The organism is Streptomyces sp. NPDC101237, from assembly GCF_044767465.1.
Classification (GTDB): Bacteria; Actinomycetota; Actinomycetes; order Streptomycetales; family Streptomycetaceae; genus Streptomyces; species Streptomyces gramineus.
The window spans coordinates 54325-108149 of sequence record NZ_JBIWNY010000006.1 but is presented as its reverse complement, the minus strand read 5'-3'; the positions used below and the strand labels follow the sequence as shown (position 1 = coordinate 108149).

Below are 53825 nucleotides of genomic sequence, written 5' to 3'. Positions count from 1 at the left end.
AGATCCGCAGCGGGAGCAGCACCACGCCGAGGTTCATCCGGCGGCCCGGGTAGTAGGCGTGCCGGGCCGGGTCGTCGGAGTGCCGCCTGCTGGGGCGCGGCTCCTCGAAGTCCTCGAACCCGTCGTCGCCGTAGGCCTGTTCGTCGTAGGCCTGGTGGTCGTACGACGGTCCGCCGTAGGCCGGTTCGTCGTAGGCCGGTTCGTCGTACGCGCTGCCCGCCGGTCTCATGGGCGGCAGCAGCCGTGTCTCGCCCGAGGCCGGGGAGCGCGGGTGGCCGACCGTCGGGGTCTCCACGGTCTGGTCCAGGTCGGCGTAGCCGTCGTCGACGCGCGGGATGACCTGGGTCGCGCCGGCCGTCTCGACGGGGTCCTCGGCGTGCCGGACGCTGCCTCCGCGGACGGCCTGGAGCAGCCGGTGGGCCCCCGTGTCGTCGGGCGCGGACCTGCCGCTCCACACGACCGGGCGGCGGCGGCCGGGCGCCGCTCCCGCTCTGCCCGCCGTGCCGGCGGCCGGGATGTGCGCGGTGTTCTCGGTGGCGCTCAGGTGCCGTGCGACCCGGGGAGATTGGGTACGCCGTGTCGATACGCCCAACTGCACGCGGAAACTCGCGTGGTTGACGATGACCTGCGCCGGATCGCTCGGCACCTTCACCATGCTCAGCGCGGGAGCGTCGTCGGGCCCGGAGGCGAATCCGGAGCGAAACCCCGGCGAGCGGTCCCCCGTGGGAGTGCGGGGTGTTCTGGTGTCCACACTCATCTAACCGAGTGACGTCGAGTTAGGACACTGCTTTGACCGCCCCGAAGTGTCCGGACCCCGTCAAGGATGCGCAGGACGGGGGAATCACCCCACCCGGGTGAGGCCCCGGACGTGTGTCCACTCCCCGGGGCGGCTCACCGCGGACCGCCGTCAGCCGCGCTTGCGGGACGCCTCGTACAGCACGATCCCCGCCGCCACACCGGCGTTCAGCGACTCGGTACCGCCCGGCATCGGGATGCGCACCAGGTAGTCGCAGGTCTCGCCGACCAGGCGGGACAGGCCCTTGCCCTCGCTGCCGACGACGATGACGACGGGGCCCGAGAGCGCCCCTAGGTCACCGACCGCGTGCTCGCCGTCGGCGGCCAGGCCGACGACGGCGATGCCGGCCTTCTTGTACGCCTCCAGCGCCCGGGTGAGGTTGGTGGCGCGGGCCACCGGCGTGCGGGCCGCGGCGCCGGCCGACGTCTTCCAGGCGCCCGCCGTCATGCCGGCCGCCCGGCGCTCGGGCACGACCACGCCGTGGCCGCCGAACGCGGAGACGGAACGGACCACCGCGCCGAGGTTGCGCGGGTCGGTGACCCCGTCGAGGGCGACGATCAGCGGGTCCTCGCCGTCGTCGTACGCGGCCGCCGCCAGGTCCTCGGGGTGCGCGTACTCGTACGGCGGGACCTGGAGGACCAGGCCCTGGTGGTTCAGGCCGTTCGTCATGCGGTCCAGCTCGGGGCGCGGCGCCTCCATGAGGTTGATGCCGCCGCGCTCGGCGGCGAGCTGGAGGGCCTCGCGGACGCGCTCGTCGTTGTCGATGAACTGCTGGACGTAGAGCGTCGACGCGGGGACGCCCTCGCGCAGCGCCTCGACGACCGGGTTGCGGCCGACGACCAGCTCGGAGGTGCCCTTGCCGCCGCGGCCGCGGGGCACCGGACGGCGCTGGGTCTGCTTGGTCTTGGCGGTGGCGATGCGGTTCTTCTTGTGTCCCTTGCGCATCTCGGCGGGCGGGGTCGGACCCTTGCCCTCCAGGCCCCGGCGCCGCTGGCCGCCACTGCCGATCTGCGCGCCCTTCTTGCCGGACATGCGGCGGTTGTTGGCTGCCATGGGTTACCCGTTTCCGTAAGCTTCGATTCGTACGTACGTCTTATGCAGTGTGCCGCCCGGGGGGCCGGGCGGCACAGTCGATCTTGATGAGCCGGTGGTCAGGACGTGGGGATGGTCAGGACTTGAGGGTCCAGCGAGGACCCTGGGGCCCGTCCTCGATCACGAGGCCGGACTGGCCCAGCTGGTCGCGGATCGCGTCGGCGGTCGCCCAGTCCTTGCGGGCCCGCGCCGACTCCCGCTGGTCCAGGACCAGCCGTGCCAGCGCGTCCACCACGCCGTGCAGGTCCTCGCCCTGCTCGGCGCCGCCCGACCAGTGCGCGGCGAACGGGTCCAGACCGAGGACGCCGAGCATGGCACGGACCTCGGCGAGGCGGGCCACCGCGGCTTCCTTGTCGTCGGCCGCCAGGGCGCTGTTGCCCTGCCGGACCGTGGTGTGCACGACGGCCAGCGCCTGCGGGACGCCCAGGTCGTCGTCCATCGCCTCGGCGAAGGCCGGCGGCACCTCGGACGAGGGCTCCACCACTCCCCCGGCCAGCTCCACCACCCGCTGCGCGAAGCCCTCGATCCGCGCGAACGCCTGCTCGGCCTCGCGCAGCGACTCCTCGCTGTACTCGATCATCGAGCGGTAGTGCGGGGTGCCGAGGTAGTAGCGCAGCACGATCGGGCGCCACGTCTTGACCATCTCGGAGACCAGGACCGAGTTCCCGAGCGACTTCGACATCTTCTCGCCGCTCATGGTGACCCAGGCGTTGTGCACCCAGTACTGGGCGAAGTCGTCGCCGTAGGCCTTGGCCTGGGCGATCTCGTTCTCGTGGTGCGGGAAGATCAGGTCGAGGCCGCCGCCGTGGATGTCGAAGGCCGTGCCGAGGTACTTGTGGGCCATCGCCGAGCACTCCAGGTGCCAGCCGGGCCGGCCGCGCCCCCACGGCGTCTCCCAGCTGGGCTCGCCCGGCTTGACGGCCTTCCACAGCGCGAAGTCGCGCTTGTCCCGCTTGCCGGTCTCGCCCTCGCCCTCCGGCTGGCGGAGGTTGTCCAGCTCCTGGTTGGAGAGCTCCAGGTAGTCCGGGTAGGAGCGCACGTCGAAGTAGACGTTGCCGTCGGCCTCGTAGGCGTGTCCGCGCTCGATCAGGCCACGCATCATCTCGATCATCTCCGGTACGTGCCCGGTCGCGCGGGGCTCGTACGTCGGCGGGAGGCAGCCGAGCGCGGTGTAGCCGTCGTTGAACGCGCGCTCGTTCTCGTAGCCGATCGCCCACCAGGGGCGGCCCTGGTCGGCGGACTTGGTGATGATCTTGTCGTCGATGTCCGTGACGTTCCGGATGAACGTCACGGCATAGCCGCGGTATTCGAACCAGCGGCGCATGATGTCGAAGTTCAGGCCCGAGCGGATGTGCCCGATGTGCGGGGCCGCCTGCACGGTGGCACCGCAGAGGTAGATCGAGACACAGCCCGCGGTGAGCGGGGCGAAGTCACGGATCTGCCGGGCGTTGGTGTCGTACAGGCGAATAGTCACGGCACCTAGGGTAGTGGGCCGACGGGACTGGATGGCACCGGTATGTGGAGCACCGTTGCGAGGCGCGGGTGCGCTGTGGCTCGTCACCCGGTTCCCCGCGCCCCACGGGTGCGACCGTTCACGCCGCCTTGACGACCAGCGCCGTCGCGACCGCCATGAGGCCTTCCTCCCGGCCCGGGAATCCGAGGCCGTCGGTCGTCGCGCCCGACACGGAGACCGGCGCGCCCGCCGCCTCCGAGAGGATCTTCTCCGCCTCGTCCCTGCGCTTGCCGATCTTCGGACGCGGCCCCACGACCTGTACGGCGATGTTCCCGATCAGGAAACCGGCGTCACGGACGATGCGGGCCGCCTCCGTCAGCAGGGTCACGCCGGAGGCGCCGGACCACTCCGGGCGGCCGGTGCCGAAGTGCCGGCCCAGGTCGCCCAGGCCCGCCGCCGAGAACAGCGCGTTGCACGCCGCGTGCGCGACCACGTCCGCGTCCGAGTGGCCGGCCAGGCCCGGTCCCTCGCCCTCCCACTTCAGGCCGCCGCACCACAGCTCGCGGCCCTCCTCGAAGGCGTGGATGTCGGTACCGATGCCGACGCGCGGCAGGACGATCTCAGAACCCATCGTTGAGCCTCCTGCGGGCCAGGACCGCTTCGGCGAGGACCAGGTCGAGCGGGCGGGTGACCTTGAAGGCCTCCTCGTGGCCGGGGACGACCACGACCGGTTCGCCGAGCTGCTCGACCATGCTGGCGTCGTCGGTGACGTTGTCGGTGACCGTCTCGTGAGCCCGGACCAGCGTCGAGCGGTCGAAGCCCTGCGGGGTCTGGACGGCGCGCAGGCGGGCCCGCTCGGGGGTGGCGAGCACGGGCTCCGGGTCGCCGGCGACCCGGGCCGGTTCGACCTCCTTGACCGTGTCGGCGAGCGGGAGGGCGGGGACGACCGCGCGGGCGCCGTCGCGGACCGCCTGGATCACGGCGTCGACCGTGTCGACGGGGACCAGGGGACGGGCCGCGTCGTGCACGAGGACGATGTCGTGGCCGGGGGGCAGCGCGTCCAGGCCGAGCCTGACCGACTCCTGGCGGGAGTCGCCGCCGGGGACGACGAGGAAGTCGGTGCGGTCGGGCAGCGCGTGCGCGTCGAGGAGGGACTTGACCTCGGAGGCGCCGTCGGCGGGAGCCACCACGACGACCAGGGAGACCGCGCGGGAGGCGGCCAGCGCGCGGACCGCGTGGACGAGCATGGGCGTGCCGTTCAGCGCGCGGAGCGCCTTGGGAGCGCCCGGACCGAGCCGTACGCCCCGGCCGGCGGCGGGAATCACGGCGGCGGTACGCGGTTCCGTACCCCGTTCCGTACGCGAAGGACGCGAATCGTCAGACATCGGTTCCTGTCAGGTTTGTGTGCGGGCCTGGCGTGGGTATGGCCTGGGAAGTGCCGGGCGCGACGCCTTGACCGGACCCTTCCGTGACACTGGTCGAGCCAGCAGCCCGGGCCCGGCACGCTCAGTATCGGGGTTCTGCCGGGTGTCGGGGTTCTGCCGGCGGTAGCGGTGTTGCCGCCGGGGCGGGATTCCGGGAGCGCCGGTTTCCGGGTACGGACATGCCGCAGCGCCCGGCGACAGGTGTGTCATCGGGCACCGCGGCATTATCAGTGTGCGGAGCTTCGGCGTGCCGAGCTGGTTCGCGTCAGGACGCGAGGACCTCGTCGAGCAGGGCCTCGGCCTTGTCCTCGTTCGTGTTCTCCGCGAGCGCGAGCTCGCTCACCAGGATCTGGCGGGCCTTGGCGAGCATGCGCTTCTCACCGGCGGAGAGTCCGCGCTCGCGCTCACGACGCCACAGGTCACGCACGACTTCCGCGACCTTGATGACGTCGCCGGAGGCGAGCTTCTCCAGGTTTGCCTTGTAACGACGGGACCAGTTCGTGGGCTCCTCGGCGTACGGCGCGCGCAGCACCTCGAAGACCCGGTCCAGCCCGTCCTGACCGACCACATCCCGCACGCCGACGAACTCCGCATTGTCCGCTGGCACACGTACCGTCAGGTCACCCTGGGCGACCTTCAGCACCAAGTAGGTCTTGTCCACGCCTTTGATCTGGCGAGTTTCGATAGCCTCGATCAGCGCGGCCCCGTGATGGGGATAGACCACGGTGTCGCCAACCTTGAACGTCATGTGACAGGTACCCCTTCCGTGGCTATCCAGGGTAACACGGAAACCGGCGGTTCTGAATGGCGTTTTCGCAGGTCAGGGCATATCTCGGGGCTTGACAACAGCGACTGGAACGTGCTGCGCGGGCCGCCCGGAACCAGGTATTCGCAGGTCGGAGCGGCTCTCCGGGCAAGCCGAAACCTGCCCGTCACACACCTCCGCACGGCCACCCAAGTGGCTGAACGTCCCGATTTGTCCGCTTCCAAGCGTACGACTTACGCTACTCCGTTCGGTTGCCGATGTCGGATCGGAGACGTTTCCGGAATTGATCACAGGCGTGCGGCCGAACGGGGCGTGATCCATTTTCCCGGCGGTCGCGCATTCCTTCACGGAAATTTTGCGCGCGGTGTCGCGAACCAGTTATGTGAATGCCCGACGAGCGCCGTCCAAAGTGACCGCGGAGACGGTTGTGCCGCTGTGAGGGTGCAGCTCCGCAAGAGAAGCGGGGGGCTTGGGGAGGGTCGGGTGCGACCACGCGGGAACGGCTCGGTAACCTAAGGCCGCTGACAGACACTTAGGGCGGCTTTATTAGGGGGCCGCCCGTGCGTTCAAGGAGTTGCCGCCGCCGTGAGCAGCAGCCTTCGACGCGGCGCCCTCGCCGCCTCCGCCATCGCCGTCTCCGTCGCCGCGCTCTCCGCGTGCGGTGCCGGCAACAACTCCCAGACGCTGGAGATCAAGCCGGACAACGCCGCGACGAGCGTCGGAGCCATCAAGGTCCAGAACGCGACCGTGATCACCCAGCCCGACCTCACGTCGACCGGTCCGGCCGTGGTCGCCGCCACCGTCTTCAACACCGGCACGCAGCCCGAGACGCTCCAGTCGATCGTCGTCGCCGGCACCAACAAGACCGCCGAGCTGCACGGCACCAAGTCCCAGCCGCTGACCATCCCGGCCGGCGGCCGCCTGATCATCGGTGGCAAGGGCAACGCCTCCGCGGTGCTCGGCAGCAGCCGCGAGGCGGTCAAGGACGGCAACGCGCAGAAGGTCACGTTCACCTTCAGCAGGACGGGTGACGTCAGCCTGCGCGCGTTCGTCGTGCCCGCCGAGAGCTTCTTCACGGGCTGGGGCCCGAGCGCGGTCCCGTCCGCCTCCGCGTCCTCCTCGGCCTCCGCCTCCTCGTCGGCCTCCGGCTCCCCGGCCGCGGGCGCCACGGCCGGCGAGAGCGCCAAGGCCAAGAACAAGCCGTCCGAGGGCGCCACCCCGAGCGACTCGGCGTCGGAGTCGGCGAACGCGGGCTGACCGGTCCGCCGGACGACGCGAGAAGGGCGGCACCCCCGAGGGGTGCCGCCCTTCGCCGTACGGTCGTCCGGCCCGTGCGTCCGGCCCGCGGGCGGCGGACCGGGGCCGGGCCCGCGGTCTACGGCTCGAACTTGTAGCCGAGGCCGCGGACCGTCACCAGGTAGCGCGGGGCGCCCGGGTCGGGCTCGATCTTGGCGCGCAGACGCTTGACGTGGACGTCGAGGGTCTTGGTGTCACCGACGTAGTCGGCGCCCCAGACCCGGTCGATGAGCTGCATGCGGGTCAGGACGCGGCCCGCGTTGCGCAGCAGCATCTCCAGCAGGTCGAACTCCTTGAGGGGGAGGTCGACCTTGGAGCCGGAGACCGTCACCACGTGCCGGTCGACGTCCATGCGGACCGGACCGGCCTCCAGCGCGGCCGGGGTGACCTCCTCCGGCTCGCCGCGCCGGCGCAGGACGGCCCGGATCCGGGCGACCAGCTCGCGGGAGGAGAAGGGCTTGGTGACGTAGTCGTCGGCTCCTATTTCGAGCCCGACGACCTTGTCGATCTCGCTGTCCTTGGCCGTCACCATGATGACGGGGACGTTGGAGCGCCCGCGCAGCTGGCGGCAGACCTCGGTGCCCGGCAGGCCGGGCAGCATCAGGTCGAGGAGGACGAGGTCGGCGCCGTTGCGCTCGAACTCGTCGAGTCCGTCGGGGCCCGTGGCCGCCACTGCGACCTCGAAGCCCTCCTTGCGGAGCATGTACGACAGGGCGTCGGAGAAGGACTCCTCGTCCTCGACGACGAGCACTCGGGTCACGGAAGGACCTCCGGGGCGGGAAGCGGTTCGTACGGGGATGACTCGGTGGTGCCGGCCTCGTCATCGAGGTCGGGATCGGGGTGCTGCGAGGCGCGGTCACGAGCCGCACCCGCCTCCGGCAACCTGACGGTGAAGGTGGAGCCCTGGCCTTCGGCGCTCCACACCGTGACCTCCCCGCCGTGCGAGGCGACCACGTGCTTGACGATGGCGAGACCGAGACCGGTGCCGCCGGTGGCCCGCGAGCGGGCCGGGTCGACGCGGTAGAAGCGCTCGAAGATGCGCTCCTTGTCCTTGTCGGTGATGCCGATGCCCTGGTCGGTCACGGCAAGTTCGATCATGTCGCCGCCGGGCGCGTTGAGCCGGCGGGCGGCTATCCCGACCCGGGTCCGGGCCGGTGAGTAGTTCACCGCGTTCTCGACCAGGTTGCCGAGGGCGGCCGCGAGCTGGCCGCGGTTGCCCCAGACGTGCAGGTCGGCGGTGCCGCCGGCGGCCATGGTGATCTGTTTGGCGCCGGCCTGGTGGCGGCACCGGTCGATCGCCTCGGCGACGAGTTCGTCCACCCGGACGGGCTCGGCGTCCTCCAGCGGATCGTCGTTCTGCACTCTCGACAGGTCGATGAGCTCCTGGACCAGGTTGGTCAGGCGCGTGGCCTCGATCTGCATGCGACCGGCGAAGCGCTGCACCGCCTCCGGATCGTCCGAGGCGTCCATGACGGCCTCGGAGAGGAGGGAGAGTGCGCCCACCGGAGTCTTCAGCTCGTGGCTGACATTCGCCACGAAATCGCGTCGTACCGCCTCGATCCTGCGGGCCTCGGTGAGGTCCTCGACGAGGAGCAGGACGAGCCGGGAGCCCAGGGGCGCCACCCGTGCGGAGACGGCGAGCGCCTCGCCGCGTCCGGTGCCGCGCCGGGGCAGATCCAGCTCGACCTGGCGTATCTCGCCGTCGCGCCGGGTGTCCCGGGCCATCTGGAGCATGGGTTCGACGGCGAGTTTGCCGCCGCGCACCAGTCCGAGGGCGTACGCCGCCGAGCTCGCCTTCACCACGATGTCGCCCTCGTCGAGGACCACCGCGGAGGAGCGCAGCACGCTCAGTACGGTGTCCACGCCCGGGGGCAGTACGGGGTCGGTGTGCAGAGAAGTCCTGGTCGGTCGCTTCTGGTCGCGTTCGCTCCAGCGGAACGCCAGCATGGCGATGACACCGGTAAGTACACCGGCGATCGCTGCCGCTGCGGCGACCGCCGCGTTCACGTCCATGGAAACAGGTTAAGCAGGGCGTACGACTTCCCCACAGCCCGCGAGGTGTCAGCTCGAACACTCGTCGCCCAGAGTTCACCTTGGAGCCAGTATTGGTTCATTTGCGAGGGCAGAAACGGACGCGCGGGGACCACACCATGGGAGCGTGGGGTTCGCAGCTGGTTTCGGCCACGGGCCCCGGCCCCCGGAGCCCCGGAGAACACACACGCACGAGAGGGAAACCCTGATGCGGGACGCGTACCACGAGGAACTCGATTCGATCGGCGACAGCCTGGTCGACATGGCCCGGCTCGTCGGATCGGCGATCGGGCGCGCCACGACGGCGATCCTCGACGGCGACCTGAAGCTGGCCGAAAGCGTCATCGAGGCCGACCAGAAGGTGGACGAGCTCCACCACGACCTGGAGGCCCGCGCGATAGCCCTGCTGGCCCGCCAGCAGCCGGTGGCGACCGATCTGCGGATCGTCGTCACCTCGCTGCGCATGTCCGCCGACCTGGAGCGCTCGGGCGACCTCGCCCAGCACGTGGCGAAGCTCGCCCGGCTGCGCTACCCCGGGAACGCCATCCCCCACGACCTGCACGCGACCATCCTGGAGATGGGCCAGCTCGCCCAGCGCCTGATGGCCAAGGCCGCCGAGGTGATCATCACCAAGGACGTCGACCTGGCCCTCCAGCTGGAGCAGGACGACGACGAGATGGACCTGCTGCACCGGACGATCTTCCAGCACCTGCTGGACGACCGCTGGAAGCACGGCATCGAGACCGCCGTCGACGTGACGCTGCTCGGCCGCTACTACGAGCGGTACGCCGACCACGCGGTCGCCGTCGCCAAGCGCGTCGTCTTCCTGGTCACCGGCGAGCACGCCGACGACCTGCAGCAGGACATCCAGCCGGTGACGGGCATCGAGGGAGCCTGACCCGCGGCACGCGGATGCGGGCCGGCCGGGGGCTCGCGGGTGCCGACGGGCTCGGGCGCTCGCGGGGTCGTCGGCGGGGCCCGGGGCTCGCGGGCCGTCGGCGGGGCCCGGGGCTCGCGGGGTGTGGGGCGGGGCCCGGGGGCTCGCGGAGTGTGGGGTGGGCGTGTGGGCGCCACTGTGCGCCGTTGATGCGCCCGGTGAAACGGGCATGAAATGGGCAGGTCATGAGATGGGCAGGGCACCACGCCCCGCCTCTAGGGACCTCTAGGAGGGATCCATGGCCGAATCCCCCAGCACCACGCCCGACCCCACACAGCAGCGCGAGACCGAGCAGCCCGCCGAGATCAAGAACCTTCTCGTCATCGGTGCGTGCGGGTGCGGCTCGGGCTGCGGCTGCGGCTGCCAGTCGGGCAGCCCCTGCCAGTGCGGCTGAGCGCACATCCCAGGTACGGCCAAGGGCCCCCGACTCCGGTCGGGGGCCCTTCGCACGGGTCGAGTACCGCCGTCAGACGGCGGGCAGCGCGTCCAGCCAGCCGACCAGCAACTGGTTGACCTCGTCGGGCCGTTCCTGCTGGATCCAGTGGCCGCAGCCGTCCAGCAGATGCGAGGAGACCAGGCCGGGAAGGGTGACCGGATACGCCGCGACGGCATCGGCCAGCCAGGTCGTGGAGGCGTCCAGGCCGCCGCCGGCGAACAGGGACGGCTGGGGGATCGCGGCACCGTCGTAGGCGGCGAGGTCCTCCCAGTCGCGGTCCATGTTCCGGTACCGGTTGAGCGCGCCGGTCAGCCCCGTGCGCTCGAACTCCCCGGCGTACACGTCGAGATCACGCTCACCGAGCCAGCCGGGCAGCCGGCCCGCGGGGAACCGCTCCCTCAACGTGCCTCCTCCGCCGACGAATTGGGGATCGGGAGCGCCGGGCGCGGGCATGGTGTCGCCGGAGAAGGCGGCGTAGAAGCCCGCGAGCCAGCCCCGTACGTCGGGCTCGATCTCCGCCTCGGCGCGCCCCGCCTCCTGGAAGTACGAGACGTAGAACTCCTCGCCGCCCATTCCCGCGAAGACGTCACTGGGCCGCGGGCCGCCGCGCGGCGCGTACGGCACGCTCAGCAGCCCCACCGCGCGGAAGACGTCCGGCCTGAGCAGCGCGGAGTTCGCCGCGATCACGGAACCCCAGTCGTGGCCGACGACCACGGCCGTCTCCTCGCCGAGCGCCCGCACCACGAAGGCGTTGTCCTCGACGAGTTCGGCCATCCGGTAGGCGTCCGGATCCGCGGGCCCGGCGGACCGCCCGTACCCGCGCACGTCGACGGCGACCGCGCGGTATCCGGCCGCGGCGAGCGCCGGCAGCTGGTGCCGCCAGGAGTACCAGCTCTCCGGAAAGCCGTGCACGAGCAGCACGAGGGGCCCGGCTCCCCGCTCGACGAGATGGATCCGCCGTCCGCCTCCGGAGACGACCCGATGCGTGCCTTCCATGAACCCTCCTCGGTCGCGGCCTCGTCGCCTCACCACGGATCATGGGAGGGCCGCCGCCGGGACCACGAACACATTTGCCGAACCGGCAACCCCGCGACGCGCACCGCCTCGCCGTCCCCGGCCCGAAAAACCGGCGGCCCGCCGCCGACGACCGTTGCTAGGGTGCGCCGATGGCAACGATCAGGCAGGTACAGGTCACCTTCGACTGCGCGGAGCCCGCGCGCGTCGCCCGCTTCTGGTGCGAGGTGCTGGGGTACGCCATGGCGACGCCGCGCGGGTTCGACACCTGGGACGCATACGATCACTCGCAGCCTCCGGAGGAACGGGGATCGTGGGCCGCGTGCGTCGACCCCTCGGGCGCCGGCCCCCGGCTGTACTTCCAGCGCGTTCCCGAGGGCAAGGTCGTCAAGAACCGCGTCCACCTCGACGTACGGGTCGGCACCGGGCTCGTGGGCGACGAGCGTCTGGCCGCGCTCGAAGCGGAGTGCGCCCGCCTGGTCCCGCTCGGCGCGGTACGCGAACGGCTCCTGCACGACGAGAACGACTCGTGCATCGTGATGCGGGACGTCGAGGGCAACGAGTTCTGCCTCGACTGAGCCCCGCCGGGTGGTCAGGACGGGCGGGCGAGGAGGTGCGAGGCTGGGATGAGGGACCCGAGACCCCTCTCCCGGAGTCCCTTCCCCCGGTCCGGAGGCCGCGTCACCGCCGCGGCTCACACCCGGCGCCCCGCGTCCGGGCCGAGCGACCGACCCGGAAGGCAGGTCCGCCCCATGCGCACGTCGACCCGGCTCGCCGGTGCCCTCACCGGCCTGACCCTCACCCTCGGCGGCACGGTCCTCGCCGCGCCCACGGCCCGGGCGGACATCCCCGCCTGCACGCAGATGGCCGAACGGGCCGGTGCCGCCGCCTCCGACGCGGTCACGGCGGCCTGCGGCCGTGGCGTGTCCGGAGACCTTCAGACCTGTGTGACCGGGCTGACCGGAGCCGGGGCGGCGGGCGGCGCCGCGACCGCCGCCTGCCGGGCCGCGGCCCACGAACCGCGCTAGCGCACCCGCCGCGCGGGCCCCACGGGGAGCGCCCATCCTGGGAAGGAGGGCGCGGACGTCACGAGACCCTCGCTCCCGAAGGCCGGACGACGGCGCGCCCGGGAGGCGGAGGACACCATGCGCATACGAAGGATCCTGGGCCTGGCCCTGGCCGCGCTGACCCTGGTCGGCGTGAGCGCCGCCGGAGCCACGTCAGCTCCGAACATCTCCAGGGACGACTGCGCGTCCGCCGGCGGACACATCGTCTCCCGCCCCTACGCCGGCGACGCGTGCGCCCTGCCGGACGGGACGACACCGGCGATCACCTGACGACGAACGGTGCCCGGGTCAGAGCTGGTTGAGGTCGATCTCCACCGGGAACGGGGCCGCCGCCTTGACGGCTCCGGCGAACACGTCACCGTCACGGTAGGTCTTCGTCGCGGGGTCGAGAACGTAGGTGCACACGAGCGGGACGCCCGTCGCGGCCTGCTCGATCCGCCAGTAGAAGGCGATGCCCGCCTTGGCGTACTGATCGACCTTGACGACCCGGTCGGTCGTCTCCGAACCCGGCGACACCACCTCCGTGACCAGCAGCACGTGCTCCGGGCGGGTCGGGCTGATGTCGATCGTGTCCGCGCGGTACACGACGACATCCGGACGGCGACTGGTGAGGGGCACGTCCTGAAGCCGGACATCGAAGTCCGTGTCGGCGTTCCACTCCGGCCCTGCGGCGGCGTCCAGGGCGTTCGCCAGAATCCGAGCGAGCCTGCTGTGCCGCTTCGAGGCGCTCGGACTTACGCCGACCATCCCGTCCACGATCTCGACGTCGACGCACTGCTCCTCGGACCAGGACTCGTAATCCTCGGCCGTGATCTGCTCATGCATCCACGCAGGGGCCACCATCTCGGCCGTCATGAGGCACCTCCCGGACACCGTGCGGCGGGCCCGATCCCGCTGGACTCAGCGGACTGTCCCTCCCTCGAAGCAACGGCCGGTCTCCGCCCGACCACACCCCCGGTCACCAACAAGCCCCCGCCCTGCCAAGACACCACAGGCCGGGGGCTCAACAGGGTCGGGCTACTTCTTCTTGCCCTGGTTCTTGACCGCCTCGATTGCTGCTGCCGCCGCCTCGGGGTCGAGGTAGCGGCCGCCCGGGGTGAGGGGCTTGAAGTCGGTGTCGAGGTCGTAGAAGAGGGGGATGCCCGTCGGGATGTTCAGGGACGCGATGTCGGCGTCCGAGATGCCGTCGAGGTGCTTGACCAGGGCGCGCAGGCTGTTGCCGTGGGCGGCGACGAGGACCGTGCGGCCGGTCAGGAGGTCGGGGACGATGCCGTCGAACCAGTACGGGAGCATGCGGACGACGACGTCCTTCAGGCACTCCGTCTGCGGGCGCAGCTCCGGCGGCAGCGTGGCGTAGCGCGGGTCGTCGAACTGGGAGTACTCGGCGTCGCGGGCCAGCGGCGGGGGCGGGGTGTCGTACGACCGGCGCCACAGCATGAACTGCTCCTCGCCGAACTCCGCGAGGGTCTGCGCCTTGTCCTTGCCCTGGAGGGCGCCGTAGTGGCGCTCGTTCAGGCGCCAGCTGCGGTGGACCGGGATCCAGTGGCGGTCGGCCGCTTCGAGGGCGAGCTGCGCCGTGCGGATGGCGCGCTTCTGGAGCGACGTGTGGACCACGTCGGGAAGGAGGTCGGCGTCCTTGAGGAGTTCACCGCCGCGGACTGCCTCCTTCTCGCCCTTCTCGTTGAGGTTGACGTCCACCCAGCCGGTGAACAGGTTCTTCGCGTTCCACTCGCTCTCGCCGTGGCGGAGGAGGATCAGCTTGTACGGTGCGTCGGCCATGGGTCAGAGCGTAATCCACGGGTTCGGGGCGCAGAGCCGCCGCCCGGAGGCCGTCCCAGCCGTCGGACAGTTGACGGCTTCTGTTAATTGAGTGGCTCAGTTGAGCGGATCAAAAGTAAGGTCCGATCATCACTAGCAGCACTTACGCCTTGCCCTGGGGGAGCCATGCCGTCCGTCGCCCTGCGACGCGCTGTCCGGGAGACCGTAGCCGGTCTGCCCCGTGAGTTCTGGTGGCTGTGGACGAGCACCCTCGTCAACCGGCTGGGCGCCTTCGTCGCCACGTTCATGGCGCTCTACCTGACCCTGGACCGCGGCTACAGCGCCTCCTACGCCGGCCTCGTCGCCTCGCTGCACGGGCTGGGCGGCGTCGTCTCCGCGCTGGCCGGCGGGGTGATGGCCGACCGGCTCGGGCGGCGGCCGACCCTGCTGGTCGCCCAGGGCTCCACCGCGGCGGCCGTCGCCCTGCTCGGGTTCGTCCAGGACCCCGTCGCCATCGCCGCCGTCGCCTTCCTCGTCGGCATGGCCTCCAACGCCTCCCGCCCGGCCGTGCAGGCGATGATGGCCGACATCGTGCGGCCGCAGGACCGGGTGCGGGCCTTCTCGTTGAACTACTGGGCCATCAACCTCGGTTTCGCCGTGTCGTCGATGGCGGCCGGGTTCATCGCCGAGGTCAGCTACCGCGCCGGGTTCCTGATCGAGGCCGGGATGACCGCCGTCTGCGCCGTCCTCGTCTTCGTGAAGCTGCCCGAGTCCCGCCCCGAGCGGATCGCGAGGAGCGCCGGCGCCCCGGACGGCGAGGTGAGCCTGCGGACCGTGGTGCGCGACGGGCGGTACATGGCCGTCGTCGGTCTGTCCTTCCTCGTCGCCCTCATCTTCCAGCAGGGATCGGTGGGACTGCCGGTGGCGATGGGCGAGGCCGGGTTCTCGCCCGCGGACTACGGCATGGCCATCGCCGTCAACGGCGTGCTCATCGTCGTCCTCCAGATCCCCGTCACCCGGGTCATCGAACACCGGGACCCGCGGTCGCTGCTCGTCGTCTCGTCGCTGCTCGCCGGGTACGGGTTCGGGCTCACCGCGTTCGCCGGGTCCGTCGGCGTCTTCGCGCTCACCGTGTGCGTGTGGACGCTCGCCGAGATCGTCAACGCGCCCACCCAGACCGGGCTCGTCGTACGGCTGTCGCCGGTGCACGGGCGCGGGCGGTACCAGGGGATGTACTCGATGTCCTGGTCGGCCGCCGCGCTCATCGCGCCCCTGCTGTCCGGTGTCGTCATCGACCGGTTCGGGGCGCGGTGGCTGTGGGGCGTGTGCGCGGTCGTGGGGACGGCGGCGGCCTTCGGGTACGGGGTCCTCATGCGACGGCTGCCGGACGAACGCACCGGCGAGGAGCGCGTGGTCGAAGGGGGTGTTGTCGTCGGGGAGGCCGTGGTCGGGGAGCGCGGGGGCGGGGAGCGCGGGGGCGGGGAGCGCGGGGGCGCAGGGCGGGTTGCGGCTCGGGAGGACGCGGGCACGGACGCCGTCGAGGCCGGGGGCGGGGCCGAGGCGCTCGCCTGACCGGCCCACGCGCTGTCCCCCGCCCCCGCGGCCCGTCCGCCCCGTCCGGTCCGGCTCAGTTCGTGCAGCCGGTGACCACGACGGCGCTGCCCGCGCAGTTGGTCGGGATGTTGCGGGTGACGGAGGAGGCGGTCACCGTGAACTGGTTCGTCGTGTAGACACCGCCCGGCGCCACCGTGGAGGCGTTGTCGCGGACGTGGCTGTGGTCGAGGGTGACCGAACCGGCGTTGTTGTAGATGCCGCCGGCCCGCGAGGTGCCGTTGCCGTTCGCGCTGTTGCGGAGGATCTCGCTCCCGTTCACGACGAGCACCGCGGTGGTCGTGGAGTTGTGGATGCCGCCGCCGGCTCCCGCGGTTCCTCCGACGACATTGCCGCTGACCTCGGTCTTCTCCAGCCTGAGGTTCGACAGGTTCTGGATGCCGCCGCCGGTGGTGCCGCTGGTCGTGTTGTTCGCGATCTTGCTGTCGCTGAACTCCAGGGTTCCGCCCCCGCCGTTGACGACTCCGCCGCCCGCGACGGCCGACGTGTTGCGCCGGACGAGGCTCGCGTGCACGTAGGCGTTGCCGGACACCCTGGCCAGGGCACCGCCGGCGTTGCGGGCGTGGTTGCGGCTGAACTCGGAGTCGTCCACGCTCAGCGTTCCCCCGGTGTACAGCCCGGCGCCGTTGATCGCGTTGTTGAAGGCGAGCCAGCCGCGTCGTACGACCGCGGTGGCGCCCGCCGACACGGCCACACCGCCGCCGTTGCCCGTCGCGGTGTTGTCGGTCACGTCGACGCCGACCAGCGTGAGCTTGCCGCCGGAGTCGACCAGGATGCCCCCGCCGTCGGCGCCGGTGTTCCCGCCGCGGACGGCCAGGTCCTCCAGGCGGAGGTTGCCGCCGGAGCCTACGTGGAAGATCCGGAAGGCCGCGGTGCCGTTCCCGTCCCGGACGATCGTCGCGCCGTTGCCCCGGACGGTGAGCTTGTCGGTGATGGTCGGCAGGCCCTCACCGCTGGTGTAGGGCGAGGTCAGGTGGTACGTGCAGGCGGACGAGAGGGAGAGGGTGTCGCCCGGTGACGCCGCGACGACGGCGGTGATCAGTGCCGTCGTGCTGCAGGGAACCTGGCTCCCGTCGTCCCCGCCCCCGGCCGCGGCCACGGCCGGGCCGCCCGTCACGCCCGTCGCACTCGCGACGACCGCAGCCGCCACCGCCGTCGCCGCCGTCCTGCTGAATCCGATGAGTCGCATGACATGTCAGATGCGTCGTTCGCCCGGGGAACGGGCGAGTGTGATGATCGGATCACCCGGTCACGCGCCACGATTCCACCGGCCGGTCCAATCCCACGACGCACCCGTACGGCCCTCACCGACACGTCCCGTCCTCCCCAACACATCCGGTCATCGCGGACACGTCCGGTCCTCACCGACACGTCCGGTCCTCGCCGGCACATCCGGTCGTCGCCGACGCGACAGGCTCTCGCCGAGACGTCCGTACCTCACCGACACGTCCGCTCCTCGCAGACGCGAGAAGCTCTCACGGACACGCCCATCCCTCACCGCCGCGCCCACCCCTCACCAACACGTCCACCCCTCACCGCCGCGCCCACCCCTCACCAACACGTCCACCCCTCACCGCCGCGCCCACCCCTCACCAACACGCTCACCCCCCACCGCCGATCCCGCCCCTCACGGATGCATCCGTGCCCCCTTCAGCACCTTGTCCACCCCGTTCCGCGGCCCGTAGACCGCCAGTCCCACCAGGTCCAGCTCCGCCGTCGGGACGGCGCGGACCGCCGCGCGGTTGTCGCGGTCGTTGCCGGTGGTGAAGAGGTCCGCGGTGAACACGGACCGGGGCAGGGACCGGCTCAGGGCGCGCGCGTGCGCCGCCGTCATCGTCTCCTTCGTGCCCTCGAAGACCAGCACCGGCTGCCGGAACATCGGCTGGTACGCCACCCCGTCGGCGTCCTCGTACGGCTCCCCGATCACCTCGGGGACCGCCGTGCCCAGGCCGCTGACCAGGAACGCGGTGACATTGAGGCGCTGCCAGGGCTCCAGGTCGTCACGCAGCAGCACGGCGATCTTGGTGTCGAAACGGACGTCGGACGAGGCGGGGGCGTGGGGCTCAGTGCTCATGCCATGAGACTGCCGATCGCCGTAGGGCCTCGTCTTGTACGTTGTTTGCATGGCCGCCCGGCAGCACCTCACGGAGGAAGTCACCGCCTGGCGCCCCCTGGTACCGGGCGTCACGGAGGTCTTCCACGCGCACTTCACCGAGTACGCGTATCCGATGCACGTGCACGACGCCTGGACGCTGCTCATCGTGGACGACGGCGCCGTACGGTACGACCTGGAACGGCATGAGCACGGCACCCCGGACGACACGGTCTCGCTGCTCCCGCCGCACGTCCCGCACAACGGCTCCCCCGCCACCGCGGGCGGCTTCCGCAAGCGCGTGGTGTACCTGGACGGCACCCTCCTCGGCGACGAGCTGATCGGCGCGGCGGTCGACGGCCCCGACCTGCGCGACCCGCTGCTGCGGCGGCGCGTCGGCCAGCTGCACGCCTCCCTCGCCCGCCCCGGCGACGAACTGGAGGCCGAGAGCCGGCTCACCCTCATCGGCGACCGGCTGCGCGACCTGCTCCGCCCCCGGCTCACGGCACCGCCCAGGCCGCCCGACCCGGTGCTCGCCGGCGCCCTGCGCGACCTGCTCGACGAGCGGGTCGACGAGGGGCTCGCCCTGGCCGAGGCGGCGCGGCTGCTGCACGCCCACCCGGCCCATCTCGTGCGGGCGTTCAGCGGCGCGTACGGCATCGCCCCGCACCAGTTCCTGATGTCCCGCCGGGTCGGCCGGGCCCGCCGGCTGCTGCTCGACGGCGTCCCGCCCGGCGACACGGCCACCGCCACCGGCTTCTACGACCAGGCGCATCTGACCCGGCACTTCAAGAAGCTGGTGGGGGTGACCCCGGGGCGCTACCGGGACAGCGCGCGCTGAGCCTCGTACAGGTTCGGCGGCCGTACCGCGTCCCAGGTGCCGTACAGCTCCAGGCGGGAGTGCAGGTCGCCGGTGAAGTCCGGGACGTCGGTCTGGTCGAACTCGGTCACCTCGTTGAGGCCGACCGTGGCGGACCGGGGGGCGAGGCCGTCGAGGCGCATCAGGCCCGCGCGGCCGTTGGTGACGCGCACGTTCCAGTGGGTGAAGCGGGCGCCGAAGAGCGGTCCGGCGGTGGCGTCGCCGCCGTGCCGGCCGTTGTTGTCGACGGTGATGTCGGTGCGGACGTTGGCGAAGGGCAGGCCGCGGTGGGAGTCGAAGGTGCCCATCCGCATGTCGCCGCGCGACCACACGTTGTGCGAGGACAGGCCCTCGACGTTGATGCCGTGCAGCTGGGTGTCGGGGGGCGCCGGGACCGTGCGCTCCTCGACGGTGAAGTCCTCGACGAGGTTGTCGTGGGAGCCCTCGCGGCAGAAGTAGGGGTGGTGCTCGCCGCGGCCGCCGACGCGGGTGCGGCGCAGGGTGCAGGCGGAGGCGGCGACCAGGCCGAAGCCGTTGTCGACGTTGCGGACCGTGACGTCGTCCACCCAGCAGTCGTAGGCGCACTGCAGGACGACCCCGTTGTAGCCCTTGTCGAGGAGGTGCGGGGACTGCGGGGTCTCCCTCACGTCCAGGGTGAGCCCTTCGACGCCCGAGCCGGTCAGTTCCCTTGCGTGCGTGGTGAGTTGGGGGTTCCACTCCGGCCTGAGGTCCAGCGGGAGGGGGCGTTCCAGGGTCACCCGGTGTCCGCGCACGGAGGTGACGCGGACGGGCCACTCGTAGGGGACGTAGGAGAGCAGCTTGGTCTTGTCCTCCCAGTAGTACGCGGCCGGGCCGGGGCCGTCGCCCGACATGTGCTGGAGGAGGGTGTGGGCGGTGTCGTCGGCGACGCGGAGCAGGACCAGGCGGCCGGGGCGCAGCCGGGACGGGTCGGTGACGGTGATCGTCCACTGGCCGCGGCGGGCCGGGGCGACCGAGGTCAACTGCTCCCATTCGTCGCGCTTGTTGCCGGTCCAGCCCTCGAACGGCCAGTCCTGCCCCTTGATCGCGGCCGTCAGCGAGTCCCAACGGGCCTTGGGCGCAAGCCAGATCAGGCCGCCGGCCCAGGACCACGCCGACTTGGTGCCGCCGTAGCGTGAGCCGTAGGGGCCGATCAGCTCGGTGAGGTTCTTCGTCGCGTACAGCGTCGTACGGCCGCTGCCCGCGCCGCGCAGCACCACGTCGTCGTAGGCGAGGTGGATCAGGCCGTCGATGCGGAAGGTGCCGGGCGGGATGGTGACCGTGCCACCGCCGGCCCCGGCGGCGGCGGCGATGGCACGGTTGATCGCGGGGGCGCAGTCGGTGACGCCGTCGGCCACCGCGCCGTACGCGCGGACGTCGGCCACCACCGGGAGGCGGTGGATCCGGGCCGCGCCGGCCCGGCCGACGTACGGGATCTGCGGGTGGGTGAAGGGGGTGCGGGTGAACTCCCGCCATAGGCTGGGTACTTGATGGCCTGACGGGCCATGTGCGCCGGACGGGCCGGAGGTGTTCGGGGCGCCGGGCGGGCCGGAGGTGTTCGGGGCGCCGGGCGGGCCGGAGGCGCTCGGGGCGGCGGACGTGTCCGAGGCGCGGGCGGGGGTGCCGGTGACGGCGGCGGCGGCGACCGCCGTGGCGCCGGCGAGCAGGCTGCGTCTCGTCATGCCGTGGTGCGCGGTGCTCATTCCGTACGTCCTTCCCATGGCGGCTCTTCGTGGCGACTTTTCATGGTTGTGAACGTTGTTCATATGCGCGTCGGCCGCGAGCATGCCATGACACCCGGTCGCCGCGAAAGAGTCGCGCGAGGGCCAATCGGGTCTGGACCTGAAGTCAGTCGGTCGGGCGCTCGATCAGGTGCGTGAACGCGTCCAGGTTCCGCGTCGACTCGCCGCGGGACACCCGCCAGGCGTACTCCTTGCGGATCGCGGCGGCGAAGCCCATTTCCAGGAGGGTGTTGAAGGCACCGTCGGCCGCCTCCAAGACCTGGCCGAGCAGCCGGTCGATCTCGTCCGCGGTCACGGAGGCGAGCGGGAGGCGGGCGGTGACGTAGATGTCGCCGAGCCGGTCGACGGCGTAACTCACGCTGTAGAGCTTGAGGTTGCGCTCCAGGAGCCAGCGGTGGACGGCCGGTTCGTTCTCGTCGGGGTGCCGGATCACGAAGGCGTTCAGGGAGAGGGAGTGGCGGCCCACGAGGAGGGAGACGGTCGTCCGCAGCTTGCGGGTGCCGGGCAGCTGTACGACGTAACTGCCGGGATCGGGGCTCTCCCACTCCAGTTCGGCGTCCTTCAGGACCGCCTCGATGACCTGCGCGGCCTTGTCGACATCACCCATGGGCCGAGCGTACGCGACGGCGGTGGGACTGGGTCGCGGCCGAGTAGACCTCGGCGGTGGCGGCGGCCGAGGTGTCCCAGCCGAAGCACTGGGCGTGCCGGGCGGCGGCGTCGCCGAAACGGTTCGCCAGGGACGGGTCGTCGGCGAAACGGCACAGCACGCGCGCGTAGTCGGCGGGATCGTGACCGCGCACCAGGAAGCCGGTCTCGCCGTCCCGCACCGCCACCGGCAGACCGCCGACGGAGGCACCGAGGACCGGGGTGCCGGCCGCCTGCGCCTCTATCGCCACCAGGCCGAAGGACTCGCTGTAGGACGGCATGACGAGGACGGAGGCGGCCCGGAACCAGTCCGCGAGCTGCTCCTGGCCGACCGGCGGCCGGAACCGGACGACGTCCGCGATGCCGAGCCGCGCGGCCAGCTTCTGCAGGCCCTCCGGCTTGGCGAGCCCGCTGCCGCTGGGGCCGCCGACGATCGGCACGACGATCGAGGAGCGCAGCTCGGGCCGCTCGTCGAGGAGCACGGCCACCGCCCTGAGCAGGACGTCGGGAGCCTTCAGTGGCTGGATGCGGCCCGCGAAGAGCGGGATCAGCGCGTCCTGCGGGAGGTCCAGGCGGGCACGGGCGGCGGCACGGCCGTCGGCGGGGCGGAACCGGTCGAGGTTCACGCCGGGGTGGACGACGGCGACCTTGGCCGGGTCGGCGCGGTAGTGGCGGACGAGTTCGTCGGCCTCCTCGGAGGTGTTGGCGATCAGCCGGTCGGCCGCGGAGACGATCTGGGTCTCGCCGATCACGCGGGCGGCGGGCTCGGGGGTGTCCCCGTCTGCCAGGCTGGCGTTCTTGACCTTGGCCATGGTGTGCATCGCGTGCACCAGCGGAACGCCCCAGCGCTGGGCGGCGAGCCAGCCGACGTGGCCGGAGAGCCAGTAGTGCGAGTGGACCAGGTCGTAGTAGCCGGGGCGGTGGCCGGCCCAGGCCTGCATCACGCCGTGCGTGAAGGCGCACAGCTGGGCCGGCAGGTCCTCCTTGGCGAGGCCTTCGTAGGGGCCGGCGTCGACGTGCCGGACGAGGACTCCCGGGGCGAGTTCGACGGTCGGCGGAAGGCCGCCGGAGGTGGCCCGGGTGAAGATCTCGACGTCGATGTCGATCGCGGCCAGGCGCTGCGCCAGCTCGACGATGTAGACGTTCATGCCGCCGGCGTCGCCGGTGCCCGGCTGGTGGAGCGGCGAGGTGTGCACGGAGAGCATGGCGACGCGACGCGGACGGCGGCTGCGGAGAAGCCGGGCAGCAGCCGACGGGGAGCGTCGCCCGAGCCTGCTGACGTACTGGCTCACGTGGCGGTCCTCCTTGGTGCGGGCATGCCTAGGGGAGGGTGTGGGGCCCCTCAGGGGATGCAACGCGGAGCGCTCGATCCCCATTCCTGGGAACAGGGTTTTTACCGGGGAATTACCTGTGCTCGCTCAACCGTTCGAGGGCGGGACGCGTAGGGGGACGCGCACACTTACCCTCGTACCCATGACCACCCGCGCCTCCCGCCCCGTGGGCACGGTGACGCGCGGGACCACGAACCCCAACCGGCTGCGCCGCATGGACCGGTGGATCGCCGTCACGCACGGCGCCGCCCTGCGCCGCGCCGCCGACCCCGTCGCCGTCGACCTCGGATACGGCGCCGCCCCCTGGACCGCCGTCGAACTGCTCGGCCGGCTGCGCGGTGTCGCGCCGCGCACGCGGGTCGTCGGCATCGAGATCGAGCCCGACCGGGTCTCCGCCGCGAAGCCGTACGAGCGCGACGGCCTGGTCTTCCGGCACGGCGGGTTCGAGATCCCGGTCGCCGGGCGGCCGTTGCTCGTCCGCGCGGCCAACGTGCTGCGGCAGTACGACGAGCGCGAGGTCGCCGCCGTCTGGGCGCGGCTGTGCGCGCGGCTGGCGCCGGACGGGCTGCTGGTCGAGGGGACCTGCGACGAGATCGGGCGGCGCCACGTATGGGTCGCGCTCGGCCCCGAGGGACCCCGCACGGTGACCTTCGCGACCCGGCTCGGCTCCCTGGAGAGGCCGTCCGACCTCGCCGAGCGGCTGCCCAAGGCGCTGATCCACCGCAACGTGCCGGGCGAGCCGGTGCACGCGTTCCTGCGGGACTTCGACCGCGCCTGGGCGGCCGCCGCGCCCTACGCGTCGTACGGCGCCCGGCAGCGGTGGACGCGCGCGGTGCGGGACCTGGCCGGCGACTGGCCGGTGACGGACTCGGCGGCGCGCTGGCGGCAGGGAGAAGTGACGGTGGCGTGGGGCGCCTTGGCGCCCTCGGACTGACTCCCGTCCGACCCGCGCGGACCGGGAACGATCTCGGTGAGGCATTCGTCACAAAGACGGGGAGATCGTCATGTCCCGGGGGGAATCCGGGGAGGAAGCCACCGGCCGCTCCCTCTGTCGGTTTGCGGCGTGACGTGGCACGATCCTCCCCGTGCCACATGTTACTGACGGTTAATCAGTTTTCGGGGAGGGGTGGCCATGGGGCCGGACAGGAACGGCGTCCGGGCGGGCGGCCGTCGCGCGAGCACCGCCGCGGCCGTGACCCTGGTCTGCGCGCTGACGGTACTGGCGGCGCCGGGCACCGCGTTCGCGGCGCCGGACCCCACGCCCTCCACGAGCGGTTCCCCGAGCGCTCCGGCGACACCCCCGCCGGACAAGGACCTTGAGGCGGTACGGGCGAAGCTGGACGCGCTCTACCACGACGCGGCCGTCGCCACCGACGCGTACAACGCCGCCGAGGAGGCCGCCGACAAGCAGTCCGCCGCGATCGTCGACCTGGCCAAGAAGATCGTCAAGGGCCGGCAGAAGCTGGACGGGCTGAAGGCGCGGGCGGGCCGGGCGGCGGCCGCCCAGTACCGCACCGGCGGGCTGCCCGACTCCGCCAAGCTGCTGCTGAGCGACAACCCCTCGCAGTTCCTCGACGGGGCCGGCCGGGTGCTGGAGGGCCAGCGGGCCACCAAGGGCCTGATCGCGGAACTGACCCAGACCCAGCAGGACTTGCAGCAGTACGCGGCGGACGCGGCCGACCGGTGGGACGAACTGGAGGCCGGCCGCAAGACGAAGGCCGCCGCGAAGAAGAAGATCCAGCAGCGGATCGCGGCCGCCGAGAAGCTCCAGTCGAGCCTGGAGAAGAAGCAGAAGGAGCGGCTCGCCGAGCTGGAGCGGGAGGCCGCGGACAAGGCGCAGACCGCCTGGCTGGACACCGGGATACTCGACGAGATCCACACCAGGGCGACCGCGGCGGGCCGGAAGGCGGTCGCGTTCGCCACCGCCCAGATCGGCAAGCCGTACGTGTGGGGCGCGCAGGGCCCGGACTCCTTCGACTGCTCCGGACTGACCTCCAAGGCCTGGGCGAGCGCCGGGCACCCGATCCCGCGCACCTCGCAGGAGCAGTGGAAGCAGCTCCGGCACGTCGCCGTCGAGGACATGCGCCCGGGTGACCTGATCATCTACTTCGACGACGCCAGCCATGTCGCGATGTACGTCGGCGACGGAGCGATCATCCAGGCCCCGCGCCCGGGACGCACGGTGTCGCTCGGCGGTGCCGGCACGATGCCGATCCTCGGCGTGGTACGCCCGGACGCCTGAGCGCCGCAAGGCACTTCGGGCGCAATGTCCCTTTCGTGACCTGCGCCACGTGACCCAGTGCACGCCAACGCCCTTTGAAACCGGGGCACCGCGTGAGCTTCGTCATTCCCGCCCGGCGGTCTTCTTGTCCAACTGCGGTACGTCCCGCGGCATATGCCATTGGCCTGAGGCGGAGCGACGCGGCTCACACCATTCCGTTGCGGCGGCGACTACCGCTATGGTCCCCGTCGGGTGGGTCGAGGTCCCTCGCCCCGCCATGCCCTCGGGGGGAGGGAAGGAACCCAACACCATGCCCGTACCCGTACCGCGGCAGAGAGCGATCCCGGCCGTGGAGAGTGGTCAGGCGCCGGTCGCCGTGCCCGCACAGGGCGGCGGCCCCCTCAAGGAAGAGGCCAACCGCACGGAAGCCGCCACGCCGAACACCGGCGGCACCACTCTCACGCTGCTGCTGATCGAGGACGATCCGGCCGGCTCGCCGGTCCTGCCCGAGCTGCGGGACGCGTCCGGCACCTCGATCCGCGTCCGGACCGCCCGCAACCTCACCGAGGCCGGACGGCTGCTGACCGACGACGTCCACTGCATCCTGCTCGACCTGGCGCTGCCGGCGCCCGGCGGCAAGGAGACGGAGGACGAACTGGCCGTGCTCAAGCACGTCCTGGAGATCGCGCCCCGGCACGCCGTGCTCGCGCTCACCGCCTCCGGTGACGCCGAGCGCGGCGCCGAGGCCGTGCGCGTCGGCGCGCAGGACTACCTCTTCCGCGACGAACTGGACGGCCGGCTGCTGAGCCGCGCCATCCGGTACGCCGTCGAGCGCAAGCGTTCCCTCGCGGTCGAGCGCAAGCTCGCGGAGGGCCGGATGCGCGCCCAGGAGAACCGCCGCCTGGAGCGGGGCCTGCTGCCCACGCCCCTCCTGGACGGCTCCGCGCTGCGCTTCGCCGCCCGCTACCGCCCCGGCCGCTCGCGCGCGCTGCTCGGCGGCGACTTCTACGACACCGTGCGCACGCCCGACGGGACCGTGCACGCGATGATCGGCGACGTCTGCGGGCACGGCCCGGACGAGGCCGCGCTCGGTGTGGAGCTGCGGATCGCCTGGCGGGCGCTGACGCTGGCGGGGCTGTGCGGCGACGAGCTGCTGGGCACGCTGCAGGAGGTGCTGGAGCACGAGCGCTCCGACGAGGAGATCTTCGCGACCCTCTGCACGGTCGACATAGCGCCGGACGGGCGCCGGGCCGGACTGTGCCTGGCCGGGCATCCGGCACCGCTGATCGCCCGTCCCGGCCGCCCGGCGGAACTGCTGCCGCACGACAACAACGGGCCGGCGCTGGGAATGCTGGAGGGCGCCCGCTGGCCGCGCACGCAGGTGGAGCTGGGTTCCGAGTGGAGCCTGATGCTCTACACCGACGGCCTGATCGAGGGCCGCGTCGGCTCCGGCGGGGAGCGGCTCGGCCAGGACGGCATGCTGCAGATGGTGCGCCGTCAGCTGGGCGAGGGCCTCGGCGGCGAGGCGCTGCTGCGGGCGGCCGTGAACGAGGTGCGGGAGATGAACGGCGGCGAGCTGACCGACGACGTGGCCCTGGTGCTGCTGGACCGGCAGGGCGGCTGACCGGCGCCCGCCGCGGAGGGCCCCTGTGGGCCGCCGCGGCGCGCCCGCCGTACCCGACCGAGGTCAGCGCCCGCCGTGCCCGAGCGAGGTCAGCGGCCGCCGTTGTACGGACCGTACGGGCCGTCGCTGCTGCTGCCGCCGCGCCGGCGGCCGAAGCCGCCGCCGGAGACCTGCCTGAGGGCCGGGCGCACGTCGACGAAGAAGACGATCGTGGCGACCAGGCCCGCGAGCTGGAGGAACAGCATGGGCACCAGCAGGTTCACGGCGACCGCGACACCCAGAATGATCAGCCAGAAGCCCTTGTTCTGCTTGTCCGCGGCCCGGTAGGCGTCGTCCCTGAAGAGCGCGGCCATGACCAGCGCCACCACGGCGAGGACCAGCATGGCGAGGTAGAGCAGCCCCAGGAAACTCGAGAAGCCCTGCATCAGCACAACGTCCACCACCCGTTTCGGCTTGTTCCCATGCGGCAACCGTACCCGCCGGCCCGATACCGCTACCCCGATAACGGGCCGGACACCCGAGGAGTGCCCGGCCCGTGCGTCCCTTCGCCCTGCCGGCTACTTGGCCGGCGGGGTGGTCTTCTTGACCGGGGTGGCCTTGCGGGGCGCCGGGGCCTTCTTGGCGTTGGCGACCGGGGCCTTCTTCACCGCGGCCGGCTTGGCCTCGGTGACCCTCGGCTGCTCCGCCCTCTTCTCGTCGGCCTTGACCGTGACCGGCTCGGGCTTGCCCTCGACCGCGATCGCGAGATCCTCGATCTCGTCGGCGGCCTCGCCGCGCCACGTCTTCACGGCCTGCTCACCGTGCTCGGCGACCTTCTCGTAGGTCTCACGGGCCTTGACCGCGTACTCGGCGGCCACGCCGACCTGGCGCAGCGCGAAGTCCTGAGCGGACTCGCCGAGCTTCTTGAGGTCGCCGTCGAGGGAGACGATGAAGTCGTTGACCCTGGCCTGGAGGCTGGCCTGCGCCTCCTTGGCCTTGACCCCGGCCTCCTTGGCGCGGGTGGCGGCCTTCTCCTGCACGGCCTTCGGGTCGGTGTTGCGGACGGCGTCGATGCGGGCCGGGGCCTCGGCACGCAGCTGCTCGACCAGGCCGGGGACCTTGCGCGCCTGCCGGAGCGCGAGGTCGGCGGTGCCGGCGGCGAAGTAGAACGGAGTCGGGTCGCTGAGGGTCTTGCGCAGATCGTCGGTGATGGCCATGGTGATGGTCCTCCCGGATTCAGGTTCGGCTGAGGGTTGTGCGATCCGTGGCGCGGCGGCCGGCGCGCTTGGCCGGCTCATCCGGCCGTCCGCCCCGGATCGGTCTCGCTGCCGGCATCACTGCCGGAACCGCTGTCGGCGTCACTGCCGAGATCACTGCCGGCTTCGCTGCGGGTGCCCCGCACACCGTCGTCCCGCGCACCACCGGCGTCGGTGCCGGCCGCGCTCGCGCCCTCCTCGCCCGACCCGAAGCCGTTCTCCTTGCGGAACGACTCGTAGATCTGGAGCAGCACCTGCTTCTGCCGCTCGTCGAGGGTGGGGTCGGCGAGGATGACCGCACGGGTCTCGACCTCGTTCAGATCCCGCTCGGCGTCGAGGATGCCGGCGCGGACGTACAGCGTCTCGGCGGAGATCCGCAGGGCTTTCGCGACCTGCTGGAGCACCTCCGCGCTCGGCTTGCGCAGCCCGCGCTCGATCTGGCTCAGGTACGGGTTGGACACCCCGGCGGCGTCGGCGAGCTGCCTGAGCGACAGCTGCGCGTTGCGCCGCTGTTCGCGGAGATAGTCACCGAGATTGCCGACGTTGAGCGATGCCATGCCTCCTACCCTGCCTCATCCTCGCTAACAATTGCAAGCACCCGCTTGCAAAAGTGTTTCCCGGCGTGTCGCTGCGGCTCCGCGTCGAGCGGCCCCTGCGTCCCGGGACCCAGTGCCCTCTGAGTAGGACAGCTCATGTGGCCCGCGGGGTCCGCTGCCAGGCTCTGGGGCATGACGGACGGCAGAGGGGCGCCGGTGGCGCTGCATCTCTTTCTGGTGTGGGCGACGGCCACGGCGACCGTGCCGGCGCTCGGCTTCGGGCTGTTCCTGACGGGCTGGAGCGCCGGCATCGGGGCGGCCCTGTTCGTGCTCGTGTGGGCCGTGCCGCTGCTGGTGGGCGTGCTGACCGTGGTGGGCGCGTCGGCCAGGACGCTGGTGCCCCTGTGCGGCTCGATGCGCGGGCGGCTCGGCTGGGCGGTCCTGGTCTTCGTCCTCGGCACCCTGGGCGTACTTGCGGGCCTGGCCGTCTACGGCGAGGGCGTCGGCCTGGGGAGCGCCGGTGCCCGGATCGCGCTGACCGGCGTGCCGTACGCCGTCGCCGCGGCCTTCTTCGTGCCCGGCCGGTGGGTGCGGCTGGGGGCGGTGGCCGTGCTGGCGGCCTGCGTCGGCTACGGCGGCCTCCTCGGCCCGGCGCAGGCTGACCGCGACCGGCGCGCGGCGGAGACGGCGCGCTACCGGGAACACCCGGAGCTGCTCTACCTGGGCGCCCCGCCGCCCGGCATGCGGGTGGCCGACGCCCGGGTCGGGCCCGCCTCCTTCACCGTCTCCTACCGCGCCGTCCGGGAGGGGTACGACCTGGCGTACGTGGGACTCACCGTGCGGGCGGCGGACACCCCGGCCCCGCGGTGCCCCCAGCCCGCGCAGAAGGCGGTGACCTGCACGGTCGACGCGCACGGCGAGCGGCGCTCGGTCGAGCGCACCCCCGGCGGGGTCCGCGCGGTCACCCTCACCCGCCGCCACGGCGGCGCCGAGGTCGAGGTGAGCAGCCAGTCCCTGGACGAGTCCGGCCTGCGCCGCGTCCTGGACACCCTGCATCCGCTCTCCGACGCGGAGCTGGCGGAGCTGATGCGGGACAGGGCGATCACCGAGGTCTACTGAGCCCGGCCCGCCCTCAGCGCGCCGGCCCCGCGAGCACGCTCTCGCAGGTCTCCCAGGCAGGCCCGGTCAGCAGCGGCCGGAAGCGCGTGAACAGGCCGAGCAGACCGGCACCCCATTCCTCGCGGAAGGACGGGTCCACGACGGCGAGGTCGAGTTCGTTGGCGGCCGTCAGTTCGGCGAAGTCCTCGCGCGCGCCGGGGCCGGGAACGACGGCGCGGCCGGTGAACCGGTCGTGGATCGGGGCGCCGGCGTCCGCGAACGCCGGATACGTGGCCTTCCGGTCGCAGGAGCCGTAGAGGTACACCAGGGCCTCGGCCTCGGTGCCGATCACCGCGGCGAGTTCGTCGCGGCGGCTCGGCGGCAGCAGTGCGGCGGGAAACCCGTCGGTCCCGTAGCACGCGTGACACAGGCCGGCGAGCCGGAGCGCGGGGCGGGCTCCCCAGGCGGCGAGCCGTTCCTCGACGCGCAGGAGGTGTGCGAGGAGGGTGCCGCCGGGGTGGTCGACACCGGCGGCGCCGAGGTCCCGCAGGAGGACGACGGCATCCTGGGCGGCGGTGGCGGGCATCGGGATGTCGGACACGCCCGGGATCATCCGGCCGCGGCCCGCGTGCCGTCAACCGTGCGTCGCCAGCCAGGACTTCACCGCGCGAAGGTCCGCCGGGGTCAGGCCGAACTGGTGGTCGACGCGGTGGAGCAGGGCCGGTCCCCGGTGGTGGGTGGCGACCCACGCGCGGTCGGCCTCGGTGATCTCGTCGTCGATCCAGACGAACGGCCGCTGTCCCGCCCACTCCACCAGCGCCCGCGTCTTCCAGTGCAGCAGGGCGGGCGGCTCGTCCTCGTCGGGCCAGTCCACGACGGGCAGCGGGGGCAGGCCCAGCCACGGGGCGACGCAGTCGTTCGCGTCGTCCATCCAGGTGGTGGCCCACACCAGCTCGCAGCCGAGCGCGGCCAGGCGCGGGCCGAGCGCCGGGTCGATCCGCGTGACCAGCGGGTTCGAGGGGACACGGACGGACTCATAGGCCGGGTACAAGTGCCCCTCCGGGGCGCCGAAGGGGAGGAGGGTGCCGTCGATGTCCAGGAAGAGAAGCATCGGGGACAGGATCCCTCAAAACGGCAGCGGCCTCGCGTGCACGACGTCCAGCCTGGTCACCGCCCGGGTCAGCACCACGTACAGCCGGTGCAGACCGCGTTCCTCGCCGTCCGCCACGGCCGCCGGTTCCACCGCCACCACGTGGTCGTACTCCAGGCCCTTGACCAGGCTCGCCGGGACCACCGCCACCCGGGCGCCGAGCCGGTCCGGCTCCGCGGCCTCGATGCCGGCGGCGGCGAGCGCGGCGCGCACGTCGGCGACCTGGGCGTCGGCCGCCAGCACGCCCACCGAGCCCTCGCGGGCCAGGGCCTCGCGCACCGCGGCGACCGTGGCGGCCGGCACGTCACCGGTCGGGCGGATCGTCAGTTCCCCGTCGGCGCGGTACGAGCGGGCCGGGGGCACGTCCGTGTCCAGGCGGGCGAGCAGCCGGTTGGTGAGGTCCACCACCGCCGCCGGGACCCGGAAACCGGTGGTGAGCGGGACGACCGTCGCGTCCGGCTTGCCCAGGTGGCGCAGGACGGTCTCCCAGCTCCGCGCGGACCACGGCGTGGTGGCCTGGGCCAGGTCGCCGAGGACGGTGAGCGAGCCGAAGGCGGCGCGGCGGGCGATCGCCCGGCACTCCATGGGCGACAGGTCCTGGGCCTCGTCCACGACGATGTGGCCGTAGCCCTCGGGATGCTCGACGAGCCCGGCGATCTCGTCCAGCAGCACCAGGTCGGCGGATGACCAGCGGGCGGACTTGTACGAGCGCGGCGGACGGGTCCAGAGCAGAGCCCGCTGTTCGGCGGGGTCGAGGATGTCCTCGGCCGCCCGTGCCAGGACCTCGGCGTCCGTGAGGAGTCCGGCCAGCACCTCCTCGGGGCGCACCTTCGGCCAGAGGGTGTCGAGGCAGGCGCTCATCGCCCGGGACCGTTCCAGGCGGCGGGTCCAGACGGCCGGCTGCGGTCCGGCCCGGCGTTCGGCCTGGAGCTGTACGGCACGCATCGCCCGCCCCCGTACCCGCTCGCGCCCGACGGCGTACGGCGGTTCCTCGCGCCGTACCGCCGCGACGATCCGGGTCAGCTCGGCGGCGGACAGCCGCCAGGTGTAGGTGCCGTCAAAGAGCGACAGGGGCCGGACGGCCTCGGTGGAGACATGGGCGTACAGGGCACGGCGCAGCACCTCGGCCGTCCGCGGGTCGTGCTTGAGCGCGGCGGCGCGGGCGGAGTCGGTGCCGGTCGCCGGGTGCCGGGCGATCTCCTCGTGCAGGGTGGTCTGGCGTACGCCGGTCTCGCCGAGGGCCGGCAGCACCTCGGAGATGTAGGAGAGGAAGGTGCGGTTGGGGCCGAGGATCAGCAGGCCGGAGCGGCGGATGCGCTGGGGGTGGGTGTAGAGGAGGTAGGCGGCGCGGTGCAGGCCGACGGCGGTCTTGCCGGTGCCCGGGGCGCCCTGGACGCACACGGAGGCGCCGAGGCCGGCGCGCACCAGGTCGTCCTGGTCGGGCTGGATGGTGGCGGCGATGTCCCGCATGGGGCCGACGCGGGGCCGTTCGATCTCCCGGGCGAGGAGGGTGCCGGCGCCGGACTCGCCCGCGGCCGGCCGTTCGTCCTCCCAGCCGGTGAGGTCGGCGGAGTCGCCGCGGCTGCCGGGGGCCCAGCCGAACCGGCGCCGCACCGCGACGCCCTGCGGTTCGTCGGGGCCGGCCTGGTAGAAGGCCCGGGAGACCGGTGCCCGCCAGTCGACGACCAGCGGCGGGGCGGTCGGCTCCGCGCTGATCCGCAGGCGGCCGACGTGGTAGCTCTGTCCGGCGTGCTCGCCGGAGCCGAAGCGGAGCTTGCCGAAGAACAGCGGGCCCTCGGGCAGTTCGCGCATCTCCCTGGCCCGGCTGCGCAGCCGGTACCCGAGGACCTCGGCGTCGGCGCCGGAGGCGGAGACGTCCTCGCCGGTGACGACGTGCTCGACGGCGCCTTCGACCATGCGGGCGAGGGCGGCCCGGCAGGCGTCGTGATACGCGCGTTCGCGGCCGAGTTCCTCGTCGGCTTCCCGGTCGGGTGCCTGGTCGGGTTCCTGGTCGGGTTCCTGGTCGGGTTCCTGCTGCATGGGGACAGCGTAGACGAGAAAATGTGACCCGGTTAAATTATTGACCGGGATGCACGGGTTCCACGGCCTCCGGGGACGCCCGGGGTGCGGGGGTCACTCCGGCGGGTCCGCCCGGTCCCCCAGCACCCGCTCCAGCCGCCCGAACGCCCGCTCGGCCGCCGCCACCGCGTCCTCCCGTACGTCGTCGACCCGCTCGCCGGCCGCGATCCGCCGCCAGTTGTCCTGCGCGAGGACCCGCTGTACGGCGATGATCTGGCCGGCGGCCAGCCGGGCGTCCAGGGTGCCGCCCAGGGCCTCGGCGAGCGCGGCCTCGGACCGCTCCAGGTAGACGTGCTGGCGGGCGACGAGGGTGGCGGTGCTGTTGAGGAGGGTGTGGAAGGCGAGGACCTGGGGGTGGTCGTTGAGCCCGGTGATCGGGTCGTTGCGCCGCAGGCCGTCGAGGAAGTGGTCGCGCACCGCGCCGACCGGGGACGCCGCCCCGGCGACCAGCCGCGCGGTCTCCGTCTCGTGGTCGGCGATCCGGTGCAGGACCAGGTCCTCCTTGACCGGGAAGTACCGGAACAGCGTCGGCTTGGAGATACCGGCCGCGGCCGCCACCTCGGCGACCGACACGGCGTCGAACCCCTTCGCCAGGAACAGCCGCACGGCGATGTCCGACACGTCCTCGTACATCCGCCGCTTCTTGCGCTCACGCAGGCCCGTCTCACCCATGGGACCAGCCTACGCAGCGGGGGTCAGGCGAGGGTGCGGGTGAGGTGGGCGGCTCGGCGGCCGGGACCGAGATCACCGGCCTCGGCTCCCCGGACGATGCGGAATCACGGCCGGGTGTCGCCGCTCGGGCTCCCGTGCTCACGACACCAACGCATCAACGCCGTGACGATCCTGCGGGTTCCCGGCGGCTGATCGAGACCCAGGACCGGCGCCGCGTCGGCCAGGACCCTGCGCAACTTGAACGCGGCGGGTGCGATACGGCGCCGGCCGACCTCGGAACCGGTGTCCAGTTCCAGCGCGGTACGGATCACGTCGGTGAAGACGGACTGGGCCCTCTTGTAGGCGAGCAGACGCCGGAGATCATGCTCCCACCCGTTCGCGCTGCCGGCGCGGACCCCTTCGACGGTCTCCCGCCAGCGCCGGGCGACGGCCCGCGCGTGCCGTGCCGGGTAGCGCATCAGATGGAGGTGGGTCGCCAGGTCGTAGAGCGGATCCCCGACCATCGCGAGTTCCCAGTCGATCGTCCACAAGCGCCGTCCGGCATCGACGATGAAATTCTCGCGGTGCAGGTCGGCGTGCAGCAGACAGAAGGGGCGTTCCCTGAGACCAGAGACGTTTTTTCGCAGGAACCTGAACGACTCCTCGCCCAGCCAGAGGTCCTCGAAAAGCCCGACGAACCGGTCCAGGTTCGCCTGGTAGACACGCTGCTCGGTGAACAGGACCAGGCGCTCCAGAAAGCCGTTGGTGTCACCGTCCTCGGGACGGTCTTCGGCCTCGCAGCGCCGTTCCGCGGACAGGTCCGCGGGCAGCACCTCGATCATCTGTCCGAACAGATGCATGATCTGACTGACGAACAGGTCGGGAACCGCTGTTCCCGACCTATGAAAAGAGCCGAGCGTATCCCCCTCGATAAAACGTTGCAGCCCGATCCCGCCCACCTCGATGAGGTCCGGGATTCCCTCGATCCGACCGCTGAGAGACCCCAGCAGCTGCTCCTCGGAATCGAAGCACCTGCGGTCGAACCACAAGAGGTCCGCCCGCGGTTCCCGACACTTCCACCGCCCCGACCGGTCGCCCTCCATCTCCCCGGACAACGGAAACACATAGGTCTCGTGGTGATAGCCGTGGAGCGGGCCTTCGACCACACTCGCGTCACCACTGACGTCGACTGCGTGCAGCCGAGCGGGGGAAACTGGTTCGGGTGACATCGCCCGTTTCTTTCGCCGTGACCCTTCCAGAGGGTGCAGAAGTGGGAGCACGGTACTCCTGTGCTGGCGTGCATCGTGCCAGACGGCCGCGACTCGTCGAACTCGATCCCGCTGAAGGGCGACTGAACGCACAGGTGTGCAGCGACGTATTCCTTTGTGTCCGTCGGTCGCCCCATGAGCTGCGGTACTGGCCGCCGCGCCCGCCGTGGTCCACACTGGCCGAGGCGACGGGAGGAAGCCCATGGGCAGCGCAGCCGATCAGCGTGCCGCTCTGCAACGGCTGCTGACGTACCCGGACGAGGACGGGCGTGTGGGGGCAGTGCTGCTCGATTTCGACGGACCGGTCACCGACCTGTTCCGCGACAGATCGACGGCTCCTGTGGCCTGCAGGATCAAAGAAGCCGTACGGGCATTCTGGGGACCACTCGACGCGGACGTCGAGTCGTGCGACGACTCCCACGGAATTCTGCGCCGCCTCCGGGACATGTACGACCGGCCGGCCTCCGCACCACGCGACCCGCACGCCCTCGTCGTGGCGGAGAAGATCGTCACGGCTTACGAGTACGAGGTCGTCGGTACCGCCGATCCCGCGCCCCACGCACTCCGTCTCATCGATGTGCTCGCCGATCACAAAATTCCGCTGGTGATCGTCAGCAACAACGCCGACGGCCCCATCTGGGAGTTTTTCAAGAGTACGAGGGTCCAACGGCAGGAAAAGGTCACGGCCGTCGTGGGCCGGGACCCCCTCGAACTGCGCAACATGAAGCCCGACCCCGATTCCGTGCTCCGTGCCGTGGATCTTCTGGGGACACGGGCCGGGCGCTGCCTCCTCGTCGGCGATCAGATCACGGATCTCCAGGCCGCCCAGAGAGCCGGCACACCCTTCCTCGGATATACGCAGTCATCCGAACGTGCGGCACGGATGCTGGATCTCGGCGCCTGCTGCGTCAGCCCCTCACACGAACCCCTCATCGAGGCAGTGGAGAGCTTGCCGAGGCCCAACTGACCTTCTGGTGCTAGGGAGTAGCCCCGGGCATGATGGCCGCCAGGGGAACTACGGCGCCGCGCCGCCGGACCCGATCAGCGGCGCGTACAGGGGGTATGGGTGTCTTCTCGTGGTCCGGGCGGTAACAGCCCCACCAGGCTCGATCGAATCCGCCACACGCTGAGCGACTGGAAACCCCGTCTGGTCAAGTCCGTGCTGGCGCTGATCGCCGTCCTCGGAGTCGCCGCCGAACTCATCGAGCCGCTCGGGAACGCCCTCAAAGGCCAACAACTGCTGGGGGGTTCCTTCGCGGCACTGGTCGCCTTCATCCTCTTCGACGCCATCAGCGAGTCGGACGCGGAGCCGAAGGAGATCCCGGGCGTCTATGTCTTCGCCGGCCGCGACCAGTTGCACGAGGAATTCAGGGAGGCGTTCGACTCCCGCCGGATACGGATCGACTTCTCGGGTTTCACCATGGAGACGCTGCTCGAAGCACTGGCGGTGCCGTTGGGAAGGATGGCCGACCGGGAAGTGCGTGCCGTGGAGCTTAAGCTGTGCCTGATCATCGCGCACCTGAATCTCCCGATGGGACTTCCGGGCGGCCTCGTACCCGTTCCACGGAACGGTGACTCCGATGCCACGGGGTACTTCTTTCAGGACTCCCCGGAGAACCGCGAACGCATGCGGGAGGAGTTCACGCGGCGGAACTGGTCCAGGCTCAAGGAGATGCTCAACGCCGTGCAGCGGAAGAATCCCCACCTGGCCATATCCTGCGAACTGCGGGAGTCACCGCAGACGCCGGGATGGAAGCTCTACGTCCTGAACCAGGAGAAGGTCTTCACCACTCCCTACGGGATCGAGCGCGACAGGATCGAGTGGCGCGGCAACCACTACGACATCCTCGACACAAAAGGCTTCGCACAGCTCTACGGCAGAGCCCGCTACATCGGCTGGGATCTCCGTTCGAAGTCCCGCCAGACCAAGCAGATCGCGGAACTGCACATGGAATGGCACCGGAACCTGTGGATGAAGCTCGCCGAGAACAAACCGGAGCGCCCCGTGATCAGCGACCCGCAATGGACACGCCCAGCGAGCCTGAACGTGCCCTCCTGACGGGCCTAGACCGCGAGCAGTTCCCACGAAGCGTCGAACCATCGGGTGGAGTTGGTGACGAATACAGATCCGGGTGAGACCGGGTCGGCATCGCGGACGTGGTGGGTGAGGGCGGCGCCGAAGCCGAGGACATCCACGGCCTCCACCTCCGTCCCGTCCGCCAGGATCAGCGTGCGCAGGATCGGCTCGTAGAAGCCGTGCAGCACCTCGTCGCGGTTGATGACGTACAGCTTGAAGGTCGGCGTGAGCCGGGTGCGGCGGATCTCCAGCAGCACCTCCGGCACCAGGCGCTCGGTGTTCAACTGGTCGAGGACCGTGCGCAGGGAGGTGGTGTGGGCCTCGGTGATGGCCCGCAGCCGCTCCGGCAGGCGCGGGTCGTCCCGGTGGTCCTTCGCCCGCGGATAGGGCATGTCCTGGGTCTCGGCCGGCAGCAGCATCCGCAGATGGATGCGCCGGGGCTCGATGTCGCCCGCCCGGATCCGCTCGGCCTGGATGCGGATGTGGGCGTCCAGGCTCTCGGAGGTCAGGGTGGAGATGTCCAGCGTGACCTCGTCACGTTCGAAGGCCTCGCCGATCAACGGCCCGAGCGTCATCGGATGGTGCCGGGACCGGCTGGCGCGGGGCGCCGAGGGCGGTATGTGCTGCCGCATGACGACCCGGGAGCGCTTGCCCCGCCCGCTCTCGATCCACCCCTCGCTGCCCAGTTCGCGCAGGGCCCGCTGCACGGTGTCGCGGGAGACGCCGAACTCCTGGGCGAGCGTCTCCTGGGACGGCAGGATGGAGCCCAGCGGATAGCCGCCGTCGGAGAGCCGGACCCGCAGTTCCTCCGAGACCCGCTGGAACGCGCCGCCGTCCTTCGTCCGCTTCGTCACATGCCGTACGTGCCTCCTGGAAATCTGCCGCAAACCACCCCCGTTCAGGAAACGGTGCCCCGTCAGCCGCCTCCTCCCGTCCGCTGACCGCAGGCGCCGACGTCGGACCCGGCATCTGGCCGCTAGTCCCGCAGCAGTGTCAGCAAGGACTCCAGCGAGCCCACCACGTACTCCGCGCCGGCCTCGGTCAAGAGCTTGGCCTTTCGTTCGTTACGCGCGTAGCCGAGGAAGGGGACCCCGGCCCTGCGGGCCGCCTCCAGGTCGGTGGGGGAGTCGCCGATCATCAGGGCCGCGTCGGGGGCGGCGCCCATCGCGTTGAGGGCGCGGTTGAGGCAGTACGGGTCGGGCTTGAGGTGGTGGAGTTCCTTGGTGCGGCCGTAGATGTGCGGGTGGAAGCAGGGGGTCAGGTCGCGGTCGTCCAGGTAGGCGCGGACCACCCGGGGCGAGTTGTTGGTGGTGATCGCCATCCGGGCGCCCAGCGCCCGCCAGGTCCGGATCAGGATGTCCGCGTAGGCCGTGGGCATCGCCGTGGACGTGGCCCGCAGCTCCTCTGCGGTGAGACGTTTCTCCAACTCGTCGACCAGGTCGCTGCCCGGATGCCGGCTGTCCACCGCGCGCAGCACGAGGTGCGGGTCGAGGGTGTCGCGTTCGGGTTCGGTGACCAGCCCGTGCAGACCCCGGCTCGCCAGCCACTCCATCAGGCCCTCGGCGACCCGTGCCGCCGAGTGGCCCGCGAACAGCCGGCAGATCGGCCCGTCGAAGTCCCACAGGACCACCCGGGCCCGGGTGACCGGCTCCCGCAGCCGCTCGGTCTCCTGCGCCGTCTCTTGCGTCACTTGTTCTGCCTGCGTCGCATCAGAAGTCACTAGGAGAGTGTCAGGTCCGTGGTAATGGTTTCCCAGAGGGCGTCGAACCACTTCTGCGATTGCTCCACGAACGCGGCGTCCCGATGACCTGCCCGCTTCTCGAAGGAGAAGAGCAGGGACTCGGAGCCGACCGCGTCGTACATCTCCAGCGTTCCGTTGTCGGTGAGTTCCTCGCGCCGCGTCACCATGTAGTAGCCGAACAGCGCCTCCGCGCCGTTGAGCAGGTACAGCTTGGCCGGCGGGGTGAACGGCAGGGCCCTGAAGGTGACGTTCACCTCGATCTTGTGGGTGGAGCGCAGGGACTGGAGGTTGTACTGGAGCACCTGGCCCTGCGCGTTGCGCATGCCCAGCCAGCGGGTGTGGACGACCTCGTCGTCCCCCTCGACCGGCACCGGGAACGCCAGGTTGATGTCGCGGCCCGGCAGCAGCACGCGGACGTCGATGCTCTCGGGGCGGATCCGGCCCTCGTGGATCAGCCGGAGCGGTTCGGCGAGCGCCGGAAGCAGGCTCTGGGCCGTGAGGCAGGCCGCGTCGATGCGGACGCGCGGGGCGGTGAACGCCGCGGTCATGCGGGGGCCGAGGCCGACCATCGTCGGCTGGGGCTCGCCGAGGGGCCCGGCGGCCTGGTCGGCGACGCGCGGCGGGCTGCCCTTGGTGACGTTGGTGAGCAGGCCGTCGTCCTGCAGCACCCGCAGCGCCTGGCGTACGGCGCCTCGCTCCACGCCGAACTCCTCGGCCAGCTCGGCCTGGGTGGGCAGGCGGTCGCCCGCCTTGATGTCACCCCTGCGGATGCGCTCCCGCAAGGCGTCGGCGATCTCCTGGGGTGTGCTGCCGGCGTTCACTGCCACGTTCTCCTGGGTCACGACCAAACGCTACAACTCTGATCCATCTACCGGGAGTTGTTTGAAGATTGGTTATAACTCGCGGCCAACTGGGAACAACTTAATCAAAGTTGGTTACCAACTTGATTAAGTTGGTGGAAGCTTTGCTTCCCGACGATGGGGGAACCGACATGCCCGCCGCTCTCACCCTCTTCTCAGCCGTCTTCGTCGTCTGCTTCGAACAGATGGTCCAGTCGAAGTACGGTGCCACTGGCATTATCGGCCTGCTCCTGCTCACCGTGGGGATCAAGGCCAAGAGCCCGGCGCTCAGCTCCGTGGGCGCGGTCCTGCTCGCGCTGCTGCTCACCGGCCCCGCGCTGTGAGAACCGGCCTCAGGCCGTCAGCTGCAGGTCCGAACTGATCGTCTCCCACAGGGCGTCGAACCAGCGCGTGGACTGGTCCACGAAGGCGGTGTCCCGCAGCCCGGCGCCCTGCTCGAACGCGAAGAGCATCGACCGCGTGCCCTCGGCGTCGTACGTCTGCAGGTGCTCGTGGCCGATCTCCCGCTCGTGGCGCCCGAGCGTGTAGTACGCGAACAGCGCCTCCACGCCGTTGAGCAGGTACAGCTTGACCGGCGGGGTGAACGGCAGGGCCCGGAAGGTGACCCGGACGTCGATGCCGTGCGTGGCCCGCAGCGCCAGCAGGTTGTGCCGGAGCACCTGCCCCTGGGCGTTGCGCTGGGCCAGCCAGCGGTTGTGCACCGCATCCTCGGCCGAGGCGTCCAGCGCCGTCGGGAACGCGAGGTCGATCTTCCGGCTCGGCAGCAGCACCCGCACGTCGATCTTGGCCGGTTCCAGTCGTCCCGCGTGGATGAGCCGCAGCGGCTCGCCGAGCGCGAGATTGAGGGAGACCGAGGTCAGGCAGAGCGCGTCGATCACCACCTCCGGGGCCGCGAAGGCCGCCTCTATCCGGGAGGCGAGGGCCACCATGGTGGGCTGCGGCGGCGCCTCCGGCCCCACGGCGAACCGGACGGGCCCCGGATCAGGGGCGACCGTCGCCGGCGCGCCCTTGGAGGCGTTGGTGAGCAGATGCTCCGACTGCAGGATGCGCAGCGCCTGCCGTACGGCTCCCCGTTCCACGCCGAACTCGTCGGCCAGCTTGGCCTGGGTGGGCATGCGCTGCCCCGGCCGCAGCACCCCGGACCTGATCCGGGTGCGCAGCACTTCGGCCACCGCGTGGTGGGACGCCTGGGGCCGCTGTGGCCTCTCCCGCCCACTGGCGGAGGCGTGTTCCGGGTCCACGGACAAACAGTACAACTTCTCGCCATCTTTGGGCAGTTCACGGGAAGGTGGTTATGAGTCGCGTCCAAACGGAGATAAGTACAGTGAAGTTGGCCACCAACTTCTGCAACATGGTCCCACTTCCTCGGTGGTTGGCCGACAGGGTTCCCTTCCGGAGGGGAGCCGGGAGCCCGGTCAACCAGGGCGGCCACCGGCGGGCACGACCAGCGCACCACACCTGAGCACAGTCACAACTGAACACCGACAACCGAATGACGGCAGACCCGCACAGCCACAACTGCATAGCTCGAACTGCTCGCTACGGATGAGCACATGCCAGCAAGGTGGGTCAGGCACCGCCGCCGCCGAGAGAAGGGGGACCGTCTCAGAAGAGGTCCGGGCACCACGGCCGCCCGGACGTGCGCAGCAGGGCGTCGGCCTCCCGGGCGGCGCCCACTCGCGTTTCCCGGACCCGGCCGAGGGCGTGCAGCCGCGCGACGGACTGGTCGCCGAGCCAGACGCTCGCCAACTCGGCCACGCCCAGGACGAGATCCGGAGCGTCGCCGGTCGGCGCGCAGGACCCCCGGCCGCCCGCGGCGTCCAGCCGGAACCGGCCGCCGGCCAGCCCCTGCGGGTCCGCCACCTCCAGCACCAGCGAACCCTCCGCGTCGTACGTGCGCGCCTCCAGGGCCCGTACGACGTCCAGGATCCGCACCCACAGCCAGTCCGCCTGCGAGGTGATCCGCGCGGCGCGCGGGTCGGGGAGGTAGTGCGGCAGCAGGTCGTCCGGCGACCGCCAGCCGCTCTTCACCCTGGCGACCCAGTCGATCGAGCACAGGTAGTGCCACAGGGCGCGCTCGGCCGCGGGCGTGGCACCGAGCAGCCACTTCACCGTGGCCGTCTCCTCCGGCTGCTTGCCGTGCCAGGTGCCGTCGGCCGTGTACGCCACCATTCCCTGGACCTCGCCGTCCGGCGACCGGTAGGCGGCGTGGAACGGTTCCGTCCAGTCCGTCTCGAAGCGGACCGCGCCGGTCCGCAGCTGCCACCACAGCTCCTCGCGGCTGACCGCGCCGGGCGTGCGGCGGCGGATCCGTTCGTGCAGCTCGGGACCGAACTTGCGGACGTCCTCCACGTCGATCAGGTCGATCCGGCCGCCGTCCTCCGGGGCCGACCAGCGCGAGTCGAGGCCGGCGCGCCCCACCTCGACCGTCCACTCCGTCAGCGTGGTCGCCGGTCCGAAGCCGTAGCGGCCGTAGATCGGGTACTCGGCGGCGACCAGGGTCGCGACCACGTCCCCGCGCTCCTTCGCCGCGGCGAGGTCCTGGCTCATCATGCGGGTGAGCAGGCCGCGGCGGCGGTGGGTGGGCGAGACGGTGACGTTGGAGATGGCGTCGGCGGGGACGGCCGTGCCGCCCACGGCCGTGAGCTCCTGGTCGAAGGAGCGGAACGTCGCGACGCAGCGCGAGCCGTCGAAGGCACCGAGGAGCCGGCCCGGCACGAACTGCCGTCGGCGGGATTCCAGTTGGTCGTCCGTGAGGGAGGGCTGCTGCAGGAAACCGGTGTTCAGGGCACGGTGCCAGTCGGCCAGCTCGGATTCGGTGATGGGTCGGACTTCGACGGCGTCAGTCATGTCAGCACGTTAGGTGGTCGATCGGGCCGGCGCCGATCGAATTTCGGCCCCGGCACGGACCAGGCCAGTCCGAGGGGGCCGGTCCACACCGACACGGGTGGGTGCTGGCCGATAACGGGCCGCTGTGGGCGGTCGCCGGTCCCCCGGAGCCCCGCACCCCGCGACCCCCGGCGCCTGCGCCCCACGGCCCACGGCCCGCGCCCCACGGCCCACGGCCCACGGCCCACGGCCCACGGCCCACGGCCCACGGCCCACGGCCCACGGCACCCAGAAGCTCACACCCCGCACCCCCGGATCCCGCGCACCGGGGATCCCGCGCCCCGGCACCCGCGCCGAGGAGCCCGCGCGCGTCCGCGATCCGAGTCCGCGCCACCCCGAGTAGCCCGCGGCCCGCGCCCGCGCCCACGCCCTACGTCAGCAGGTCGTCGACCCGGGCTTCGCCCTCCCGGTACCTGCGGGCGATCTCGCCGCTCGAATCGTCCGCCGTCCGCTGCAGGCGCTGTCTGCGCCTGGACACCTCCTGCTCGTAGCGGACCAGGCGGCCCATCGCCGCCGTCAGTTCCGCGTCCGTGCGGGCCTGGAGGTCGGAGAGTTCCACCTCCGCCAGCATGTCGGCGGCCAGGCGGCCGTACTCCTCGTTGTGCGGGGTGCCCAGGGTGACGTGCCGGGCCGAGGAGCGGTGGCGGGCCGGGGCGTCGGTCAGGATCTCCGGGAGGCGGTCCACGACCGCGGCCGCGCCCGCCGGGGAGCGGCGGGCCAGTTCCGCCCGCAGGATGTCGATACGGCCCTGGAGCAGCCGTCGTACATAGCTGAGGTCGGCCTCGTCGCGCTGCGCGTCCCGGCGCAGGACGCGCAGTTCGGGCAGGCTCAGGCAGACCAGGTCGTACTCCGGCGGCTCCGCGGGCAGGGTGATGCCGTCGCCGCGTTGTGCGGGCGGCCGGGGCAGGTTCTGGGTGCTCTGCGTGCCCTGCGTCTTCAGTCGCCCGGTGCTCGGTGTGCTCATGCGCCTCTACCGTCCCCTCGACCGGTGTGTGGAAGCATGGTGCCACCCCAAGTGGCCACAATGTGACCGAGTGCCCCCGAACGGCCGTAGATGTGAGGTTGGGGATCCGTGATCGGCCCCGCGCGGACGCGGTCGGAGCACCCGGCATGATGGTCGGCATGCGAGCTGTGGTTCAGCGGGTGGACGGCGCCAGTGTGGTCGTGGACGGCGAGACGGTCGGCGCGATCGAGGGCGAAGGGCTGTGTGTGCTCGTGGGCGTGACCCACGACGACACCAAGGAGAAGGCGGCCCAGCTCGCCCGGAAACTCTGGTCGATCCGGATGCTCGCCGAGGAGCGGTCGTGCAGCGACATCGACGCGCCGCTGCTGGTGATCAGCCAGTTCACGCTGTACGGCGACGCGCGCAAGGGACGGCGGCCGACCTGGAACGCGGCGGCGCCCGGCGACGTGGCGGAGCCGCTGGTCGAGGAGGTCGTGGCGCGGTTGCGGGCGCTGGGGGCGACGGTGGCCACCGGACGGTTCGGGGCGCAGATGCGGGTGTCGCTGACGAACGACGGGCCGTTCACCGTGCTGCTGGAGATGTGAGCAGTTCCCGGCAGTCCCGGGCCAGGCCCGCCATGCCGAGTTCCTGCGCCGTGCCGAGCGCGGTCCTGGCCAGGTCGTGGGCGGTGGCGCGGGCGCCCGGGGAGCCGGCGCGGAGGCGGACGCGGGCCTCGTCGAGGCGGAGCCGGGCCATCTGGGCCGGGTAGCGCCGGGCCAGACGCACGGCCCGGCGCAGGTGCCCGAGGGCCGTCTCCGGTTCGCCGGCGACCAGGGCGAGCAGGGCGCTGAAGCGGGCGGCCGGGCCCAGCAGGACGGTGGGCCAGCCGGCCAGGACCACGTCGTCGCCGTGCGCGTCGAGGAGGGCGCGCAGCGGCGGGACGTACGACGGCAGGTCGGCCGGGGGGTCGGTGCGTTCGGCCAGTTCGGCGCAGACCAGGGCGAGGACGGCGGCGGTGGGCAGGGACCAGCCGCTCGGCGGGAGGCGGGTGAACCCGTCGGTGTCGGCGGCGAACGCCCGTAGCTGGTCGACGGCCTGTTCGTGGCGGCCGGTCTCGCACAGGGCGAGCGCCAATCCCGCCCGCCACACCGGGAAGTAGCCGCGCTGCTGGACGCCGGCCATCCGCGGGGAGGCGAACAGCTCGGCCAGCCTGCCCTGTTCGTGGCGGAGCCAGAACTCCTGGCCGAGGACGGTCTGGCCGAGGGCGTCGGCGGGCATCGACAGTCCCGCCTCCATCGCGGCGGCCATCTCGCCGGCCTCCCCGAGGATCCACCGCGCGGCGGCGGCGAACTCACCGCGCCACAGGCTCAACAGGGCGTCCAGGGTGTGTTGCTGCCAGTGGGCGAGGCGGCTGCGGTGGCGGGCGGCGTACTCGCGGTGGACGCTGACGGTCGCCTCGGCGGCGGGCACCCGGCCGGTGCGCAGCTGGTCGATGGCGAGGGCGACCAGGGCCTCGCCCTGGAAGTAGGCGGAGCGGGAGCGGACGGCGAGGTCGCGGAGTTCGCTGGAGAGGGCGAGGAGTTCCCTGGCGGGTGCGAAGTCGTACAGGGCCCAGCGGGTCTCGGTCAGGATCTCGCAGTGGGCCTCGTCGCCGATGAGGCCGGGGTCGCGGCGGACGGTCTCGCGCAGCTCCGCGAGGGTCCGGCGGGCCAGCCGGGCGCCGGTGCCGGGTTCGGCGCCGGTCATCGCGGTGTCGTAGCCGATGGCCATGGCGAGTTTCTTGGCCCGGTGGGCGGTGAGCTGGAGGCGCAGTTCCACGGCGGGCGGGTCCGCGCGGTCCGCCAGGCCGGCCAGGCAGGCGTCGATGCGGAAGAGCAGGTCGCGGTCGACCTGGCCGGGGTCGGACCAGCGCCGTGCGCTGCGGACGACGGCGTGGGCGCGGGCCAGCGCGTCGGCGCCCGCGGCCTCGTAGGCGGCCTGGTAGTGCCGGCCCGCCTCGTACATCTCGCCGAGGAGGTGGCGGGTGTCGCCGCGCCGGATGTGCTGGTCGTAGGCGGTGCCGTAGCCGCTGGGACGGGGCCGGGCGGGCGGGGCCGGGACGGCACGCGGCCGCCGTGCGGGTCCGGCTGGGCGGCCGGAGCCTTCCGCCGTGCTCTCGCGTCCCTCGTGCCGCTCGGGTCCGGGAGGCAGCAGGGCGAGCAGCGCGCCGTCGGCCCGCAGTGCGGCGTCGCAGCGCTCGGCCAGCAGCCGGCCGGGCGGGCGCAGGCCGTTCTCCACCCGGCTGAGGTAGCTCTTGCTGTAGTGGACGCGGCGGGCCAGCTCGGCGAGGGAGAGCCCGGCGGCCTCCCGGCGCACGCGCAGGGCCTCGGCGAACTCCTCCTGCGGTGTCACGGCGCCTCCCCCGGGGCACGCCGCCCGCTGGTCGAACACGTGCACACCGTGTTCAGGAAGTCGCCGCCCGTTGCCAATTATGGAGTGTCAACGGCATATCTCGCAGGGTGCTTGCGCGAATACCCGGAGACCGCACGGGATCCGGGATTCCGTGCGGTCCGGCGGTCGTGCCTACGGTTCGACGATCACTTCCTGCGCCGCGGCGGTGTCTCCGGCGATCAGCCGGGCGTCCACCGGGACGTTGCGCTTGACCAGCGCCAGGGCCACCGGGCCCAGCTCGTGGTGGCGGACCGAGGTCGTCACGACGCCGATCCTGCGGCCGTCCTCGCCGTCGTCGGCCAGCCGGATCTCGGTGCCGGGCGGCGGCAGGTGCACGTCGCTGCCGTCCAGGTGCAGGAAGACCAGCCGGCGCGGCGGCTTGCCGAGGTTCTGCACCCGGGCCACGGTCTCCTGGCCCCGGTAGCAGCCCTTCTGCAGGTGCACCGCGCTGCCGATCCAGCCGAGCTCGTGCGGGATGGTGCGGTGGTCGGTCTCGAAGCCGAGGCGCGGGCGGTGGTTCTCCACCCGGAGCGCCTCGTACGCCAGCAGGCCGGCCGCCGGGCCCGCCTTCCCGGCGAAGGACTCCAGCTCGGCGCGGGGCAGGAAGAGATCACGGCCGTACGGCGTCTCGCGCACGACGGAGCCGTCCGGGGGCTCGGCGATCGAGCCGGCCGGGAGGTGCACGACGGCGAACTCGTCGGTGCGGTCGGCGACTTCCACCCGGTAGAAGAACTTCATCGACTCCAGGTAGGCGATCAGCGCCGGAGCGGTGCCGGGCTCCACGTGGGCCCAGACCGTCGTGCCGTCGTCGACCAGGTACAGCGCGTGCTCGATGTGGCCGTTGGCGGAGAGGACCAGCGCCTCGGTGGCCTCGCCGACGGGCAGCTCGCTGACGTGCTGGGTGAGCAGGAGGTGCAGCCAGCTCAGCCGGTCGTCACCGGTGACGGCCACCACGCCCCGGTGGGAGAGGTCGACGAAACCGGCGCCGTCGGCGAGGGCGCGCTGCTCGCGGAACAGGTCGCCGTAGTGGGCGGCGACGCCTTCGTCCACGCCCTCGGCGGGCACGGCGCCGGGCAGGGACAGCAGGGGGCTCTTCATATGACTAAGCCTACGACTCGGTAATTGAAGTCTGGACGGTTGCGGGCTTGGTTCTCCCGCGCGCGCAGTCCTGGCAGCGGCCGAAGATCGCGAAGTGCTTCATGTCGGTCTCGAAGCCGAACTCCCGGCGCAGCTTGGCGGTGAACTCCGCGGCCACCGCCACGTCCGCCTCGATCACGTTCTCGCAGTCGCGGCAGACCAGGTGGATGTGGTGGTGCCGGTCGGCGAGGTGATACGTCGGCGCACCGTGCCCGAGATGGGCATGGCTGACCAGACCCAGCTCCTCCAGGAGCTCGAGGGTCCGGTACACCGTCGAGATGTTGACTCCCGACGCGGTCTTCCTCACCTCACCGAGGATGGCGTCGGGAGTCGCGTGCTCGAGGCTGTCGACGGCTTCGAGCACGAGTTGCCGCTGCGGCGTCAGCCGGTAGCCGCGCTGCCTTAGGTCGCTCTTCCAGTCGATGCTCACCACACCGAAAGTCTAGAACCACTCGGCGGCGACCACTTGGCGGCTACTTGAAGAAGGCGATGCCGTCGTCCGGCATGTCGCTCGGCAGGGCCTTCGCCCAGCGTTCGACTTCCTCCGGGGTGACGACCTTCTTCAGGTGCGCGGACATGTACGGGCGCAGCTCGACCTCGGGGGTCTGCTTCTCCCCCACCCACATCAGGTCGCTCTTGACGTAGCCGTACAGGCGCTTGCCGCCGGTGTACGGGGCGGAGGCGGCGGTGCGGGCCACGGCGTCCGTGACCAGGTCGATCTGGGGCTTCTTGTCGGCCATCTCGCCGTACCAGATCTCGATCACGCCGTCGTCGCGGGTCATGGTGACCTCGACCCTGCGGTCGGCGTCGATGCGCCAGAAGCCGTGCTCGGTCTCCAGCGGGCGGACCTTGTTCCCGTCGTTGTCCAGCACCCAGGTCTGGGAGTGGTACTCCAGGAAGTCACGCCCGTCGTGGCTGAAGCTGGCCTCCTGGCCGAAGTTGCACTTCTCCGAGCCGGGGAAGTCGTGGACGCCGGCGCCGGCCCACTTGCCCAGCAGGAAGGCGAGCGGTACCAGGTCCTTGTGCAGGTCGGACGGAATCTCGATCATGGCGGCGGTTCCTAGACGGTGGGGATCAGCGCTGGCCCTGGTACAGCTTCTTCACGGTCAGTCCGGCGAAGGCGATGACGCCGACGCAGACCAGGACCAGCAGGGTTTCGAAGAAGATCTCCACGAGTGCTCCTTGAGCGAGGGTGGGCGTACGTACAAGAGCCGGGCCCCAGCTTACGCGGCCGGGGCCCGGGACTCCTGGCGAGGTCAGTCCAGCAGTTCGCTCTGCAGCGCCACCGTCTGCTGGAAGGGGACGGCGGGTGCGAGGCCCTTCCTGGACTGGACGATCAGGGCGAGGGCGTCGCCTGACGTCAGGTAGGCCTCGCGGACCTGCTCGGCGCCGTAGGGCTTGGCCTCCCGGATCGCGGTCGCGTGCACGTCGTCCACCCGGGCGGCCGACGGGAAGTCCGGGTCGAGCTCGTAGGTCTCGCCGCCCCTGATCCGGTACATCGGCGCCTCGAACGACGTCAGCTCGTCGCTGAGCATGTGCTCGGCGACCGCCGCGGTGTCGAACTGGAGCAGGTAGACGCGGGTGTGCGTGCCGTCGGCGGTCGTCCAGCCGCGGGCCGCGATGTGGCGCAGCCCGTTGTCGGTGAGCCGCTGCCCGACGTCCTTGCGTTCCGTCGACACGGCGAACTCCTTGAGGAACGTCCCGGTGGCGAGCCATCCGTCGGTCCCCTTGAGCGCCGCGTCGGCGGTCGCGCCCTTCGGCTCCGGCAGGACGAGTGCGCGCAGATCGGCGAAGTGCGTTCCGGCCGGGTTGCGGGCCTCGTCGTTGGGCCCCGGGCTCCCGGACGGCAGCGGCGGCCGCACGAGCGTGGGGTAGGCCCAGCGGCCGTCCGAGTGCGTGGCCAGGCCGGGTACGTCCGTCCGGTCGAGCCGGGTGATGCCGTAGGCGGTCCCGGCACCGGAGACCGCGAAGACGGCGACGACGGAGACCCAGCGGAGTGCGGCCCGCAGCACGCGGCGATCCTTCTTCGGCGCCTGCGACGCCGATTCGTCGGGGACCGGCTCGGCGACGGCGGGGGGTTCCACGGGGGCCGCCGGGTCCACGGGAGCCGCCGGATCCACTGAAGCCGCTGGAGCCGCCGGGTCCACGGAAGCCGCCGGAGCCACGGGAGCCGCCGGATCCAGGGAAGCCGCCGGGTCCGCGGAAGCCGGGGAGGTCTCCGGGTGGTTCGTGTCCGTGGTCATACCGATGCTCCCGGCTGCTTGATGCGGTCGAACTGCGCGCGGAGCATGCTCGCCGCGTTGTCCTTGTCCAGCGGCTTGCCCGCGATCGCCGTGGCGGTGATCAGGACGTCGCCCACGTAGCCGGTGCAGAACATCATGTCGAGCTTCTCGGCGGAGTCGGCGACCGGCAGGAAGCAGGAGGCCGAGTCCTTGTAGCCCTTGATCTCCGGGCCCTTGCGCAGCACCTTCAGCGTGTCGAGGAACTCGTTCTGGAGGGCCGCCACGGAACGGACGGTCCGCTGGTTGCCCATCTGGGCCAGATCGATCTCCACCGTGTACTCGGTGCCGCCCGTCCCGTAGTTCATGTAGCTGCGCATCGCCATGCCCTTGACCGGGTTCCGGTCGATCTGCCGCTCCATCCGCTGCCGCTGCAAGCGCGGCAGATCCTTGATCGACTCCTTGCGCAGCAGAGCCGCCTGCTCACCGGAAAGCGCTACGTCCGACCCGAACTGGGCCATGTCCGGGCCTCGTTGGTGGAGGGTGCTGTAGGGCAGCAGCATGCCCTGGAGTCCGCTGTCGCCGGCCGGCTTCGTCGCCTCAGCGGCCTTGGGTAGGCGCCACACGGGAGCACCGGCGTCACGGTCCGCGCCCTGCACGGCCACGGCGGTGCAGGTGATCCCGGCCAGCATCGCGACGACGAGCACACCGACCCCGCCGACGACGGCGATCCGCCGGCGGTCACGCGGCCGCTTCGGCGCGTCCGGCACCGGATCGGCGGCGGTGGTCTCCGCGACGGGTTCCCCGGTGGGTTCAGGGGCGGGCTCAGCCGGGACCTCGGTGGCGGGAGGCTGGATGGTGCCGGAGTCCGACGCGGGAGAGGGAGCGGGCGCGGGGACCGCGGGCATCTCGGGGTTCTCGGTCACAGCCGCTCCATCTGCCGCTTCGCCAGATCCAGCACCTTCGACTTCGGGATCGGCTTCGTGTCGTACATCCAGATCTCCATGGCGACGTCCCCGCGCCACGCGTGCGCCTCGGCGGAGTACAGGCCGACGCCGTAGGAGGTGTCGGGCTTGGTGTGGACGTAGGCCATGCCGTCCCCCGTGCCGGGTACCGGCCAGCTGTCGGTGGTGTGGTCGCCGTCCGGTTCGGCGTAGAAGTACGCGCTGTCCGCCGCGTCGGCGGCCTCCGTGGCCGTCTGCTCCTGGCGGTACTGGACCAGCCGGATCTCGACGTTGAGATCCTGGCCCTCCCGCCAGCTGACCACGGCGGCCCGGCGGAACTCCCGCGCGCCGATCAGCCTGCGGAAGGCACCGGCCGGGCTCTTGTACGACTCCGCGTACTCGCTCGCGTCCATCCACCCGCCGCTGCCGACCGGGATCAGCGCCTTGCGCGCCCGGGTCGGCTTGGCGAGCAGCAGCTTGCGCAGGTCGCCGTCGACCTTGACCTCGCGGTCCTGCGCGGCCGACAGCGGCTCGGGGCCGGGCCCCTTCGCCTGCGCGACGGACGGCTGGGACAGCGGCGGCAGGGCGGTGGGCTCGCGGTCGGCCTGGATCAGGTAGCCGACGCAGGCCCCGGCCACGACGCCGAGCACGGCGGCGGTGGCGACGAGCACGCCGGTGAGACGGCGTGGCCCGGGTCTTTCAGGTGGAACGTCTGCGGGTGGTGTGTCTGGCGCGTCCAAGTGGATCCCCCAGTGGAAACGGGCGCGCGGATTCCTTGATCCGCGCGCCACAGGAGACTCATGGCAGACACACTGAGTTGTACAACGATTAATTACGATCAGGACACCGCGGCGAGCCAGACGGCAGCCGCCGCCGTGCACAGCAGCGCCCCGTTGAGGGCCACCTGACGGTCCCCCATCCGCACGTGCACCCTGATCGCACCGAGCTGGAGGACCGCGAGCCCGACCGCCGCCGCCACGGCCGTCCGGGGCGCGACGCCGGTCAGGCGCGGGAGCAGCAGCCCGAGGGCGCCGAGCAGTTCCACGGCGCCGAGCGCCCGCACGGCCGCCATCGGCATGCCGTCCACCCACGCCATCATCGGCCGCAGCCGCTCCCGGCTCCGTACGGCCTTCAGCCCGCCCGCGTAGAGGTAGAACAGCGCGAGCGGACCGGCGACGATCCCGTACGCGACGTTCATGAGGCGGGCTCGGTGGCGTACCGGCTCATCACCTCGGCGCTCGCCCGCGGGGTCGGCTCCCCGGTCGCGAAGAGGTCCCGCAGGTCCCGGAAGTACTGCACGTACAGGTCGGGCGTGAACGTGCTGAGCAGGACGGCCGGTTCGTCGGTGACGTTGGCGAAGGAGTGCGGGGCGCCGGGCGGCACCATCACCAGGGTGCCCGCGGTGGCGTCGTGCTCGTCCTCCCCGACCGTGAACCGCACGGATCCGGAGACGACGTAGAAGCCCTCGTCGTGCCGGGCGTGCCGGTGCTGCGGCGGTCCGGGGGTGCGCGGCGCGAGCACGGACTCGGCGATGCCGAGCCGGTGGCCCGTGGTCCGGCCGTCCTCCAGGACGCGCATCCGCGTGGCGCCGAGGACGAGGACCTCGCCGTCGTCCGGGCCGACGATCGATACGGCGGGGTCGGCGTGGTGGTCGTGGGTCGTCATGCCTCGATTCGACGGCCGGGACGGTACGGCTGTCCAAGACCTGTTCCGCCGCCTCGATACCCGATCGGTATCGTGGCCGTATGGAGCGGATCGAGCTGCGGACGCTGCGCTATTTCGTGGCCGTCGCCGAGGAACTCCACTTCGGCCGGGCCGCCGCGCGGCTCCACATGAGCCAGCCGCCGCTGAGCCGCGCGGTGAAGGGGCTGGAGAGCGAGATCGGCGCGGCGCTCTTCGAGCGGTCCCCGGCCGGTGTCACCCTCACCGCCGTCGGAGCCGTGCTGCTCGACGAGGCCCGTGTCCTCCTCGACCGGGCGGAGCGGCTGCGGGTACGGGTCGCCACGGCGGCCGGTGCCGCCACGCTCACCGTCGGCCTCCTCGGCGACAGCACGGATCCGGGTGTGCGCCGGCTGGCCCGCGCCTACCGCGACCGTCACCCGGGCGTCGGGATCAGCATCCGCGAGACCGACCTCACCGACCCCACCTGCGGGCTGCACGCCGGACTCGTGGACGTCGCGCTGACCCGTGCGCCCTTCGACGAAACGGGCCTGGTGGTGCGGCAGTTGCGGGCCGACCCGGTGGGTGCGCTGCTCCGCGCCGACGATCCGCTGGCCCGCCGGGAGAGCCTGACGCTGGCCGACCTCGCGGACCGGCAGTGGTTCCGGTTCCCGGCGGGCACGGACAGCCGCTGGCAGTCGTACTGGAACGGCGGGACGGAACGGGAGGGGCCGGTGGTGCGGGCGGTCCAGGAATGCCGGCAGGCGGTGCTGTGGAACGGCACGGTGGGCATGACGACGACCGGCCACGAACCGGGCGCCGGGCTCGTGACGGTGCCGGTCGTGGACATGCGGCCGAGCCGGGTGGTGGTGGCGTGGGTCGCCGGAGACGCCAATCCACTGCTGCGGCCGTTCGTCCAGGTGGCGGTGGAGGCCTACCTCAGCGCTTGACCCCGGCCACGAAGGCCGCCCAGGCGGCGGCCTCGAAGACGAGGGCCCCGCGAGAGGGGTCCTTGCTGTCACGGACGGGGACGAGGGAAGGGAGGCCGGGGGCGACTTCGAGGCAGTTGCCGCCGTCGGAGTTGCTGTAGCTGCTCCTGCGCCACGTCATGCTGCTCAGGTCGATGGCTCGCACGGCGCTTCCTCCAACATTCGCAAGATGAACGTCCGCGACTCGGCAGGCGTCAGAGCCAGGTCACGTACGTCATCATAAGTGCGGTGCAGGCGCTCGACCTTGCCCGATTCTTCGATGAGTTCGCCTCGTACGTCGTTCTCGGCATACGCGACGGTACGGCCGTCCGACAGCCGGAGAAACATGGTGTCGGTGCTGTCCAGGCCGTGCAGACCGGTGCCGAACGGCAGCACGTGCAAGGTGATGTTCGGGCGCTTCGCCGTCTCCGCCAGGTACTCCAGCTGGGCACGCCAATCCCGCGGATCACGAAGCGAGTTGTGTAGCACCGCCTCGAAGAGGATGACCCGGAAGTGCGGGGCGTCCGGCCCCTCCAGCACGTTTCGACGCCCGATCCTCGCCTCGATCTGCTGGTCCAGTTCCTCGTCCACCAGGCCACCGGCGGTGAGCGCCTCCCGCACGTATCCGGCCGTCTGGAGCAGCCCCGGAGGCCGGCTCACGGAGTACTGCCACAGGCTCACCGCCTCGGCCTCCAGCATCATGTACCGCCGGTACTGCTCCTTGAACTGGGACGGGTCGCCGACCGCCAGTTCCCACAGGGCCAGCAACAGCCCCGGCGTCCCGTAGTACTGGTCGAGCGCCTCGACGATCTCGGGGCTGCCGAGGCTCCGCCCGCTCTCCATCTTGCCGAAGGTGGAGGCGTCCCAGCCCAGTTCCTCGGCCAGCTCGCGCAGGCTCACCGCCTTCTCCGCCCGCAGGTGCCGCAACTCCTCCGCGAACCGCTGCCTGGGCTCCTGACTGCGCCCCGTCACCACCCGCCTCTGCGGCACCGCGCCCCTCCCTGGTACGCCATGGAATTTGTGGAATTAGCGCCGCCAGACGGGGAAGAACCGCTCACCATCGGCGTGCCTACCCCACCTCCGGGCCATGCTCGTAGCAGCCTCGATACCCAGAGTAGTCCAACTGGCGCATTTCGTATAGATGTTGGACGAAAGGAGCAAATGCCATGGAGCCCGGAACCCTGTTCTACGACACCGCCACCGACCAGGTCGGCGAGTACCGGGACCGGTCGGGGCCGTACGCGATGCTGCGGCCCGTCGGCGGCGGCAGGGAGTGGCAGGCCGACCCGGCGGCGCTGCGCCCCGCCACCGACAGAGAACGCCTCCGTGCCGGCGTACGCGCGGCGAACGACCGCAGCACGTGGGGCGTGCCGTCGGGGCCCGACGACCTGAGCCGGCCGCCCCAGCCCGTTCCCGGCTGTGCGGCGTGCGCGGAACTCGGCGACCGCAGGAAGGCGGCGCTGGCCGCCTTCGACCACAGCGCGGCCACCGACGCGAACGTGCTGCTGCGGCAGCACCAGCGCGTGCAGCACCAGCCATGACGCGGCCGATTACCCTGCACGCATGGCGAAAAAGCTCGTGATCAAGGTGACGGCCGGGGCGGACGCCCCGGAGCGGTGCTCGCAGGCGTTCACGGTGGCGGCGGTGGCCGTCGCCAGCGGCGTCGAGGTGTCGATGTGGCTGACCGGGGAGTCCGCGTGGTTCGCGCTGCCGGGGCGGGCCGCCGAG

60 protein-coding genes (2 of these 60 only partly in view) are annotated in these 53825 nt (G+C 71.7%); 19 read left to right on the top strand and 41 right to left on the bottom strand.

Annotated elements, in window-relative coordinates; genetic code table 11:
* The 6 genes from ACIRQ9_RS11730 to ACIRQ9_RS11705 all read right to left on the bottom strand — a co-directional run.
* Window positions 1-757, bottom strand: the beginning of a protein-coding gene (locus ACIRQ9_RS11730; RefSeq protein ID WP_404170229.1) for a DoxX family protein. The gene continues 938 nt to the left of window position 1, outside the view; the window shows 757 of its 1695 coding nt (coding positions 1-757); its start codon is at window positions 755-757; its stop codon lies off the left edge, out of view.
* 150 nt (window positions 758-907) lie between these two features.
* Window positions 908-1849 (bottom strand): 23S rRNA (guanosine(2251)-2'-O)-methyltransferase RlmB, encoded by a 942-nt coding sequence (rlmB, locus tag ACIRQ9_RS11725; protein ID WP_404170226.1) that lies wholly within the window; start codon window positions 1847-1849, stop codon window positions 908-910.
* Window positions 1850-1964: 115 nt separating this feature from the next.
* Complete coding sequence (cysS, locus tag ACIRQ9_RS11720; protein WP_404170223.1) at window positions 1965-3362, bottom strand: cysteine--tRNA ligase; 1398 nt, start codon at window positions 3360-3362, stop codon at window positions 1965-1967.
* Between the two features lie 118 nt (window positions 3363-3480).
* Window positions 3481-3972, bottom strand: coding sequence for a 2-C-methyl-D-erythritol 2,4-cyclodiphosphate synthase (ispF, locus tag ACIRQ9_RS11715; RefSeq protein ID WP_404170220.1), 492 nt, complete (start codon window positions 3970-3972; stop codon window positions 3481-3483).
* Window positions 3962-4726, bottom strand: coding sequence for a 2-C-methyl-D-erythritol 4-phosphate cytidylyltransferase (ispD, locus tag ACIRQ9_RS11710; RefSeq protein WP_404170217.1), 765 nt, complete (start codon window positions 4724-4726; stop codon window positions 3962-3964). Before ispD ends, ispF begins: the two co-directional genes overlap by 11 nt.
* Before the next feature lie 304 nt (window positions 4727-5030).
* Complete coding sequence (locus ACIRQ9_RS11705) at window positions 5031-5513, bottom strand: CarD family transcriptional regulator (protein ID WP_003953493.1); 483 nt, start codon at window positions 5511-5513, stop codon at window positions 5031-5033.
* A 603-nt stretch (window positions 5514-6116) separates the two neighbouring features.
* On the opposite strand from ACIRQ9_RS11705, the gene ACIRQ9_RS11700 reads away from it, so the two are divergent.
* Entirely contained in the window at window positions 6117-6788 is a 672-nt protein-coding gene (locus tag ACIRQ9_RS11700) for a DUF461 domain-containing protein (protein ID WP_404170214.1), read from the top strand.
* A 118-nt stretch (window positions 6789-6906) separates the two neighbouring features.
* On the opposite strand, the gene ACIRQ9_RS11695 is transcribed toward ACIRQ9_RS11700, so the two are convergent.
* Window positions 6907-7587, bottom strand: coding sequence for a response regulator transcription factor (locus ACIRQ9_RS11695; RefSeq protein WP_010358452.1), 681 nt, complete (start codon window positions 7585-7587; stop codon window positions 6907-6909).
* Window positions 7584-8840 (bottom strand): sensor histidine kinase, encoded by a 1257-nt coding sequence (locus tag ACIRQ9_RS11690; RefSeq protein WP_404170211.1) that lies wholly within the window; start codon window positions 8838-8840, stop codon window positions 7584-7586. The genes ACIRQ9_RS11695 and ACIRQ9_RS11690 overlap by 4 nt, the downstream gene beginning before the upstream one ends.
* Window positions 8841-9066: 226 nt before the next feature.
* On the opposite strand from ACIRQ9_RS11690, the gene phoU reads away from it, so the two are divergent.
* Window positions 9067-9756, top strand: coding sequence for a phosphate signaling complex protein PhoU (phoU, locus tag ACIRQ9_RS11685; protein ID WP_404170208.1), 690 nt, complete (start codon window positions 9067-9069; stop codon window positions 9754-9756).
* 277 nt (window positions 9757-10033) lie between these two features.
* A complete protein-coding gene (locus tag ACIRQ9_RS11680; protein ID WP_351328265.1) occupies window positions 10034-10189 on the top strand; it encodes a hypothetical protein in 156 nt (51 codons plus the stop codon).
* A 72-nt stretch (window positions 10190-10261) separates the two neighbouring features.
* Here the strand turns inward: ACIRQ9_RS11680 and ACIRQ9_RS11675 are convergent, their stop codons facing one another.
* Window positions 10262-11227 carry an alpha/beta fold hydrolase gene (locus tag ACIRQ9_RS11675; RefSeq protein WP_404170205.1) on the bottom strand — a complete coding sequence of 322 codons (966 nt, stop codon included), beginning with the start codon at window positions 11225-11227 and terminating at the stop codon, window positions 10262-10264.
* A 170-nt stretch (window positions 11228-11397) separates the two neighbouring features.
* Between ACIRQ9_RS11675 and ACIRQ9_RS11670 the strand changes: the two genes are divergently transcribed.
* From ACIRQ9_RS11670 to ACIRQ9_RS11660, 3 genes are all read left to right on the top strand, one after another.
* Window positions 11398-11823 carry a VOC family protein gene (locus ACIRQ9_RS11670; protein ID WP_404170203.1) on the top strand — a complete coding sequence of 142 codons (426 nt, stop codon included), beginning with the start codon at window positions 11398-11400 and terminating at the stop codon, window positions 11821-11823.
* Window positions 11824-11997: 174 nt separating this feature from the next.
* Window positions 11998-12273: a hypothetical protein gene (locus ACIRQ9_RS11665; RefSeq protein WP_404170200.1), complete on the top strand. Its 276-nt coding sequence runs from the start codon at window positions 11998-12000 to the stop codon at window positions 12271-12273.
* A 117-nt stretch (window positions 12274-12390) separates the two neighbouring features.
* Window positions 12391-12582 carry a hypothetical protein gene (locus ACIRQ9_RS11660; protein ID WP_404170197.1) on the top strand — a complete coding sequence of 64 codons (192 nt, stop codon included), beginning with the start codon at window positions 12391-12393 and terminating at the stop codon, window positions 12580-12582.
* Between the two features lie 18 nt (window positions 12583-12600).
* Here the strand turns inward: ACIRQ9_RS11660 and ACIRQ9_RS11655 are convergent, their stop codons facing one another.
* Together ACIRQ9_RS11655 and ACIRQ9_RS11650 are read right to left on the bottom strand one after the other, a co-directional pair.
* Window positions 12601-13167, bottom strand: coding sequence for a Uma2 family endonuclease (locus ACIRQ9_RS11655; RefSeq protein WP_404170194.1), 567 nt, complete (start codon window positions 13165-13167; stop codon window positions 12601-12603).
* A 162-nt stretch (window positions 13168-13329) separates the two neighbouring features.
* Window positions 13330-14091 (bottom strand): phosphoglyceromutase, encoded by a 762-nt coding sequence (locus tag ACIRQ9_RS11650; protein WP_404170191.1) that lies wholly within the window; start codon window positions 14089-14091, stop codon window positions 13330-13332.
* Between the two features lie 165 nt (window positions 14092-14256).
* On the opposite strand from ACIRQ9_RS11650, the gene ACIRQ9_RS11645 reads away from it, so the two are divergent.
* On the top strand, window positions 14257-15642 hold the full coding sequence (locus tag ACIRQ9_RS11645; protein WP_404170188.1) for an MDR family MFS transporter: 1386 nt from the start codon (window positions 14257-14259) through the stop codon (window positions 15640-15642).
* Window positions 15643-15697: 55 nt separating this feature from the next.
* Here ACIRQ9_RS11645 and ACIRQ9_RS11640 read toward each other — a convergent pair whose 3' ends face one another.
* Together ACIRQ9_RS11640 and ACIRQ9_RS11635 are read right to left on the bottom strand one after the other, a co-directional pair.
* Window positions 15698-16870, bottom strand: coding sequence for a hypothetical protein (locus ACIRQ9_RS11640; RefSeq protein ID WP_404170185.1), 1173 nt, complete (start codon window positions 16868-16870; stop codon window positions 15698-15700).
* Between the two features lie 438 nt (window positions 16871-17308).
* A complete protein-coding gene (locus ACIRQ9_RS11635) occupies window positions 17309-17806 on the bottom strand; it encodes a DUF2000 family protein (protein WP_404170182.1) in 498 nt (165 codons plus the stop codon).
* Between ACIRQ9_RS11635 and ACIRQ9_RS11630 the strand changes: the two genes are divergently transcribed.
* Window positions 17805-18614 carry an AraC family transcriptional regulator gene (locus ACIRQ9_RS11630; RefSeq protein ID WP_404170179.1) on the top strand — a complete coding sequence of 270 codons (810 nt, stop codon included), beginning with the start codon at window positions 17805-17807 and terminating at the stop codon, window positions 18612-18614. The two genes, ACIRQ9_RS11635 and ACIRQ9_RS11630, sit on opposite strands and share 2 nt — an antisense overlap.
* Here the strand turns inward: ACIRQ9_RS11630 and ACIRQ9_RS11625 are convergent.
* The 3 genes from ACIRQ9_RS11625 to mshA form a co-directional block, all read right to left on the bottom strand.
* A complete protein-coding gene (locus ACIRQ9_RS11625; protein WP_404170176.1) occupies window positions 18593-20353 on the bottom strand; it encodes a glycosyl hydrolase family 28-related protein in 1761 nt (586 codons plus the stop codon). The genes ACIRQ9_RS11630 and ACIRQ9_RS11625 overlap by 22 nt on opposite strands.
* Before the next feature lie 145 nt (window positions 20354-20498).
* Window positions 20499-20999: a YbjN domain-containing protein gene (locus tag ACIRQ9_RS11620; protein ID WP_404170173.1), complete on the bottom strand. Its 501-nt coding sequence runs from the start codon at window positions 20997-20999 to the stop codon at window positions 20499-20501.
* Window positions 20992-22329, bottom strand: a complete 1338-nt coding sequence (gene mshA / locus ACIRQ9_RS11615) for a D-inositol-3-phosphate glycosyltransferase (RefSeq protein ID WP_404170170.1) — start codon at window positions 22327-22329, stop codon at window positions 20992-20994. Before mshA ends, ACIRQ9_RS11620 begins: the two co-directional genes overlap by 8 nt.
* 181 nt (window positions 22330-22510) lie before the next feature.
* Between mshA and ACIRQ9_RS11610 the strand changes: the two genes are divergently transcribed.
* From ACIRQ9_RS11610 to ACIRQ9_RS11600, 3 genes are all read left to right on the top strand, one after another.
* A complete protein-coding gene (locus ACIRQ9_RS11610) occupies window positions 22511-23302 on the top strand; it encodes a class I SAM-dependent methyltransferase (RefSeq protein WP_404170167.1) in 792 nt (263 codons plus the stop codon).
* Window positions 23303-23500: 198 nt separating this feature from the next.
* A complete protein-coding gene (locus tag ACIRQ9_RS11605) occupies window positions 23501-24610 on the top strand; it encodes a C40 family peptidase (RefSeq protein WP_404170164.1) in 1110 nt (369 codons plus the stop codon).
* Between the two features lie 289 nt (window positions 24611-24899).
* Entirely contained in the window at window positions 24900-26213 is a 1314-nt protein-coding gene (locus ACIRQ9_RS11600; RefSeq protein WP_404170161.1) for a PP2C family protein-serine/threonine phosphatase, read from the top strand.
* An 89-nt stretch (window positions 26214-26302) separates the two neighbouring features.
* Here ACIRQ9_RS11600 and ACIRQ9_RS11595 read toward each other — a convergent pair whose 3' ends face one another.
* From ACIRQ9_RS11595 to ACIRQ9_RS11585, 3 genes are all read right to left on the bottom strand, one after another.
* The gene (locus tag ACIRQ9_RS11595) at window positions 26303-26638 is read right to left on the bottom strand and encodes a DUF2516 family protein (protein ID WP_390633467.1); all 336 of its coding nucleotides are present in this window, start codon (window positions 26636-26638) and stop codon (window positions 26303-26305) included.
* Window positions 26639-26770: 132 nt separating this feature from the next.
* Window positions 26771-27409 (bottom strand): hypothetical protein, encoded by a 639-nt coding sequence (locus tag ACIRQ9_RS11590; RefSeq protein ID WP_404170158.1) that lies wholly within the window; start codon window positions 27407-27409, stop codon window positions 26771-26773.
* 77 nt (window positions 27410-27486) lie between these two features.
* Complete coding sequence (locus ACIRQ9_RS11585) at window positions 27487-28005, bottom strand: helix-turn-helix domain-containing protein (protein WP_404170155.1); 519 nt, start codon at window positions 28003-28005, stop codon at window positions 27487-27489.
* Window positions 28006-28176: 171 nt separating this feature from the next.
* Here ACIRQ9_RS11585 and ACIRQ9_RS11580 point away from each other — a divergent pair, with 171 nt between their 5' ends.
* Entirely contained in the window at window positions 28177-29103 is a 927-nt protein-coding gene (locus tag ACIRQ9_RS11580; RefSeq protein ID WP_404170152.1) for a hypothetical protein, read from the top strand.
* 13 nt (window positions 29104-29116) lie between these two features.
* Here the strand turns inward: ACIRQ9_RS11580 and ACIRQ9_RS11575 are convergent, their stop codons facing one another.
* The 5 genes from ACIRQ9_RS11575 to ACIRQ9_RS11555 all read right to left on the bottom strand — a co-directional run bounded on the left by ACIRQ9_RS11575 (window position 29117) and on the right by ACIRQ9_RS11555 (window position 34191).
* Window positions 29117-29668, bottom strand: coding sequence for a DUF6817 domain-containing protein (locus ACIRQ9_RS11575; protein WP_404170895.1), 552 nt, complete (start codon window positions 29666-29668; stop codon window positions 29117-29119).
* 48 nt (window positions 29669-29716) lie between these two features.
* Window positions 29717-30193 carry an HAD domain-containing protein gene (locus ACIRQ9_RS11570; protein ID WP_404170149.1) on the bottom strand — a complete coding sequence of 159 codons (477 nt, stop codon included), beginning with the start codon at window positions 30191-30193 and terminating at the stop codon, window positions 29717-29719.
* 15 nt (window positions 30194-30208) lie between these two features.
* Entirely contained in the window at window positions 30209-32272 is a 2064-nt protein-coding gene (locus ACIRQ9_RS11565) for a HelD family protein (RefSeq protein ID WP_404170146.1), read from the bottom strand.
* A 93-nt stretch (window positions 32273-32365) separates the two neighbouring features.
* The gene (locus ACIRQ9_RS11560; RefSeq protein WP_404170143.1) at window positions 32366-32983 is read right to left on the bottom strand and encodes a TetR/AcrR family transcriptional regulator; all 618 of its coding nucleotides are present in this window, start codon (window positions 32981-32983) and stop codon (window positions 32366-32368) included.
* A 104-nt stretch (window positions 32984-33087) separates the two neighbouring features.
* Window positions 33088-34191, bottom strand: coding sequence for a phosphotransferase family protein (locus tag ACIRQ9_RS11555; protein WP_404170140.1), 1104 nt, complete (start codon window positions 34189-34191; stop codon window positions 33088-33090).
* Window positions 34192-34432: 241 nt separating this feature from the next.
* On the opposite strand from ACIRQ9_RS11555, the gene ACIRQ9_RS11550 reads away from it, so the two are divergent.
* Together ACIRQ9_RS11550 and ACIRQ9_RS11545 are read left to right on the top strand one after the other, a co-directional pair.
* The gene (locus ACIRQ9_RS11550) at window positions 34433-35197 is read left to right on the top strand and encodes an HAD family hydrolase (protein WP_404170137.1); all 765 of its coding nucleotides are present in this window, start codon (window positions 34433-34435) and stop codon (window positions 35195-35197) included.
* Between the two features lie 192 nt (window positions 35198-35389).
* Window positions 35390-36289, top strand: coding sequence for a hypothetical protein (locus ACIRQ9_RS11545; protein ID WP_404170134.1), 900 nt, complete (start codon window positions 35390-35392; stop codon window positions 36287-36289).
* A 5-nt stretch (window positions 36290-36294) separates the two neighbouring features.
* On the opposite strand, the gene ACIRQ9_RS11540 is transcribed toward ACIRQ9_RS11545, so the two are convergent.
* The 3 genes from ACIRQ9_RS11540 to ACIRQ9_RS11530 all read right to left on the bottom strand — a co-directional run bounded on the left by ACIRQ9_RS11540 (window position 36295) and on the right by ACIRQ9_RS11530 (window position 38896).
* Complete coding sequence (locus tag ACIRQ9_RS11540; protein WP_404170131.1) at window positions 36295-37161, bottom strand: winged helix-turn-helix domain-containing protein; 867 nt, start codon at window positions 37159-37161, stop codon at window positions 36295-36297.
* A gap of 122 nt (window positions 37162-37283) precedes the next feature.
* Window positions 37284-37997 (bottom strand): HAD family hydrolase, encoded by a 714-nt coding sequence (locus ACIRQ9_RS11535; protein WP_404170128.1) that lies wholly within the window; start codon window positions 37995-37997, stop codon window positions 37284-37286.
* Between the two features lie 29 nt (window positions 37998-38026).
* Entirely contained in the window at window positions 38027-38896 is an 870-nt protein-coding gene (locus tag ACIRQ9_RS11530) for a FadR/GntR family transcriptional regulator (RefSeq protein ID WP_404170125.1), read from the bottom strand.
* Window positions 38897-39039: 143 nt separating this feature from the next.
* On the opposite strand from ACIRQ9_RS11530, the gene ACIRQ9_RS11525 reads away from it, so the two are divergent.
* Window positions 39040-39231: a hypothetical protein gene (locus ACIRQ9_RS11525; protein ID WP_351328329.1), complete on the top strand. Its 192-nt coding sequence runs from the start codon at window positions 39040-39042 to the stop codon at window positions 39229-39231.
* 9 nt (window positions 39232-39240) lie between these two features.
* Here ACIRQ9_RS11525 and ACIRQ9_RS11520 read toward each other — a convergent pair whose 3' ends face one another.
* The 3 genes from ACIRQ9_RS11520 to ACIRQ9_RS11510 all read right to left on the bottom strand — a co-directional run bounded on the left by ACIRQ9_RS11520 (window position 39241) and on the right by ACIRQ9_RS11510 (window position 42761).
* Window positions 39241-40155, bottom strand: coding sequence for a winged helix-turn-helix domain-containing protein (locus ACIRQ9_RS11520; RefSeq protein WP_404170122.1), 915 nt, complete (start codon window positions 40153-40155; stop codon window positions 39241-39243).
* A gap of 358 nt (window positions 40156-40513) precedes the next feature.
* Entirely contained in the window at window positions 40514-41758 is a 1245-nt protein-coding gene (locus ACIRQ9_RS11515; RefSeq protein WP_404170119.1) for a GNAT family N-acetyltransferase, read from the bottom strand.
* A 409-nt stretch (window positions 41759-42167) separates the two neighbouring features.
* A complete protein-coding gene (locus ACIRQ9_RS11510; protein ID WP_404170116.1) occupies window positions 42168-42761 on the bottom strand; it encodes an aerial mycelium formation protein in 594 nt (197 codons plus the stop codon).
* A gap of 158 nt (window positions 42762-42919) precedes the next feature.
* Here ACIRQ9_RS11510 and dtd point away from each other — a divergent pair, with 158 nt between their 5' ends.
* Window positions 42920-43345, top strand: coding sequence for a D-aminoacyl-tRNA deacylase (gene dtd, locus ACIRQ9_RS11505; RefSeq protein WP_404170113.1), 426 nt, complete (start codon window positions 42920-42922; stop codon window positions 43343-43345).
* Here dtd and ACIRQ9_RS11500 read toward each other — a convergent pair.
* The 9 genes from ACIRQ9_RS11500 to ACIRQ9_RS11460 all read right to left on the bottom strand — a co-directional run bounded on the left by ACIRQ9_RS11500 (window position 43323) and on the right by ACIRQ9_RS11460 (window position 51135).
* Complete coding sequence (locus ACIRQ9_RS11500; RefSeq protein ID WP_404170110.1) at window positions 43323-45131, bottom strand: multiprotein-bridging factor 1 family protein; 1809 nt, start codon at window positions 45129-45131, stop codon at window positions 43323-43325. The genes dtd and ACIRQ9_RS11500 overlap by 23 nt on opposite strands.
* 171 nt (window positions 45132-45302) lie before the next feature.
* Window positions 45303-46268 carry a YgfZ/GcvT domain-containing protein gene (locus ACIRQ9_RS11495; protein WP_404170107.1) on the bottom strand — a complete coding sequence of 322 codons (966 nt, stop codon included), beginning with the start codon at window positions 46266-46268 and terminating at the stop codon, window positions 45303-45305.
* A 10-nt stretch (window positions 46269-46278) separates the two neighbouring features.
* Entirely contained in the window at window positions 46279-46740 is a 462-nt protein-coding gene (locus ACIRQ9_RS11490; protein ID WP_404170104.1) for a Fur family transcriptional regulator, read from the bottom strand.
* A gap of 40 nt (window positions 46741-46780) precedes the next feature.
* Window positions 46781-47356: an FABP family protein gene (locus ACIRQ9_RS11485; RefSeq protein WP_404170101.1), complete on the bottom strand. Its 576-nt coding sequence runs from the start codon at window positions 47354-47356 to the stop codon at window positions 46781-46783.
* 207 nt (window positions 47357-47563) lie between these two features.
* Window positions 47564-48391 (bottom strand): hypothetical protein, encoded by an 828-nt coding sequence (locus ACIRQ9_RS11480; RefSeq protein WP_404170098.1) that lies wholly within the window; start codon window positions 48389-48391, stop codon window positions 47564-47566.
* Window positions 48392-48546: 155 nt separating this feature from the next.
* Window positions 48547-49452 carry a hypothetical protein gene (locus tag ACIRQ9_RS11475; RefSeq protein ID WP_404170095.1) on the bottom strand — a complete coding sequence of 302 codons (906 nt, stop codon included), beginning with the start codon at window positions 49450-49452 and terminating at the stop codon, window positions 48547-48549.
* Complete coding sequence (locus tag ACIRQ9_RS11470; RefSeq protein ID WP_404170092.1) at window positions 49449-50141, bottom strand: hypothetical protein; 693 nt, start codon at window positions 50139-50141, stop codon at window positions 49449-49451. Before ACIRQ9_RS11470 ends, ACIRQ9_RS11475 begins: the two co-directional genes overlap by 4 nt.
* Window positions 50142-50308: 167 nt before the next feature.
* A complete protein-coding gene (locus tag ACIRQ9_RS11465; RefSeq protein ID WP_404170090.1) occupies window positions 50309-50668 on the bottom strand; it encodes a DoxX family protein in 360 nt (119 codons plus the stop codon).
* Window positions 50665-51135, bottom strand: a complete 471-nt coding sequence (locus ACIRQ9_RS11460; protein ID WP_404170087.1) for a cupin domain-containing protein — start codon at window positions 51133-51135, stop codon at window positions 50665-50667. The genes ACIRQ9_RS11465 and ACIRQ9_RS11460 overlap by 4 nt, the downstream gene beginning before the upstream one ends.
* Window positions 51136-51224: 89 nt before the next feature.
* Here ACIRQ9_RS11460 and ACIRQ9_RS11455 point away from each other — a divergent pair, with 89 nt between their 5' ends.
* On the top strand, window positions 51225-52079 hold the full coding sequence (locus ACIRQ9_RS11455) for a LysR substrate-binding domain-containing protein (RefSeq protein ID WP_404170892.1): 855 nt from the start codon (window positions 51225-51227) through the stop codon (window positions 52077-52079).
* Here ACIRQ9_RS11455 and ACIRQ9_RS11450 read toward each other — a convergent pair.
* Both ACIRQ9_RS11450 and ACIRQ9_RS11445 read right to left on the bottom strand, forming a co-directional pair.
* A complete protein-coding gene (locus tag ACIRQ9_RS11450) occupies window positions 52069-52263 on the bottom strand; it encodes a DUF397 domain-containing protein (protein ID WP_404170084.1) in 195 nt (64 codons plus the stop codon). The two genes, ACIRQ9_RS11455 and ACIRQ9_RS11450, sit on opposite strands and share 11 nt — an antisense overlap.
* Window positions 52245-53087 (bottom strand): helix-turn-helix domain-containing protein, encoded by an 843-nt coding sequence (locus ACIRQ9_RS11445; protein ID WP_404170081.1) that lies wholly within the window; start codon window positions 53085-53087, stop codon window positions 52245-52247. The genes ACIRQ9_RS11450 and ACIRQ9_RS11445 overlap by 19 nt, the downstream gene beginning before the upstream one ends.
* Before the next feature lie 176 nt (window positions 53088-53263).
* Here ACIRQ9_RS11445 and ACIRQ9_RS11440 point away from each other — a divergent pair, with 176 nt between their 5' ends.
* Window positions 53264-53638 (top strand): hypothetical protein, encoded by a 375-nt coding sequence (locus ACIRQ9_RS11440; protein WP_404170078.1) that lies wholly within the window; start codon window positions 53264-53266, stop codon window positions 53636-53638.
* Window positions 53639-53660: 22 nt separating this feature from the next.
* On the top strand, window positions 53661-53825 hold the 5' end (the start) of the coding sequence (locus ACIRQ9_RS11435; RefSeq protein WP_404170075.1) for a DsrE family protein. It continues 198 nt past the right edge of the window; only the first 165 of its 363 coding nucleotides appear in the window; its start codon is at window positions 53661-53663; the stop codon falls past the right edge of the window.

Bases quoted from the DNA above. Each gene is read 5' to 3' on its own strand.
- rlmB (WP_404170226.1), bottom strand. From the start codon at position 1,849: ATGGCAGCCAACAACCGCCGCATGTCCGGCAAGAAGGGCGCGCAGATC.
- ispF (WP_404170220.1), bottom strand. From the start codon at position 3,972: ATGGGTTCTGAGATCGTCCTGCCGCGCGTCGGCATCGGTACCGACATC.
- ispD (WP_404170217.1), bottom strand. From the start codon at position 4,726: ATGTCTGACGATTCGCGTCCTTCGCGTACGGAACGGGGTACGGAACCG.
- ACIRQ9_RS11705 (WP_003953493.1), bottom strand. From the start codon at position 5,513: ATGACGTTCAAGGTTGGCGACACCGTGGTCTATCCCCATCACGGGGCC.
- ACIRQ9_RS11690 (WP_404170211.1), bottom strand. From the start codon at position 8,840: ATGGACGTGAACGCGGCGGTCGCCGCAGCGGCAGCGATCGCCGGTGTA.
- phoU (WP_404170208.1), top strand. From the start codon at position 9,067: ATGCGGGACGCGTACCACGAGGAACTCGATTCGATCGGCGACAGCCTG.
- ACIRQ9_RS11680 (WP_351328265.1), top strand. From the start codon at position 10,034: ATGGCCGAATCCCCCAGCACCACGCCCGACCCCACACAGCAGCGCGAG.
- ACIRQ9_RS11675 (WP_404170205.1), bottom strand. From the start codon at position 11,227: ATGGAAGGCACGCATCGGGTCGTCTCCGGAGGCGGACGGCGGATCCAT.
- ACIRQ9_RS11670 (WP_404170203.1), top strand. From the start codon at position 11,398: ATGGCAACGATCAGGCAGGTACAGGTCACCTTCGACTGCGCGGAGCCC.
- ACIRQ9_RS11665 (WP_404170200.1), top strand. From the start codon at position 11,998: ATGCGCACGTCGACCCGGCTCGCCGGTGCCCTCACCGGCCTGACCCTC.
- ACIRQ9_RS11660 (WP_404170197.1), top strand. From the start codon at position 12,391: ATGCGCATACGAAGGATCCTGGGCCTGGCCCTGGCCGCGCTGACCCTG.
- ACIRQ9_RS11655 (WP_404170194.1), bottom strand. From the start codon at position 13,167: ATGACGGCCGAGATGGTGGCCCCTGCGTGGATGCATGAGCAGATCACG.
- ACIRQ9_RS11650 (WP_404170191.1), bottom strand. From the start codon at position 14,091: ATGGCCGACGCACCGTACAAGCTGATCCTCCTCCGCCACGGCGAGAGC.
- ACIRQ9_RS11645 (WP_404170188.1), top strand. From the start codon at position 14,257: ATGCCGTCCGTCGCCCTGCGACGCGCTGTCCGGGAGACCGTAGCCGGT.
- ACIRQ9_RS11640 (WP_404170185.1), bottom strand. From the start codon at position 16,870: ATGCGACTCATCGGATTCAGCAGGACGGCGGCGACGGCGGTGGCGGCT.
- ACIRQ9_RS11630 (WP_404170179.1), top strand. From the start codon at position 17,805: ATGGCCGCCCGGCAGCACCTCACGGAGGAAGTCACCGCCTGGCGCCCC.
- ACIRQ9_RS11635 (WP_404170182.1), bottom strand. From the start codon at position 17,806: ATGCAAACAACGTACAAGACGAGGCCCTACGGCGATCGGCAGTCTCAT.
- ACIRQ9_RS11625 (WP_404170176.1), bottom strand. From the start codon at position 20,353: ATGAGCACCGCGCACCACGGCATGACGAGACGCAGCCTGCTCGCCGGC.
- ACIRQ9_RS11620 (WP_404170173.1), bottom strand. From the start codon at position 20,999: ATGGGTGATGTCGACAAGGCCGCGCAGGTCATCGAGGCGGTCCTGAAG.
- ACIRQ9_RS11610 (WP_404170167.1), top strand. From the start codon at position 22,511: ATGACCACCCGCGCCTCCCGCCCCGTGGGCACGGTGACGCGCGGGACC.
- ACIRQ9_RS11605 (WP_404170164.1), top strand. From the start codon at position 23,501: ATGGGGCCGGACAGGAACGGCGTCCGGGCGGGCGGCCGTCGCGCGAGC.
- ACIRQ9_RS11600 (WP_404170161.1), top strand. From the start codon at position 24,900: ATGCCCGTACCCGTACCGCGGCAGAGAGCGATCCCGGCCGTGGAGAGT.
- ACIRQ9_RS11595 (WP_390633467.1), bottom strand. From the start codon at position 26,638: ATGCAGGGCTTCTCGAGTTTCCTGGGGCTGCTCTACCTCGCCATGCTG.
- ACIRQ9_RS11590 (WP_404170158.1), bottom strand. From the start codon at position 27,409: ATGGCCATCACCGACGATCTGCGCAAGACCCTCAGCGACCCGACTCCG.
- ACIRQ9_RS11585 (WP_404170155.1), bottom strand. From the start codon at position 28,005: ATGGCATCGCTCAACGTCGGCAATCTCGGTGACTATCTCCGCGAACAG.
- ACIRQ9_RS11580 (WP_404170152.1), top strand. From the start codon at position 28,177: ATGACGGACGGCAGAGGGGCGCCGGTGGCGCTGCATCTCTTTCTGGTG.
- ACIRQ9_RS11575 (WP_404170895.1), bottom strand. From the start codon at position 29,668: ATGCCCGCCACCGCCGCCCAGGATGCCGTCGTCCTCCTGCGGGACCTC.
- ACIRQ9_RS11570 (WP_404170149.1), bottom strand. From the start codon at position 30,193: ATGCTTCTCTTCCTGGACATCGACGGCACCCTCCTCCCCTTCGGCGCC.
- ACIRQ9_RS11565 (WP_404170146.1), bottom strand. From the start codon at position 32,272: ATGCAGCAGGAACCCGACCAGGAACCCGACCAGGAACCCGACCAGGCA.
- ACIRQ9_RS11560 (WP_404170143.1), bottom strand. From the start codon at position 32,983: ATGGGTGAGACGGGCCTGCGTGAGCGCAAGAAGCGGCGGATGTACGAG.
- ACIRQ9_RS11555 (WP_404170140.1), bottom strand. From the start codon at position 34,191: ATGTCACCCGAACCAGTTTCCCCCGCTCGGCTGCACGCAGTCGACGTC.
- ACIRQ9_RS11550 (WP_404170137.1), top strand. From the start codon at position 34,433: ATGGGCAGCGCAGCCGATCAGCGTGCCGCTCTGCAACGGCTGCTGACG.
- ACIRQ9_RS11525 (WP_351328329.1), top strand. From the start codon at position 39,040: ATGCCCGCCGCTCTCACCCTCTTCTCAGCCGTCTTCGTCGTCTGCTTC.
- ACIRQ9_RS11515 (WP_404170119.1), bottom strand. From the start codon at position 41,758: ATGACTGACGCCGTCGAAGTCCGACCCATCACCGAATCCGAGCTGGCC.
- ACIRQ9_RS11510 (WP_404170116.1), bottom strand. From the start codon at position 42,761: ATGAGCACACCGAGCACCGGGCGACTGAAGACGCAGGGCACGCAGAGC.
- dtd (WP_404170113.1), top strand. From the start codon at position 42,920: ATGCGAGCTGTGGTTCAGCGGGTGGACGGCGCCAGTGTGGTCGTGGAC.
- ACIRQ9_RS11495 (WP_404170107.1), bottom strand. From the start codon at position 46,268: ATGAAGAGCCCCCTGCTGTCCCTGCCCGGCGCCGTGCCCGCCGAGGGC.
- ACIRQ9_RS11485 (WP_404170101.1), bottom strand. From the start codon at position 47,356: ATGATCGAGATTCCGTCCGACCTGCACAAGGACCTGGTACCGCTCGCC.
- ACIRQ9_RS11465 (WP_404170090.1), bottom strand. From the start codon at position 50,668: ATGAACGTCGCGTACGGGATCGTCGCCGGTCCGCTCGCGCTGTTCTAC.
- ACIRQ9_RS11460 (WP_404170087.1), bottom strand. From the start codon at position 51,135: ATGACGACCCACGACCACCACGCCGACCCCGCCGTATCGATCGTCGGC.
- ACIRQ9_RS11440 (WP_404170078.1), top strand. From the start codon at position 53,264: ATGGAGCCCGGAACCCTGTTCTACGACACCGCCACCGACCAGGTCGGC.